Below are 54,359 nucleotides of genomic sequence, written 5' to 3'. Positions count from 1 at the left end.
CGCGGCAGGCCGTTCGGGCGGCGTGTGCGTCGGGATCAACCGCATGATGGCGCGACGCCGGGCTCTGCTGATCGCGAGGTTCACGATGATCCGCCGGATGTAGGGCTCGGGATCGTCACCCCGCCCCAGCCTGTCCCAGTGACGGTACGCGCGCTCCAGCGCGCTCTGCAGGACGTCTTCCGCTTCGCCCGGCGAGCCGCACGTCAGGTGCGCGGTCCGTAACAGGCTCGTCCCCCGGGCGGCCACGAACTCCGCGAACTCGTCTACGCCCGACGTCATGGCATGCCCTCGGAAGTCATGACCTCACACACGCTCGGCGCGCCGCAAAGGTTGCCTCCGCCCGGCACCGAGAATGCTTGACAAAATTTTTTGTCGGTGAGAGGGTCATTCTCACAACGCCCGATGGAGGAAGAGATGACCACCTTGAACGTTCCCGGCGCCACCCTCTACTACGAGGTCCAGGGCAGCGGCCCCGTGCTGTTGATGATCCCCGGCGGCCCCACCGACGCCGGTATCTTCGCCGGCCTGGCCGCGACCCTGGCCGACCGGTACACGGTCGTCGCGTACGACCCGCGCGGCAACTCGCGCAGCGTCCCCGAGGACCCGTCCAAGGACCAGGACATCGACGTGCACGGCAACGACGCCGCGGCCCTCATCGCCGCCCTCACCAGCGAGCCCGCGTACGTCCTCGGCAGCAGCGGCGGCGCCCAGATCGGGCTCAACCTGGCCGCCAGGCACCCGGAGCGCGTCCGCACCCTGGTCGCCCACGAGCCGCCCTGCACCCAGCTGCTCCCTGACGCCGCCGAGAGGCTCGCCGCCTCGGAGGAGGTCTACCATACCTACCGCAGCCAGGGCGTCGAGGCCGGGATGAAGGCGTTCGAGAAGTCCATCGGCATGGACTCCACCGACCTGGAGCAGCCGCAGTTCGAGCCGACCCCCGAGATGCTGGAGGGCTGGGCCCGCATCGGCGGCAACCTCGAGTTCTTCCTGGCCCACGGCCTCCGCCCGATCAGCGCCTACACCCCGGACGTCAAGACGCTGCAGGAGGGCGCGCCCAGCATCGTCGTGGGCATCGGCCAGACCTCGTCCGGCAGCCAGATCGCCTACCGCTCGGCCGTCGCACTGGCGGAGCGGCTCGGCACCGAGCCGGTGACCTTTCCTGGCGACCACGGCGGCTACGGCGCCCACCCCGGCGAGTTCGCCGACGTCCTGCACCAGACCTTCACGTCCTGAGCAGGCTGGTCGACGCCGCCCCAGGTCGAGGCGCGGACGGGCCTGAGCGACGAGGCCTGGGACGCGTCCCGCAACCCCTACCTGGACAAGCTCATCACCCCCGACCGCTTCCCGATCACGACCCGCATGCACGCCGCCGGAGTCTTCGACAGCCCACTGGACGTCTTCGACTTCGGCCTCCAGCGCCTCCTCGACGGAGTGGAGGCCACCCTGGCGTCCCGCCGCGCACAGTGATCTTTCCTCCCGAACCCCCAAGAGGGACGGCCTCCCGCCGCTGGGGAGAGCACGGTGTACCCGCGCCGGGAGGCTGGGACGCTGCGGGTGATGGCGCCAGCTGAAGCCGGCCCATCAGCGGTTCTCCGGACGGCTCTGGCTTTCCAGCAGTTCGAGGCCGAACCAGGGGCGGTCCAGCAGGCCCTCACCGCCGTCGCCGTCGATCAGCGCGTACAGGGCACGCAGGTCGTCAGGGAGCATTCGCGATCATGCAGGGGCGCTACCGGGCGACGTACTCGGCCAGGATCTTGGCGGCGCCCCGCGGATCGTCCACGGAGTGCCGTTTGTTCGCGTGCTGCCAGGAGTAGAAGGCTCCGCCGTACCCGACGAAGACCCACACCGGCAGGCCGGGTTCAGGGCGGCGCACCATGAGGGCGCTGTTGTTGTCGCGCAGCTCGGCGTGGACGCCGAGCTCCGCGAGGTGGTCGCGGAGCCGTACCAGGTTGCGCTCCTCGTCGAACTGCGCCATGGCCGCCGCGGTGGCAGCCGTCATCCGGTTCACCCTTCACTCCTTCGGCCTGGCCGCCTGCGCCGGCGTCCATCTCGTCCTGGCCCTGTCGTCCTGGCCTTGTCGTCCTGGCACTGCGCGTGGACGTAGAGGTCAGGAGCGCAGGAACACATGCAGGATCTCGTTGAAGCGGTCCGGTTCCTCGCTGAACGGGGCGTGGCCGCTGTTGTCGAAGCGGGCCACCTGCGCCTGCGGCAACTGCTCGGCCAGCCAGTCGTCGAGCTTGCCTGGGAAGATCTTGCTGCGCGCGCCGTACATCAGCAGCGTCGGCACCGACACCGAGGGCAGCACCGGGCGGAGGTCGGCGTAGGCCATGTCGTACCAGATCGACAGGGCCGCCGAGGTGCTCATCTTGGTGGTCTCCGCGTAGACCGCGTCGATGACCTCGTCCGGCGGCGTCTCGGCGAAGCACGCGGCGATGAACGGCTTGACCACGCTCGGCCGCGCGTAACGCACGCCCTGGGTGAAGACGGCGAGGTCGGTCGTGGAGTAGCCGCCGAGCAGCGGGAACTCCCAGTCGTCCGCGTCGAGGAACCGCGGCGACTGGTCGACGAACACCGCCGAGCGCACCAGGTCGCAGCCGAACTGCTGCACGTAGGACAGGATGACGGCGGTGCCCATCGACCACCCCACCAGGCACACGTCTGTCACCTGCAGGTGTGTCAGCAGGGTGCGCACGTCGCGGGCGTACTGGGCGAGCGTGTGGCCGTCGTCGGTCTTCCCGGACAGCCCGTGTCCGCGCAGGTCCACCGTGATGACCCGGTTGGCCTCGGCGAGCGTGCCCACGTTCTGCTGCCAGAAGGTGCTGTTCATCGTCCATCCGTGGATGAGCAGCACAGCGGGCCCCGAACCGTGGTCCTCGTAGTACATCGGCACACCGTCCGGCAGTTCCAGGTACGGCATCTCGTCCTCCCCGCGCAGTCGACAACGTCCAGCCGTAACGACTATCGGCGGTGCGGTACCGGCCGTCCAAGAGCTACGAATGCGTTGCAAAGGGGTTGCAGTCGGTATCAACTTCTTCAGTTTCGCGCAGGGCCAGGCGGGCGATGGCCAGCGCGTCGATCGGGTCGGACTTCGCCGTCACGCCGGTTTCATCGGCCGGGACCCTCGAGCTCGCCAGTCGAGGCCTTGCGTCAAGATTTTAGAAAATATAGATTCGAATCATGATGCGTGGAAGTGCCCCTGTGGTCAGCGTCCAGCACGGCCTGCTCCGTGGCGTCGCCGACCGTGGCACGTTCTTCTTCGGCGGTGTGCCGTATGCGACCGCCCCCGTCGGGCCTCATCGGTTCCGGCCGCCCGCCCCGCCGGCGCGCTGGGACGGCGAGCGTCCTGCCCTGACTCCTGGACCCGCGGCTCCGCAGGTCAGGTGCTACGGCGTGATCGGCCAGGTCTTCGGCACCGTGCTCCCCCAAGGCGAGGACTGCCTGTCCCTGACCGTGCGCACTCCTGAGCTGGGCCGGGCCGGGCTGCCCGTCCTGGTGTGGTTGCACGGCGGCGGGTTCGCCCTGGGCTCGGGAGGCGAACCCCTCTATCAGGGGGGCGCCTTCGCCCGTGACGGCGTGGTGGAGGTGTCGGTCACCCATCGGCTCGGGGTGGACGGCTACGCCGTACTCGATGACCCGGCGGGCCGGGTCGTCAACCTGGGGCTGCAGGACCAGTTGGCCGCCCTCACCTGGGTCGTCGACAACATCGAACGCTTCGGCGGAGACCCGGCACGGATCACGCTGGCGGGGCAGTCGGCAGGTGGTATGGCCGTGGCCTGCCTGCTGTCGTCTCCGCGCGCCGCGGGCCTGATCCACCGCGCGATCATCCAGTCACCGACGGCACCGCTGGCCGTACCACATGGCACCGCGTCGCGGATCACTGATCAGCTCGCTGAACTGCTGGGCATTCCGGGGCACGACGTGGCGGCCCTGGACGGTGTGCCGCGCGAGAAGCTGCTCGACGCGCAGGGCATGCTCTGCGACGAGGCGTTCGTGAGCCGCGACGCCGGGCGTTTCGGTGAGGCAGCGGCGGCGGGGATGGCCTTCATGCCGGTGATCGACGGCGATCTGCTCCCCGAGGACCCGCTCACCGCCCTGGCCGCGGGCGCCGCGCGGGGGGTGTCCTTGCTGGTGGGCAGCAACCGCGAGGAGACGCTGCTCATGTTGTCGGACGGCCAGGCGCTGAACGAGCTCGGCCTGCCCGAAGCGGTCCTCGCGGCCTATCGGGGGCGCCGTCCTGGCGCGTCTGACTTGGAGCTGGCCATCGAGATCACGACCGACGCCGGCTTCCGGCTCCCCGCGCAGGCCGTGGCGGACGCGCAGACTCCGCACGCGGAGGTGTTCACGTACCTGTTCGACAAGCCGGGGGCGAGGCACGGCGACGAGCTTCCGTACACCTTCGGCGCCGCGGAATCCGACCTGGCCGCCGCCGTTCACGGCGCCTGGGTCTCCTTCATCACGCACGGCCGACCCGAACATCCGGCTCTCCCGACCGATCTACTCTTTCCCGGAGGTACGACATGACGACCCAGGACATCATCGAGCGACTCCAGATCCTCGAGGACCGCGAAGCGATCCGCGACGTGCTCTACAAGTACGCCAGAGGAGCCGACCGGTGCGATCTGGAACTGTTCAAGTCCTGTTACTGGCCGGACGCCACCGACTATCACTGGTTCTTCAACGGCAACGCCCACGCTTTCGCCGACTACGTGATCCCGCTGCTGGCGCAGATCGACAACTCCCAGCACTCGATCACCAACCCCATCATCGAGCTGGACGGCGATCGGGCCTTCGTGGAATGCCAGTGGTACGTCCTGCACCACATGGAGCTGGCGGACGGCTCGGGCCGCTACGTCGACCAGCAGCTCGAGGGCCGCTACGTCGACGTGTTCGAACGGCGCGACGGCGTGTGGAAGATCCTGCACCGCCACACGGTCACCGAGGCAGGCCGCGAGTTCGTGGTCCCCGGCCTGTACCAGGGGGTTCCCGACGAGCTGCCCATGCTGGGGAAGCGGGCGCCGCACGACGTCGTCTACGCGAACATGGCCATCCTCGACATCGACCTCATCAAGATCGACGGCATGGACCTCTGGGAGCAGGCGCGGGCCCGCCACCGCCGCGAGGATGTAAGTTCAGGTGCCTGACATCGCGATCGGCCGGCCACCGCTGACCCGTTCGGAGTGGGTCGACCGTCAGCTGCGCGAGGCGATCCTCTCCGGCGAGCTCAAGCCGGGCGAACGGCTGCTGACGGCGGCGCTGACGGAGCGGTTCTCGGTCAGCCCGAGCCCGCTGCGCGAGGCGCTGGCCAGGCTGTCAGGTGAGGGGCTGGTCAGCGTCTCCCCTCAGCGTGGGGCGAGGGTGACGCCGCTCTCCCTGCGCGCGTGCCGGGAGCTGCACGAGCTGCTCTCCGTCAATGCGCCGTACGCGCTCGAGCTCGCGATCGCCGCCCGTGGCACCGAGTGGGAGACGGCGGTGGGCGAGGCGGCCACCGCCTTCGAGGAGGTCTGGTCCTCCCCCGCCGCGCCACCGGACGCGGAGCGCGCGTTCGTGCGCCTGCACCTGACATTGGTGTCCGCCTGCGGATCGTCCTGGATGTTGCGGATCATGCGGACCCTGATCGAGAACTCCGGACGGTACCGCGTCGCCTGCCTCGAACACACCACCAAGGAGCCGTTCGCCGCCGACCAGCGCGAGCTGGTCCGAGCGTGCCTGTCCGGCGACGCCGCGGGCGCCCGTGCGGCCCAGCTCGCCACTTACGCGCGTACGGTCACCGTGACCGAGCAGCTGGTCGAGCGCGGCCTGCTCGAGGTGGAGGAGGCGAGCGATGGCTGACATCCAGGTACCGCCGATGACGGGCATGACCGTGCCCGGTTGCCTGCGCCACTTCGCGGCGGCCACCCCGGACGCCCTGTTCGTCGGCGAGCCCGGCGGCGTGGCGCTGAGCTACGCGGACGCGCTCGAAGAGGTGCTCGCCGTGGCCTCGGGCCTGCGTGCGTCGGGCGTCGGCGCGGGCGACCGGGTGCACCTGCACCTGCCCAACAGCGCCGCGTTCATGGTGCACCTGCTCGCGATCGGCGAGGTCGGGGCGGTAGCCGTACCGACCAACCCCGAATCGAGCAGTGACGAGCTGGCCTACATCCTGTCGCACAGCGGCTGTGTCCTGTCGGTCAGCGGGCCGCTCGGTAAGCAGGCCGTCGCGGACGCTCGCGATCTCTGCCCCGACCTGCGGGACATCTGCGGCCCTCAGGACCTGGCGGCGCTCGGCCGCGACCGCCGAACGGCGGGGCCGGCTCCGCACGGGCTCGACCCGATCGCCGTCCTCTACACCTCAGGCACGACAGGCTGGCCGAAAGGCGTCGTCGTCACGCACGCGAACCTGCTCGTCGCCGGCGAGGTCGTCGCCGGGCACCTGCGCCTGCGACCACGGGATCGATGGCTCGTCACACTGCCGCTCTCCCACGGCAACGCCCTGTTCTATTCGGCGATGTCCGCGCTGGTGACCGGCGCGTCCCTGGTCGTGTCGGACGGGCTCGACCCGGCGGGCTGGGTGGATCTGGCGCGAGCCCACGAGATCACCGTGACCAGCTTCTTCGCGGCCGGCCTCCGTAGCGTGCTCGCCACGTCCGAGCGCGTGGCCGACCGCGACCATCAGATCAGGGCCGCCATCTTCGCCCAGCCGCTGACGGACGCGCAGCTGACCCGCTTCGAGGAGCGGTTCGGCCTTCCCCTGCTGCAGATCTACGGCATGACGGAGACCGTCGCCCCGCCGCTGATGAATCCTCTGTACGGTGTGCGGCGAAACAGCACCGTGGGGCTGCCCGTGCTCGGCTACCCGGTCAGGGTCGTCGCGCAGGACGGCGGGGACTCGCTCTCCGGCGAGCTTCTCGTGCGCGGCACTCCCGGAGTGACGCTCATGGCCGGCTACTACAACGCGCCGAACCTCACCGAGCAGACCGTCGTCGACGGCTGGCTGCACACCGGCGACGTGGTGCGCGTGGAGCCCGACGGCTACGTGAGCTTCCTCGACAGGGCGGGCGACATCCTCAAACCCGACATCGAGAACGTCTCCACCGGGGAGATCGAGCGGGTGCTGTGCGAGCACCCATCGGTGCTCGAAGCCGCCGTTACCGGGGCCGCCGACGAGGACGGCGAGCAGCGGGTGGTGGCCTTCGTGGTGATCCGGCCCGGCCAGGACGTCACGACCGACGAACTGCTCGACCTGTGCATCACGCAGCTCTCCCCCTTCAAGGTACCGCGGGAGTTGCACCTGGTCGACGACCTGCCGCGCTCGGCCACGGGCAGGGTGCGCAGGTCCGCCCTGGGCGGCGGCCGATGAGCGCCCTGCTCCCCTTCGGCCGCCAGACCGTAGGGTCGCTGCTGGTCGAACGGGCGGCAGCGACGCCGCACGCGCCGTTCCTCACCTTCGACGACGGCGACGCGACCTTCGACTATGCCGACACCGTGAGGCTCGCGGAGCGGGGAGCCGCCGTACTCGCCGGTGCGGGCGTCGGCAGGGGCGACCGGGTCGCCCTCGTGCTGGACAACCGGCCGGAGTTCCTTGCCTGCTGGTTCGGCGCCGCCATGATCGGCGCGGTCATCGTGCCGACCGGCCCGCAAACGAGTGCGGAGGAACTGCGGCACATCGTCGGGCACGCGCGCTGCCGCGTCGTGGTGTGCACGCCAGACCTCGGCGGCCTCGTCACGACTGATGACGTGGTGCTGGTCACGACCGGAAGCGACTTCGACACCCGCGCAGCCGCTCCCGCGCCACCGGCCGACCCGGCGGTCTCCCCGCTCGATCCGCTCGCGATCCTGTATACCTCGGGGACCACCAGCCGGCCCAAAGGCGTGGTCGTCACCCATGCCAACTATCTGGTCGCCGGGGAGGTCGTCGCGGGCCGGCTCCGGATGCGGCCCGATGACCGCTGGCTGGTGGTGCTGCCGCTGTTCCACGCGAACGCGCAGTACTACTGCGTCATGTCGGCGATGGTCACCGGTGCCTCGGTGGCGGTGGCCCACCGCTTCTCCGCATCGGGGTGGCCGCTGCAGGCGCGCCGGCACCGGGCGAGTTTGGCCAGCCTGTTCGCCGCGCCCATTCGGATGATCCTCGCGCAGCCTCCGCGCCCCGACGACGCCGGCAACCGGCTGCGCGCCACCCTGTTCGCGCAGAACCTCACCGCGGACCAGCTGGCAGCGTTCGAGGAGCGCTTCGGCTGCCCGCTGGTGCAGATCTACGGCATGACGGAGACCGTCGCGCCACCACTGATGAACGCGCTGTACGGCAGGCGCGACAACATGACGATCGGCCGCCCCTCCCTGCCGACGGGAGTCCGAATCGTGTCCGATGAGCTGTGGGTCCCGGGCCGCCCGGGGGTCACGCTGATGTCCGGCTACCTCGACGACCAGGCGGCGACCGACGCCGCGCTGCGCGATGGCTGGCTGCGCACCGGCGACGTGATCGGCCTCCAACCGGACGGGCTGATCGCCTTCCGCGACCGAGCCAAGGACATGATCAAAAGGTCCGGGGAGAACGTCGCGGCGGCGGAGGTGGAGCGGGTGGTCAACGAGCATCCCCTGGTCTTCGAGTCCGCCGCCGTCGGCGTGCCCGACCCGATCCGTGATGAAGCGATCAAGGTCTACGTCGTACTCGAGCCCGGAGCCGAGCTCGGCGAAGGAGAGCTCATCGCCTTCTGCGCCGCACGTCTGACCTCCTTCAAAGTCCCCGGCCAGATCCGATTCATCGACGCGCTGCCTCGCACCTCCGTCGGCAAGGTACGCAAACACCTGCTGAAAACCATCGACGACACGTGACTCTCGCTGAGAGCACACGACCACGCGAGTACCCGCCACCAGGTCGTGCAGTTCTACGCCCAGGTGGACGACACGCCCACCAACCGGGCGCCGCACGACCAGGTGGCGGCGCCGCGCCGGGTGCGGGAGAGTGTCGCGGCGATCGGCTGACGAGCTGACCAGCCGCGCGTCGTGTCCTTCCGGAGATGACACGCGGATCCGGTCTGACGGGATCAGCCGATCGTGTCGGTGACGACGTCGTCGGTGTTCACGCCCCACACCTCGTCGTCCTCATGCAGCCAGGTGTCCGCTTGGGGGCCCTCCTTCTCCTGGCCGCCCGTTCCGCCCGTGGGCATGAACGGCATGCCTGCGCCGGTCGAGGCGGTGGCCGGAGCGCCGTTCATCGTCGCCGGGACTACCGCGGTCGTGCTTCCCGATCCGATGCCCGTACCACTACCAGGGGAGGTGCTCGGGCTGACGGACTGGTTCGGGCTGGTGGGCAGGTAGGCGGCTGTTGTGTCCGCGGTGGCGGGGCTGTGGAAGCCTTCCAGCTCGGTGCGTGAGCCGGGGCCTGAGTCGATGGGCTGGTTCAGGCCGGGATCGTGCAGGCCGGGTGTCTGGTCGTCCGAACCGCGGGCAGAGGAGTTCAGACTTGGGGTGGGATCGACGCGAGCCGAATCCTTGGCATTCGAGTTATCGGTGCTCGGGTCGGCGCCGGACGATGGGATGCCCGGCTTCTGGCCGTCTCCGGGGCCGGGACCGGGTATGTCCTGATCCTTGGGCGTTTCGGGCGTGTTGGGGCGGTCGTGGTCCCAGGAGCTAAGGTCCGTGCCACCTGAATCGCCGCCCGGTGCGACCGAGTAGGGGCTCGTGGCGCCGCCGAACGGGGTCTCGCCGACGGGGTACCTGACGGTCTTGGGCTGCTCTTGCGGTTTCACCGGGTAGGCGATGGCGGGCAGTTCCTTCTCCACCGTGTCGGGGAAGCCGTCGTAGATCGCCTTGAGGTCGTTGCTGAACGCCTCCAGGTGCTGTCCTGCCAGCTCATCGCGGGAACGAAACAACCCCGCCCATTCCACGCTGTGTTCGCCTGGATGCAGGACTCCGTTGAAGGTGTAGCCCCCAAGCTTGGAGTCTTTTGTCCAGAGGGGATTGCCCTTCTGCTCCGGGAGTTCGCCCTCGAGGAACTCCTGGTGAATGCGCACCACTCGCGCGAGGGTCTGGAGCGGGCGCCCCATCGCGTTCAGCTTGGCAGAGAGTTCGTGAAGTGCCAGATATAGGGTTCGCAAGGCCTTCTGCGCCTCCACGGAGGCCTTACCCTCCCACACCTTGGCGAGCGCCTCGGCCTGCTGCCCCAGCGCCGACTGGGCATCGGCGACCACCGAACAGGCATCCATATATGCGGCACCGGCATTCTCGATGTTCTTGACGCTGATGCCCTTGATGAAGTCCTTTACTTCCTCCGCCTTACGATCCTCGGCATCGACCGTCCAATCGCCTTCGCGGAATGGCTTGATCCAGTAGATCTTTCTGTTCTTCTCGGCCATGCGGATCACGCTTCGATCGTGTTGGCGTCGCCGGCATCCCGGTAATTGCCCGCACCGGCGTCGACCAACGCAATGGCCTTGTCGAAGGCCTTCTGGACCTCCTCATAGACTGCGATGAGTTCCTGGTGGCCGGTCTCCACCGCCTTGGCGAAGATGCGGCCACCCTCCCACCGGGCGACACTCTGCAGCTGCGACCTCAACTCATCCAGCGATGTGTACGAACGAAGATCCTCGATGGAGCCCCGGCCTGCGGTCACGCCACTGTCCTTGACATCGCCGCCCGTGCCATCGAAGCGCCCTATGACTCCTCTCAGGGCACGGGCACATCCCGCGATCGCCTTTTCGTTGTAGGTGACGCCGTCTCGCTCCGCGTCCAGGCCCGGCCAGTCGTCTTCGAGACTCCTGAGCATCGATGGCACTATCCTCGCCCTCCTCTACGCGCCCCGTGACACAGCCGAATTCATCGGTGCCGAATCAGCCTGAGGCTACTCGGCGCACTTCCACCCGGCTTGCTCGGCATCCTTGTTCTCCTTGCCGAGCCCCTTGATGTCGTCCATTGATTTGAGAGACCCGTCCACGTAATCTTGCAGGCTCTTCTTGTCTGCATACTTCAACGCCACATCCGCCATGCACGAAATCGCCGCGTCGGGCACGCCCTTGACGTCCGGCTCGGTCTTCATCTTTTCGACAAGGCTCGCCTTGTCCACGCCACTGGCGGCGCTATCACCCTTCTCGCTGCCGCCGCAGGCGGCGAGACCGAGGGCCATGACCATTACCACGAACCCGGCCGCGGAGGTACGAATAACGCTGGAGAAGCGCATGACAAAGCCTTTCATGACTATTTACTGGAATCGCCGTCTCAGATTTCCACGCCGGACCTGACACTGCGTATGAGCATGCCGCAACTCGCCTTTGATCGACGCGGAATGACCGCGAGAATATCACTCTGAATAAAGGCTCTGGTGACAAGGCATAATTTGCAATGATGGTGTCCTTCTTCGGCTCAGGGGGTTGTGGCGTGGCCTGCGGCACCACCGCCCGCACCCGTGACGACCGCACGGGCGCGTACACCGGTGCCCGCCGTGGCGAACTCCTCCACCTCTGGTGGGTCGTGGCAGGCGGCGCGATCAGGCTTCTACCTCAGCCGGCGACGGCCTCGGCTCACGGCGGTCATCCCGGGGCCGAGGCCCCACCGGAGGCATCAAAGACAGCAGGGCGAATTGATCCACAGGCCATGGCGGGAGTGGATAGAGTGATCTTTCCTGACCGAACCGGACTTTCTGCTCACCACGCAAGCGTCTTACGACGCCATGGCCTCGGAGTACGAGGAATGGAACGCAGACGATCATGGACGACTCGACGCGACGACTGGCCCGCGCCCGCGAGGACGCGCTGAGTGGCCGCCGAACAGCGCAGGTACGCCCTGAGGTACGGGCGTCCTGGAACCGTGCCCGACTCCAGGGGGTGCACCCCGACCGGTCCCTGCCGCCCGTCGAACTGGCGGACGACAGGGTGCGCGGGCTGCGGCACGCCCACCCGCTGGCCGCGGTCTGGCCCACGCTGCTCGGCACGCTGAGCGCCGCGGCGTCCGAGCCCGGCCACCTGGTCTTCGTCAGCGACGCGGCCGGACACCTCCTCTGGGTCGTCGGCGACCGTCCGACGCGGAAGCTCGCCGAGCGGGCGAACCTGGTGCCGGGCGCGCTGTGGAGCGAGAGCCAGGCCGGCACCAGCGGGGTCGGGACGGCGCTCGCGCTGCGCCGGCCGTTCCAGGTGCGCGGCCGGGAGCACTTCCTGTCCGTCGCGGTGGAGTTCACCTGCTCCGCCGCACCCATCCGCAACCCGGTCACCGGCGAGACGGTCGGCGCCGTCGACGTGACGTGCCCCGCCCCCGTCGCGAACTCGCTGTCGCTCTCCCTGGTCGCCGCGGCCGCTCAGCTGGCCGAAGCGCAGCTCGGCGAGCAGACCCGGCGGCACGACGAGCAGATGCGCATGCGCTACGTAGACCGCGTCATGCGCCGCAGGGGAATCCAGAGCGCGCTGGTGAGCCCCGACGGCCGCGTGCTGCACGCCTCGCCGCACGGCTGGCTGCCGCAGCGCTGGCCGTCGCCGCCCCGGGAGGGGCCCGCGACGCTGCCCGACGGGCGCCAGGTGCTGTTCGAGCGCCTGTCCTCGGCCGGCCCCTTCGCGGTGCACTACGTCGACGGCGGGGACGGCACCGGCGAGACCCTGCACCTACGCGCCCTGGGCCGTGATCGCGCACTGGTCGAGCTCAACGGCGCGACCCACGAGCTCAGTTCCCGGCACAGCGAGCTCGTCGTGCTGCTCGCGGCCCATCCGGCCGGGCTGCCGGCCGACACGCTCGCCCGCGAGGCGTACGGGCCGGGCGGCAAGACGGTCACCGTCCGCGCCGAGATGACCCGGCTGCGCCGCGTCCTCGGGCACCGCCTGGGCTCCGACCCGTACCGGCTGCTCGGGCCGACGTCCGCGGACTTCCTCGCCCTGGACGAGGACCTGCCCGCCACGGGAGTCGGCGAACTGCTCGACCGCTACCCGGGCCCCCTGCTGCCGTCGTCACGTTCGGAGGGGGTCGCGGCGCTGCGCGAGCGGCTGCATCACAGGCTGCGCGGGAAGCTGCTCTCCGACGGCGACGCCGACGCCCTCACACGCTGGGTCACCTCCCCGCACGGGCGCGACGACACGCTCGCCCTCCAGGCCCTGCGATCCCGCCCCCCGGGTGGCGCGCCCCGCACATGACGGTTCAGCCAAGCGACAAAGGCGATTTTCCGCCATTATTGACCAGCGGTACGTGCCCATGAATCGAGGGAGACACATGAAAGCGCTGGCCGCCGTCATGGCCTTCATCGTCCAGTACGTCATCGCCGCCGCCGTGCTGGCCATCGTAGGAATCGGGGCAATCGCCCTTTATCTTGTCAACAGTCCTGACTTCTAGGGGCGGCCCCATGCCCGGTGCTCACGGTCCCTGGAACCAGCCCTTGATGGTGTCGAAGACCTGGCCGGAGACCGGGTCGTCCGGGAGGTAGACGCGTAACTGGCCGCGGCCGCCCAGATGGCCGCGTTCGCTGGAGACCGCGCGCATGTGACCTTCCTTCATCACCTCGATCGCGGAGTCGGCGGCGATGACGACGTGCCCGGTGAGCCTGGCGACGGCCGACGGGTACTCGCCGGCTCCGATGCGGCAGTTGGCCAACAGGATGACGTGGTGTCGTGACAGTCCCGGGCTGTGCAGGAGCAGGGCCGCCGTCATCTTGGCGTCCAGGGTCTGGCCGCCGATCGCGATGCCGTGTTCCGAGCCGTGCCCGTCCACGTAGAAGGCGCCGTCGATGCGCCGCGCGTTCTCGGCGGAGGTGACCAGGCTGCGGTCGTGCGCGTCGGTGAGGTCGCGCAGCCACACACCGGCGGACGTCTCCTTGACGTGTTCCTTGAGGTGGTGGCGCAGTTCGGGGGTGAGCGGGGGCTTCATCCGCGGCACCGCGAGCGCGACCGAGTCGGCCTTGCGCCCGTCAGGCACCTGGACGGCCAGCAGGTGGCGCTCGCCGAGGGACTCCTGGACGGCCAGCACCTTCAGCCTGACCCCGGCTCGGAACAGCGCGTGGGCGGGCTTGCCCGACAGGTCCGCGACGTCGGCGTACTGGCTCGCCCTGATGGTCAGCCGCACGCTGTCCGGCAGGTCGCCCAGGTGGGCGACGTTGTCGACGCCTTCGAGCATCCCGTGGAAGACGACCTCGCCGCCGGGCCGGACATCGGCCGGCAGCCAGTCAGCGGGCACGCGCGCGGAGACGTGACCCGCCTGGGTGGCCCGGCCGGCGAGCTCGAGGTCCGCCAGGACGAGCTGCGTCTCCGCCGCAGGACCGAGCGCGCGGTCGGATGCGCGCCCGGCGACCAGCTCGTTGACCTGGCGCAGGTTGGTTCCTTCGAGGAGGTGGGGCAGCGCGGGCACCCGGTTGCCCGGCGGCTGCCACGGCGTCTCGCGGAAGTCGGGGACCAGCGGGGAGTGGTCGTGCAGCGGGCCCAGGTCGAGTGTGGCGCGCGGGTCGACACGGCTGATCAGTTCCAGGTGCTCCTGGTAGCGGGCGGCCAGGCCGTGCCGTTCGAACTCCGGCCGCAGCGCCTCGTACCTGGCGCGCAGCGCGTCGCTGTCGGCCTGGGTGAGCAGCCCCTTGCCCGGCACGAGGTGCTCCAGGCGCGGGTTCTCCCGTGCCAGCGTCGTGGACAGGTCTGCGCCCGTGAGCCAGGCGTGCAGCGCGCGTCTGTCGAGCTCGGGCCGGCGCCCGGCGGGCACGACGCGCTCTTCGTCGCTCCAGTGCCACGGGCTGATGCGGTGCTCGTAGACGACGGTGGGCGCGGCCCGGAAGGTCCCCTGGACGCCGTCCCTGACGCCGTGCGCCGCGTGGGCCTGGGCCTCGAACTCGTCGGCCCTGCCGACGCTGTCGAACTCGTGGCGGATGGCCCTGGTGCCGTCGTTGAACGTCACCACCTCGGCGCTGTCCCCGGTCAGCGGCGTCAGGTCGCTGCCGCGGACTCCGGTGGCCAGGGCGGCGCGCAGCTGGTCGCTGCCGTGTGCCTGGTAGACGGTGCCGTCGGGCGCCTGGTGGACCGCGGGGCCGTCCAGGCCGAGGACGCGCCGGGTCAGCGCGGCCTCCAGTGCGTCGGCGGCGGCCCTGCCGGTCAGCGCCAGCGCCTGCGACCCGTCGCCGAAGGTGACGACGCGGCCGAGGTCGGACTCGCGCGAGGCCACGATGTCGCCGAGGTTGTCCGCCAGCCGCTGGGCGGGGTCCACGAGGGGACGGCCGGCGCCGGGCCGCGTGGTGTCCATGAGGTCGGCGGCCGCGTCGGCGATCAGCTCGCCGCGGGCGTTGAGCCGCTGAGTGGTGATCTCGGGCAGGGTCGTGGCGGGGTCGGCCTTCAGGATGGGCTCGGTGCTGACCGCGTTCTCCGCGAGCTTCTGCAGGGTGGCGGTCATCCGCTGGTGCGCGTCCGCCAGGCCGGCGTCGGCGAACTTGAGCCGCATGGACCTCACGAAGCGCTGGACCCTGGCGACGTCCGTCGGCGACAGCGGGTTGGGCGCCCACACCTCCTGGCCGGCGCCCAGATCCCGGACGAACAACCTGCTCATCAGCTTCGCCCGGGCGGGATCGGGCATCAGGGCCGCCTCGCCGGACAGGGCGTCCAGCAGCACGGGGTCGTCCCTGAACAGGGCGCCGAGCAGGCCGGCAAGGACACCGTCTCGGGTGGCCACAGTGCCGGGAAGGTTCCAGGCCGCGCCGCTCCAGCTCATCTGCCCCGGATCGCCGTACACACAGTCGACCAGCAGTTGGGCGGTGCCGACCGGGTGGACAGAGGGCATCTTCAGGCCGAGCTCGTGTCCGAGCTGGGTGACCAGCATCTTGGCGTCCCTGGCCTGAGGGGTGGGCAGGTCGGCGAGCATGGCGTGCGAGCCGTCGGTGAGCTTGACCCGGGCGCTCTCGAGGCCGGCGGGCTCCCAGGTGCCGACCGTGCCTCCGGCGGCCACCTGGGTGAAGGCGTGCTGCGAGCGCGGCGGGGCCCCGGCGGTCCGCTCCTGGCCCCAGTTGAGCAGACTCTCGATCATGCTGGGGTCGGGCCCGCGCACGGGGGCCCGCCGCGCGTCCGGTCGGTCTGGGGAGGGGCGCCTGGGGCCGCCGGACGGGTCGGGCGGCCGCGAATCGCCGCCTCCGCGCGTCCGGGGAGGAGGAGGTCCGTCAGTCACCGCCTCCGCGCGTCCGAGGAGGAGGCGGTCCGTCACCGCCCGACCTGCCGAGGTGCGGGTTCCAGCTGGCCCAGTGTGCGTCCGCGGCGCCGACGGCTCCCGAGGAGAAGCCCTTCAGCAGCCGCTCCAGGTCGAACGGCTGGTCGTCGAAGGCCTGCAGGGTCGCGTCGGTCAGGCCGCTCGCCACGCTGGAGGTGAGCATGAACTGCAGCAGCGTCCGCGGCGGCATCATCCAGGTCGCGCCCGTCAGGTACACGCCGTTGAGCGCGCCGGTGCCCATCGAGGTCAGCACCTGTTTCCAGTCGATCTGGTCGCGCCGGGTCTGGGTGGTCTGCACGTACAAGTCCATCGAGCCCATCAGGCCGCCGAACAGGGCGATGTTGATCATCAGCCGCTTGACCAGCTTTAGCACGACCGCCCTGGTGAAGCGGGCCCGCCACGTCGCCGCCTTCAGGCCCGGGCCGGTCGTGGCCGGGTTCGAGATGACCGGCAGCAGCGTGGTCAGCTGGATGATCAGTAACGCGACCGACAGTTTGACCATCCGCTTGGTGAACTGGACCTGCACGCCGAGGTCGTTCAGCGCCGTGGCCATCGTCACCAGACGGGTCAGCAGCTCCGCCTGACGGCTGCCGACCTTGTGCGAGGTGTTCCTGACCATGGCCCTGAGCGCCTCGCCGTCCCACGTGTGCCTGTCGGGACGGGAGACGCCCGCTCTCTCCGCGACCCGGTAGGCCGCGGCCGCCAGCGCGTCGGCCAGCGTGAACAGCTTGGACTCGTCGGCCTGGGGCCAGTCCGTACCGAGCACCCAGCCGACCCACGGTCGTGTCCAGCCGGGTATGCCCCCGTCGAGCCACACCTCCCGTCACGCCTCCGGGCGCTCTACGGCCTCGTAGGTCGCGGCGGTGACGTGCAGCCCCGCTCCGGCGCGGTCGAGCTCGGCGATGTAGTCCTCGAAGGCGTTGATGACGCCGTCGCGCATGGCCGGGTACTTCTTCTCCATCTCGGCGCCGTACTGGTCGTCGCCCATCGGCCGCCCGGCCACCGCGAACGCCTCGCGCACGTCCTTCAGTACATCGCGGATGCGCTCGGCCTCCTCGGCCGCGGTACGTCCGTACCGCCGGATCCGCTGAGGGTGCGCGCTGTAGCCCGAGCCCGTCATGCGCCTTCGCCCGTACGCATCACGGCAGCACCGCGGAGCTCGCCCTTGACATCAGCCCCGGCCCTTCGCCGCCCCGCGCCTGAGCTCGTCGACGATCTCGAACTCGTCGGCGGTCAGATCGGCCGCCACGCTCAGGGTGCCCTCGGAGGTGTGCACGATGATCGGCTCAGGCCGCTCGTCCTGCTCCGGGAGGGCCTCGAAGAGCGGAGGCCGCTGGTCATCAGCGCTCATAACCCCGAACCTACAAGGTGCGCGCACGGGGCAGCGTGGGCGGCCTCGCCTGACGTCAGGCGAGGTGCTTGACGAAGACGACCCCGTCGCTCTCCTGGAGATGGTCGGGATCCAGGGCGAAGTAGCCGTAGTTGGTGGAATCGTCGGTGCGCAGCGTCAGTTCGGCTCCTATCTCGGCGAGGGCCGTGACCAGGCGTCGCGAGTCGAGGAGGTAGCGGTTGTCCGGAAGGGCGGACAGGACTCCCTCCAGCGTGCCCGCCGGCGGAGCGTCGAGCCCCTGCTGGGGCGCGGCCCCCAGGGCCGAGGCCACGAAGGCGTACTGGTCGCCCAGTTGCGAGGCGACGATCGCTCCGGCGCTCCACCACTCCAGCGCCTGGCCTCCCAACTGCCAGCGGCTCACGTCTCTCTGCAGGTGGCGGTTGTGCGCGAACACCAGTGTCGGGCCGCGCCGCGCCTCGCTCTCCACGATGGCCTTGAGGTTGTCGGCCATCATTGCGTCCCGCAGGCCCATGAGCCGCGGCACGCGCGCCGCAGACGTGTCCGCCATGCCGGCGTGATAGCGGAGCAGCCCTGCGGCGGTACGCCCGTACATGCGGGCCCGCCACCAGTCGTCACGCGACGTCGCGGCCACCAGGCGCGGCGCCTCCGCCACGAGCAGGGCCTGAAGGTCGTCCGCGATCAGGCGCAGCTTCGTGACCTCAGCGGACGAGCCCACCGACCGGGAAGGGTCCATGGCCGCCTCGGGGTTGGTCCACCGCTCGTCGTCGCCGGTCAGCCGGTCGATGACGTCGGCGGCGCAGGGGATCAGGCCGCCGTCGACGTGGGCCGCGAGGTAGCCGTGGAGCGCGGTGAGCGCGTCCCTTGGGCTGGCGGCGCCCATCATCTCCAGCGGTGCGTCGAACCCGAAGAACCGGAGCCTGTCAGCGACGGGACGGCCCGTGTTGTACTCCCTCATCCAGCTGACGAGCTCGCGGTTCGCCGCCGACTCCCCGAATCCGTGGCTGAAGCCGCGCCGCATGACGTCGTCGAGCGACCCCGCACCGTCCGCGACGAACTCGTCGACCGTCAGGCCGGCCACGCAGTCGCTCTCGATCGCGATCGACCGGTACCCCTCGTGCTCGACGAGCTGCTGGAACACCTGGTTCCGAAGCCGCGGAAGCGCTTCCTCACCGTGCATGGCCTCCCCGAGACCGAGCAGGCGAGGTCTCGTCGTGAGCGACTGGAGGAACCCCTTGAGCGCGGCTCCGAGGCCACCGTCGTCGGCGAAGGCCCAACCGGCGTCGTGGACTGAACTGGGCATGGCGACTCCATCCTCTTCGGGATCGGCTGCTATGCCTTCAACCGTATCGTTGAACTTTCTGTGTAAACTTTGACGTCTGATGAGGATGTTCTCCGTGACCAGCCTTCAAACGTCGGAGACCGCGTGAGCCGCGCCAGGCTGCGGCCGGTCGACCTGGCGCGTCCCCACGGCCTGTCCACGCAGGCGATCCGGAACTACGAGGAGGCGGGCATCCTCCCGCCGGCGGACCGGACACCCCACGGGTACCGGGTCTACGCCCCTGTCCATGCCCAGGCTCTCCGCGTCTTCGTCGCCCTGGCGCCGGCGCACGGCCACCAGACGGCGACGGCGATCATGCAGGCCGTGAACCGGGACGCGGTCGAGAACGCCCTCACGCTCATCGACGAGAGCCATGCGCAGCTCCTCCAGGACCGGCGGACTCTCTCCAGCGTCGAGAAGGCACTGCGCGACCTGACGTCCGCAGAGCCCGCCCCTCCCCCATCCGGCGTGACATTCGTCGGGCCGCTCGCCCGGCAGTTGGGGATCCGGCCCGCGACCCTGCGCAAATGGGAGCAGGCCGGTCTGATCCATCCGCAGCGCGACCCCAAGACCGGGTACCGCGTCTACGGGTCCGCCGACGTCCGGGACGTCCAGCTCGCCCACCAGCTCAGGCGCGGCGGATACCTGCTGAATCAGATCGCCCCGCTCCTCGCGCAGGTGCGGGCGGCCGGAGGCGTGGAGCCGCTGGCGGCCACCCTGAGCGATTGGCGCCGCCGGCTGACCATGCGAGGCCGCTCCATGCTGGCGGCCGCGGCCGAACTCGACGCCTACCTGCGGGAGCGCGACGCCAGGTAACACGCTGGTCCGTCAGGAAGACTCCGCGGCCCGGCCGGCGGTTCGCTGAGCGTGTGGCCGCTGCGTGGCGGCCCCTAGCTCGCCTGAGGCTTCTCGGCTCGTACCGCCAGGGCCCGGGGCACCGGCCCGTCCAGGTCAGCAGGTCCAGCAGGGGACCTCGGTTGCCGGTCCTGACCTGCGAATACCAGGGCGGGTTGGGACGGTGTCCCGCAGTCAGCCGTCCTCCAGGGTGAGCAGGCCGCGTCGGAAGGCGGCGGCGACAGCGGCCGCGCGGTCGTTGACACCGAGTTTCGTGTAGATGTGCAGCACGTGGCTCTTCACCGTGGCCTCGCTGATGAACAGGCGGGCGGCGGCTTCGCGGTTGGTGGCGCCCTCGGCGATGAGGTGGAGGATCTCCAGTTCCCGGGCGCTCAGCGGGTCGGCGGGCGCGCGGACCTGGCCCATGAGCCGGGTGGCGACCGACGGGGAGAGCACGGCTTCGCCCCGCGCCGCCGTACGAACTGCACGGACGAGCTCGTCACGGCCGGTGTCCTTGAGCAGGTAGCCGGTGGCCCCGGCCTCGATGGCGGGCAGGACGTCCCGGTCGGTGTCGTAGGTGGTGAGGACGAGGACGCGGGCCGCGACGCCCACCCTGGCGAGTTCCTTGATGGCCGCGACGCCGTCCATCCTGGGCATGCGGAGGTCCATGAGGATCACGTCGGGGTTCAGCGCCCGCGCGAGTTCGACGGCCTGGGCGCCGTCTCCGGCCTCGGCGAGCACGTCGAAGTCCGGGTCGCCGGCGAACATGCCGCGGATGCCGTCGCGGACGATCGGATGGTCGTCGACGATCAGCAGCCGGATCGGGGTCTCAGCCACGTGCCACCGCCGGAACGCTCGCGGAGATCGCGGTGCCGACGCCGGGCTCCGACTCGATCTCCAGCGTGCCTGCCAGGCGGCTCACCCGTTTGCGCATCGAGGTCAGGCCGAAGCCGCCGCCGTCGCGGACGCGCTCGGGGTCGAATCCGGCGCCGTCGTCGCGCACGTCCAGGGTGACCACGTCCTCCATGTACGACAGTGTCAGCCCGACCCGGGACGCGCCTGCGTGCTTGGCCGCATTGGCCAGGGCCTCCTGGGCGGTGCGGAGCAGCGTCTCCTCGACCTCCGGATGCATGGGACGGACCGTACCAGTGGTGGCGAAGTCCGCACGTACCCCGTTGAGCTCACCCCACTGGATGACGACGTCCCTCAGTGCCTCGGGCAGTGGCGCCGCCTCCAACTGGCCAGGGCCGACCGCGTGCACGGAGCGCCGGGCCTCGGCCAGGCTTTCCCGCGCCAGCCGTACCGCGTTGTCCACACGACGCCGCCAGTCCTCGGTCCGCTGCGCCGCCTGGAGCTGGGTGATGATGCCGGTCAGCCCCTGGGCGAGGGTGTCGTGGATCTCCGCCGCCATACGCTGCCGTTCGTCGAGAACGCCCGCCTCGCGGGCCTGGACCAGCAGTTGGGCGTGCAGTCCCGCGTTCTCCTTCATGGTCGCCTCGAGCTGCGTCACCATCCGCTTGCGCTCGGCGCTCCGCTCGGCCGTGATCTCGCCGACGAAGCTGAACAGGCCGACCAGAGCCACGATGGCGCCGGTGAAGAACAGGTAGGCGAGGATTCCGGACGGCGTGGGATCAGGCAGACCGCCGTTGTAGGTCACGACGCTGATCGCCGCTGTGGCGGTTACCCCGGCGAACCGCCACTTTCCCTTCAGGTAGTACCAGGAGTGGATGTATCCGATGAAAGCGAAGAAGCTCGCGAACCACATCCCCTGCGTGCAGAGGGCTCCGATCAGCACCACCAGCCCGGCCGTGTAGACCGCGCCTCGCGGCACCAGCCAGATCCAGGCGGCGGCGGACGCGGCCAGGCCGAGCATGATCCACGACCTGCCGTCGGTGAGCAGGGAGAGCACCGCGGAGGTCGCCAGCAAGACGTACGGCGCAGCCGCCATCTGGCGCTCCAGGAGCTGCTCCCATCGGTCGAGCCGCCCCGTCATACCTCACTCCCAGCGGAAGAACCTGGCCGCGGCGATGCTGACGATCACGGCGTATGCGGCCATCACACCGAGCAGCAGAGGACTGGGAGCCCCGCCCGCCCAGACGTCCCGCAGACTCTGCCGGAAAGCGCCCAGAGGGGTGTACTCCCCAATACGGGCCACGATATCGGGCATCTGGTCCGTAGGCTGGATGAGTCCGGCGAGGTACGACATCGGGAAGAACAGCAGGACACCGAACCCGTTGGCGGCACGGCCGTTCGGAGCGAGGGCCGCGATGAGCAGGCCGACAGCGAACATCGCCGCCGTGCCGAGCAGGAAGGTCAGCACACCGGGCAGCACCCGGGTGGGCAGGTGAGCGCCGAGAACGGCGCCCCCGACGGCCAGCAGCAGGCCGCATGCGACCAGCGCGAGGACGAGCTGCAGGAGCAGCTGCACCACCAGCAGGTTCGCCGGGCGTACCGGCGTGGTCGAGAGCCTGCGCAGGATGCCCCGCTCGCGATAGGTGGCCATGGTGGTAGGCAGCATGTACAGCCCCACGAGCCCCACGGCGATCGCCAGCGCCATCGGCAGGAGCACGGTGTCTCCCGGCTCGATCGAGCTGCCGAAGACCACCAGGATGAACAGCGGGATGAGCAGCGAGAAAATCGCCCCAGGTTCCCGGGTCAGCAGCTTCAGTTCGACGATGGTGAGCTTGGTCATGGTTCTTCTCCGTCAGTGGGTCGAGTCGAACGAACGGCCGGTCAGAGCGACGAACGCGTCGTCGAGGGTGCGCTTGTCGATGCGCAGGTCGCTGACCAGGACGTGGTGGCGGGCGAGCTCGGCGGTGACCACCGTGGCGAAATCACCCCTGCCTGTGACGACCACCCGGTTCCCCGTCCTGGTCACGCCGGTCACCCCGGGCAGCCCACCCAGCTCGACCATGTCCCCTGCCATCAGCGTGAACCGCATCTGGTGTTCGGCGTCGATCCCGTCGACCAGCCCGGCCGGAGTGTCGAGCGCGACGACCCTGCCGTGGTCGAAGACGGCGACACGGTCGCAGAGCTCCTCCACCTCGTCCATGAAGTGGCTGACCAGCACCACCGTCACGCCGCTCGCCCGGACCCGCTTGATCAGCTCCCAGGTGGTACGGCGAGCCTGCGGGTCGAGCCCCGTGGTCAGCTCGTCGAGAAACGCCACCCGCGGATTGCCCACCAGCGCCAACGCGATGAACAGCCGCTGCTTCTGGCCACCGGACAGCTTCCCGAAACGGGCGTTGCGCTTGTCCGCCAGCCCCCACTCCTCCAGCAGCTCACGCCAGGCGCGCGGGTTGGCATAGAAGGAGGCGTACAGGTCGAGCGCCTCCCACACCTTGATGTTCTCCGGCAGCTGCGTGTGCTGGAGCTGCACACCGATCTGCTCGCGCAGCCTGCGCCCGTCCTTGACCGGGTCGAGGCCGAGCACCTTGATCGACCCACCGTCGGGCCGCCTCAGCCCCTCCACGCACTCCACGGTGGTGGTCTTGCCGGTGCCGTTCGGCCCGAGGATGCCGAAGATCTCGCCCTCCTCCACGGAGAGCGACACCCCGTCCAGAACGGTCAGGTCGGCGTACCTCTTGCGGAGGTCTGTGACTTCGATGACTGCCATGACTCAAGCATCTTTCACCAGCTCCCGGGGCGAATCGATCTGCCGGCCATACTCGTCCGCACATGCTGCTGACCCGAAAATCCACCGATCGGTTGATGCCGCCGAGGGGCTGCGCCGTGCTTGCCCGGCTTCGAATCGGCCGCGCCGTTACACCGTTACCCGCCGCCTTCGGTGGTGCTGTGGAACGACCGTGGGCATGATCCTTCAAGGCCGATGTGGATGTGGACCCTGGCGACGTCAGTCGTGTACTCCTCAACGGGGATCAACGCGAGGACCTCATCCACGAAGGCCTGCCGATCGGGCTGTCGGGCCGCATCGGCCGTCTCCACGCCGACGAGCAGCTCAGCCACGGTGATCGCCGCGACCACCTGCATAGAATCAGATCATCTGATCCGTCCCTACAGCACCGGCGCGGCGGTTACGGGGTGCCAGAGCGGCGCCGGACCGCTCGCCGAGCAGAGTGATCACGGCAGGCAACAACACGCCCCGGACGAGGGTCGCGTCGATCAGGATGGCGACCGACAGCCCGACACCCATCATCTTGTACTCGATCGCCGACAGCACGACGAAGACGCTGAACGCGGCGGTCATGATGACGGCGGCGCTGGAGACGACGCCGGAGCTGGCACCGATCCCGGTGACGACGGCCTGGCGCACCGAGGCGCCGGCAGCTTGGCGCTCCCGGATCCTGCTGAGGATGAAGATGTGGTAATCCATGCTCAGCCCGAACAGGATCACGAACATGAACAGCGGCAACCAGCCGATCACTCCGCCGTAGGGGGTGAAGCCGAGCACTCCGCTCAGGTGACCGTCCTGGAACACCCAGGTCAGCACGCCGTACGCGGCGCCGAGCGACAGCAGGTTGAGCAGAATCGACACCAGAGCCACCGCCGGGGACCGGAACGAGACAGTCAGCAGGACGAGCGCGAGCACGAGCACGAATCCGATCACCAGCGGCGTTCGTTCGGTGATCTGCTCGGTGAAGTCGTAGGCGAACGCGGTCTTGCCCGCCACCGCGTAGTCCAGGCCCTCCACTGTGCCGAGCGCGGCCGGGGCCTTGACGGCGCGCAGTTCCTCCAGGGATCGGTTGGCCGCCTCGCCCGTGCCGAAGTCGGCCAGCGGGACGCGAGCGACCATGATCCCGTCGACCCGCACGGTGGAGATCGGGTCCAGCTTCTGCACCGCCTGCCGCACGCCGGGCGCGTCCAGTGCACCGGGCCGCGTCTCCCACATGACCACCCACGCGGGCAGCGGACTGCCGGGGAACGCCTCCTGCATGCGGATCGCGGCGTCCACGACCGGCACCTCTCGGGGCAGGCTGTCTGTGACCGCCGCGTCCTGGAGCCGCATCGCGAACGCCGGCAGAGTCAGGACGATCAGGACCAGCGCGGCCAGTCCGCCCCACAGCCGCGGACGCCGTACGACTGCGCGCGCCACGGCTGTCCAGAAACGGGACTCACTGACCGCGGTACGGCGGCGGCCGAGCCACGGAAGGCGAGCCTTGTCGACGCGATCGCCGAGCAGGGCCAGAAGAGCGGGCAGCACCGTCACCGAGCCGATCATGGCGAGACCGACGACCAGGATCGTTCCCGCCGTCAGCCCCCGGAAGTTGTCCAGCCCGGTGAACAGAAGACCGGTCAGGCACAGCATCACCGTGAGGCCGGAGATGACCACCACGTGCCCGGAGGTCCGTGCGGTGATCTTGAGTGCTTCTGTCACGCTACGTCCGGCGGCCCGTTCCTCCCGTTCTCGGCGCAGGTAGAACAGCGAGTAGTCGATGCCGACGGCGATGCCGATCAGTAGCACGACGGAGGAGGTGGCGCTGTTGACAGGGACCCAGTGCGCGACCACCTGGAGCAGGCCGAACGCGGAAAGCACAGTCGTGATCGCCAGCAGCAGCGGAATCCCGACCGCGATCAGCGAGCCGAACACCACCAGCAGAATCACCGCCGTGAGCGGCAAGGAGATGAACTCGGCCCGTTTCATGTCGTCCTTGATGCCGTCGTTCACCGCAGCCGACAGGCTCGCGTCTCCGGCCTGAGCCAGCCGTACACCAGGATGCTCAGCCGCCACCTCCTTGACCGCCTGCTCAATGGCGGAGTAGTGATCGCGGAACTGCTCGTCGGGCCCGGCGATCTGCACATTGACCAGGCCGGAGCGTCCGTCCTCGGAGACCAGGTCGGCCCCGTCTGGCTCCAGAGGCGAACGCAGCTTGGCGACCGCGCCCGGCACCTGCCGCAACCTGCCGGTCAGATCCTTGACGGCAGCCCTGACCTGTGAGTTCACGGCGAGGGGCGAGCCGCCCTCGAGCGGCTGGACCAGGACGTTCTCCTGCAGCGGGACATAGCCGGTCTGAGCATCGAGGACCCGGTCGGCGCGGCCGGACTCCCCCGGATCGGTACTATGCACCGAATCCAAGCCCAGGACGGCGCTGGCGAACACCGAAACGATCACCAGGGCGAACCACCCGATGATCGCGGCCACCCGATGGCGGACCGACCAACCAGCGATCCGTTCCACCGACGGGCCGCGCGATTTGCTTTCAGGCAGCATGAACTGCTGTCCTTTCCCTGAAGGAGCGTTCCTGTGAGTGGGTGCGTACTTCTTCGTTCACCTGGGTCGTCGAGTTGCAGCTCGGCGGCCCAGGGCATGCTCTCGGAGCTATTCGACCGTCTTGAGAACCTTCTCGATCGCGGCAAGCCGTTCGTTGATCTCACCGAGGTGCCGCTCGATCCCCTGGCCGCTCGAAGCGATCTTGCGGTATTCGTCCTCGCGGGCGAGCGCCGCGCGGGCCCGGACCGTCGCGCCGATCTGCACGATGATCACTGTGATCACCGTGGTGACGAAGGCGAAGATGCCGACAGCGCCGAACACCTCCGCCAAGCTGTGCCCGTTCATCATTCCGTTCCCTCCGTACCGACCTCGGGCACGGACAGCGTGCCCACAGCGTCCTGGATTGTCTGCGGACTGAGTTCGATGACGAACGGATTCACCTCGTAGAACTTCATCGCCTTGCCGTCCTCCGAAAGCTCCAACCGGCCCGTCACCAGCCCTGCCGCCTCCAACTTGCGCAGGTGTACCTGCAGGAGAGGCCGGCTGATGCCCAGCTTGCGGGCGAGTCGACTCACGTAGTCGCGCTCTCCCGCCAGCGCCGCGAGGACGCGCAGCCGGTGCGGGTTGGCCAGCGTGGCCATCACCGTCAACAGCTCGTCCCCCGTCGGCGCCGGGGTGCTCATGACGCGTCCCGATACATGCAAGCAGAACTTAGCAGGTGCCCAATAGAGTTTGCCAAGCTACCCAGTCGGCCGGGGCGTCCTTGCTGGTGACGTGTGGTGATCGATCAGCGATCGCACCTGGGGGATCGTCCGGGAGGAGCGGGACGGAAACAAGGCCGTGTCCCGTGGGACGCAGCCCAGGGCCTCCGTCCCGACTGCGAAGAAGCCCCCCGCACGGTGTCTCGCGGCGGACGCCCGGTCAGCCATGATCCCGATCTCTACAAGCAGCGGAACGGTGCATCAATCGAATCAAGGAGTGGCGTGGGCTGGCCTTCCGGCTCGACAAGACGCCCGACAGCTATCTGGCAGGCCTGCACCTACGCGGAGCCGTCTTGTGGATCCGAGGCCTCTGACCGGCCTGAAGATCCGAACCTCGTACAGGCTCTAGCGGGGAGTGCCCTCAGTGTCAAGCTCAAGTTGGCCTTGACCTCCCCTCCGGGTGGACGGGTGCTTCCTTCATTCGTATGAGTGCCAAAATCATCTCCGGTGGGGAGTTTCTGGACAGCGAGCCTTCCTAGCGTGGCCGTTATGAATTGCGCATTGCTCAGACGGGGCGTGGCCTCTGCCGTGGCGGTCGGCCTTCTGCTCACCGGGCCCGCCGTACAGGCCATGTCAAAGCCCGTCACTGTGGCCCTGCCCCAGCCGACAGGTCCACGCGAGATCGGCACTGTCGCGCTGCACCTGCGTGACGGCTCCAGGGCCGACCCGTGGATCAAGGCACATGCCCGGCGTGAGCTGATGATCAGCCTGTGGTACCCCACGCGTCGTCCGGACGGCCACCCCGCTGCGCCTTGGCTGTCGCCTCGCGCCGCCGAGGCCTTCTATCGCAACAGCAGCCTCTCGCCTGCGGCTGTCAGCCTGCCTTTGACCCATGGCCGCGAAGGGGCCCGTGTGGCGGGCCGAGGGCTGCCCGTCGTACTGTTCTCGCCCGGCAACGGCGCCGACCGTTCCATGAACACCGCCACCGTCGAAGAACTGGCCAGCTGGGGCTACATGGTGGTCACGATCGATCATCCGGGCGATGCCGGCGAGGTGGAGTTCCCCAACGGCACGGTCACCGGCCGCGTCCTGAAGCCAGTCCCGGTGAGCCGGCTGGACGAGAAGGCCGAAGAGATCAAGGTGCGGGTGGCTGACACGCGCTTCGTGCTGGACCGGCTCAAGGAGTTGAACAAGGGGCAGAACCCCGATGCTGAAGGCCGGAAGCTGCCGGAGGGGCTGCGTGGCGCGTTCGACCTGAGCAGGGTCGGCATGTTCGGCCATTCCGCGGGAGGAGCGACGGCCGCCGCGACGATGCTGGAGGATCGGCGGGTCAAGGCGGTTCTGAACCTGGACGGACCCGCCCTCGGCAAGGTGGCCGCCAAAGGATTGGCCAAGCCGTACATGCTCATGGAGGCCGAGATCTTCGACAAGCCCATCCGCGGGCAGAAGGCCTTCTGGTCCCGGCTGAAGGGCTGGCGGCTGCACGTGAAGACCAAAGGTGTCAAGCACAATTCCTATACCGACCTGCCGTTGGTGTACGAGCAGGCAGCCCCGGTGATCGGCCTGTCAAAGGAGCAGTTGCGAGCGGTAAACGGGACACTGTCGGCGGCGCGTTCCGTGGCCGTCACCCGCGCCTACACCATGGCCTTCTTCGATCTGCATCTACGGCGCAAAGGCGACCTGCTCGACAGGCGTTCCTCGCGGTTTCCCGAGGTGCAGGTGATCGCCCGTTAGAGCCTGTACGAGGTTCGGATCTTCAGGCCGGTCAGAGGCCTCGGATCCACAAGACGGCTCCGCGTAGGTGCAGGCCTGCCAGATAGCTGTCGGGCGTCTTGTCGAGCCGGAACGCCAGCCCACGCCACTCCTTGATTCGATTGATGCACCGTTCCGCTGTGTTGCGCTGCTTGTAGAGATCGGGATCATGGCTGACCGGGCGTCCGCCGCGAGAGCCGCGCTTCTTGCGGTGGGCCGCCTGATCGGCCTTCTCCGGAATGACCGCCTTGATTTGGCGTCGGCGCAGGTAGACGCGGTTGCCGCGGGAGGAGTACGCCTTGTCAGCGGCAACCGCGCCCGGCCTGGTACGCGGACGGCCGATCGGCAGGCGGATCTTGATGTGCTCCAGCACGGCGCGAAACTGCGGGCTGTCTCCGGCCTGGCCGGGAGTCAGGACGAAGGACAGCGGACGGCATCGACGGTCAGCCGACAGGTGCACCTTGCTGGTCAGCCCGCCCCGCGAGCGGCCCAGCCCGGCCGCCTTCAGCCGGAACCGGTGCCGGCGGCGTATTCGCCGTCGGCCGTCACCATCTCCGCCGGGGTCGCCGTCGCGGGCGCTTTGCCCCTTTCGCATAGCCCCTTTTCTCGCTCGGCGGCCTCTTGCAGCGCCGCGGCCAACTCGCCCCTCAAGACCATCCCGGCGGCGTGGTGGTGCGCGCGGGCGGTGGTGGAGTCCACGCTCACCAGGTCGAGGTCAGCCTGCCCACGAGCCGCGGCCTCGGCGATCATCGCCTGCATCAGCTGCTCGAAGACGCCGTTCAGCGCCCAGGAACGGAAGCGGTCGTAGGCGGTGGACCATGGCCCGTACTCGACCGGCAGGACCTGCCATGGGCTGCCAGTACGAAACCGCCACATCACCGCGTTGAACTGCTGCCGAAGGTTCGGGATCGGGCCTCGCTCACCCAACGGCAAGTGAGGCTCGATCAAGGACCATTCCTCGTCGGTGAGGTCTCCACGCGCCATGCCCGGTGGCCTATCAGGATCGCCGACCGCACCGCAGGCGATCCTTCTGATCTCAACTTCGTACAGGCTCTAGATCAGCCCGCGCTCACAACACCGCACGGCACGCGGGTCTGGCCAGGAAGACATCGCACGGCAACCGGTCCGGTCGTCGAGCGGGGCTCATGGGTGGGCGTCGCGCGTTGAACCCCCATCGGCTTGAGTGCGATCTGTTTCGGCACCGACGGCGGTCCCGGCCGGAACGGCGGGCGGCTGCGCCGATGCGGCGGGACGGTCGCGCCGCGGCCTGGCGAACCGCCGCATGATCGGGCGCTCGACCAGGGTGAACAGCATCCAGGAGAGCAGGAGCGTGACGGCGAGCAGCAGGACGACCACGCCCAGCGCGGCCGGGGTCGACAAGCCTCGGCCCGCGCCCAGCCACTGTTGGCCGTACGTCAGCACCAACTGGTGCCAGAGGTAGAAGGCGAAGGAGATCTCGCCGAGCCAGACCGCGGCGCGTGCGGGCAGGCTGGTCGGCGGGCGAGGCGGGGCGGCGGCCCCGGCCGCGATGACGAGGCCCATCGGCACCACCATGATGGCCGTCAGGGTGTAGGCCGCCGGGAACAGCGGCGCGAGCGCGTACGCTGCGATGGCCAGCGCGACAGAGCCGCCGAGGTCCAGCGGCAGCCGGCGCCCGGTCATGACGATCCGCGCCAGAATCATCCCGAGGACGAAGTCCAGCATCCGCACGGGCGGGAACTGGTAGATGATCCAGAAGTCGTAGGCCGCGAGGTTCGCGCCCGGAAGCGGTTCCCGCGGCAGCATGCTCGATGCCACCGGGACGAGGAAGATCACAACGGCCACGCCGGCCGCCCATGCCCACAGCCGCTCGGGCCGGATCGCCCGAATCAGCCGGATCAGCAGGGGGAACGCGAGGTAGAACAGCATCTCGCAGGAGAGCGACCACGCGACGCCGTTGAGGCTGGCCCGGATCTCGAACTGGGGGAACCACGCCTGCACCAGGAGCAGGTTGAGCAGTGCCTGCCCGGCGTCGACTTGGACTCCCGCCACCCAGGTCAGCAGCGCGAAGGCGACGACCAGTGTGACGACGTGACTGGGATAGATCTTGAAGAAGCGCCGCCGCCAGAACCCGCGGGCCGAGTGCCCTGGGCGATGCGACCAGGTGAGGACGAAGCCGCTGAGCACGAAGAAGAAGCCGACACCCGCCCAGCCGGCCTGGGTGAAGATGGACAGGAGGGTCTGCTCAGCGCCTCGCTCCGCGAAGAACTGCGCCAGGGTGACGTGGAAGATGAAGACCATTGCCGCGGCGATGAAGCGCATCGCGGTCAGCGTCGGCAGCCGTTGCGGCAAGGAAGGCGGCGCTCCGGGAGGCTCATTGAACGTTTTGGCCCTTACGATCATCGGAAGACTCCTTACCTTCGTTCTGATCGTTATCGGAATCGTTCAGCCGACGGTCTCGCGTTCTTCGGCCCTTCCGGAAATCACGTCCGCCGGTTCGACGCCCTTACCGTGACGCCCTCCGGCTCGGGCGGCATCTTTCCCCGTGCTGAATTTCACCGTCCGCCGAGGATCGCGGCAATGCGGGAGATGCGCCGAGGACGGGCCGGAGGCGACCATACGGCGCGCGCGAACGACGACGCCATGGACGACGACGTCATGGGCACGGCGCGATTCTGCGGCGGGCGGCGCGCCGCACTTCCACATACGACAGGGCGAGCGGGCCCCTGGCCTGCTCGCCCCGGGTGGTGGTGATGCGGTTCAGGAACGGCTTGCGGCGGCCCAGTGTTCGTCGACGAAGCGGCGGATCTCTCGGGCGTGTTCGCCGTCTTCGGGAGCTTGCCCGAGGAACATGCCGTGGCCGGCGGCTTCGAAGACGTGTAGTTCGGCGGGTACGCCCGCGGTGCGCAGGGCTCGGTGCATGCGGACGGTGTCCGACAGCAGCAGGTCGCGGGTGCCGGACAGGAGGATGGTGGGCGGGAAGCCCTTGGCCAGGTCGCCGAACAACGGCGACAGATACGCATCACGCAGGTCGTGACCACCGGCGTAGAGCAGGACAGCAGGCATCAAGCTCGCGGTGAGCACGATGTCGAGCCCGAGGTTGGTCTGGTGGGTGTCGCCTGCCATGGTCAGGTCGGTGGCCGGGGTGTGCAGCACCACCGCGGACGGAAGTGGTAGGCCCTCGTCACGAGCCCGCAGGATCAGCGCGGCAGCCAGGTTTCCGCCGGACGACACGCCGCCGATGATGATCTCCTCGGGGCGGTGCTCTTGCAGCAGGGCCCGGTAGGCGGCCAGACAGTCGTCGAGCGCCACGGGGAAGCGATGATCGGGCGGCATCCGGTAGTCGACCGACCACACTCGGGCCCCGACCATAATGGCGGTGACGGCGGCGATGGCCCGGCACATCTGCCCGCCGTTCAGCATCCAGGAACCGCCGTGAATGTCGAGATACACGCGCCGGTCGTCGGGTGAGACGTCCTCCGGGGTGACCACGTAGACCGGGAAACCGCCGAGGTCGATCTCCTCGACGTTGTCCCCGCCGGGCAACGCGTCGCCGAACAACTCCAGCAGTGCCTTCTCCTGCGCGGCGATCATCTCCCGCCAGCCGTCCAGGTCGTCGATCGCGGGCAGCGATGCGGACGGCCACTGATAGGGCGGCCCCGCCATCCCTCGAGCGAGTACGGCCTGGGCTTCCGGGCTCACCGACGCGGGCACCGCGATGTCGCGAGCCGGAAGACGGACTGTCGGGCGCGAATCATCAGCCATGGTCGTTGGTCTCCTTGCCGTGATCATTGCTCGGGGAATCACCCCGGAATGTGGACACCGACTGTCATGCAGCGATTAGCACATTAATCTGTCCGCCGTTCGTATTGGAGTGGCCGAGCCGGTTCAGGCGGGAATGCTTCCTGCGCGTGTTGCGGACGATCCACTCGAAGACCGCCAGACGGGCCTCGCAGACCGCGGCCCGGCGTTTGACACCTGGCAAGACAGCGTGTTTCAGGGACGCGTCCAGCGTGGTCACGGGCCATTTCCACGATGGCCGGGCGGGCGGACTCGAACCCCTGACCTTCTGATCCGTGGACCCCAAAGGATTTCCAGGTTTGTTTAGGTCCGTTCGTCATACTGGTTTCCGGAAGTCCAGATCCATCCCGTCGGATTCGAAACTCTCCGTCCTGGCGGTTCCCAGGAGATCTCAGGTCGGCTTGACGCGCGGCGGCTCGCTCACCTCACACGGCGTGCCGCCCGTTTCCAGGCTTCCCCAGCCCTGGTCGGCCCGCCCTGCCGAGTACGGCCACGGAAAGGACCGCGAGCACGAGGCGGATCACACCACCAGTTCCGTATTTTCGAAGAAGCGGCTGCGGGCCGAGGGCTTACTGTTGATAGTGTGGATCATCTGTGACAATTCATCGACGTGCCGGAGGGCGGCCATTTGGCCAGGCCACGTGCTCATGCTCGCCTTTCGCCGTCGGATCTGCTCGTGAGTGCCGTATCCAATGGATAAGGAAAAGCCTCGTGACAACTGCTTCCTCCGATCAGACTCTCGTTCCGGTCGCCCAACTGATTTCTGAGTTCGGCGAGCAGGTCATCACCCCCGATGATCCGCGTTACGATCCGGCACGCACCGTCTACCAGGGCGGAATCGACCGCCGTCCGGCGGCGATCGTCCGGCCCCGGGATGCGGCGCAGGTCTCCCGGGTCGTGTCGATCGCCCGGGAGCACGACCTCGAACTGGCCGTTCGCGGCGGCGGCCACAGCAACGCCGGATACGGCGTGTGCGACGGCGGGCTGGTGCTCGATCTCAACGACATGTGTGAGATCGACATCGATGTCGAGGGACGCACCGCGTGGGTGCAGGCCGGGATGAGCGCCGGAGTGTACACCGAGGCGGTCGGCGCCCATGGTTTCGTCACCGGGTTCGGCGACACCGGCACCGTCGGGGTCGGCGGCATCACCCTCGGCGGCGGCATCGGGTTCCTCGTCCGCAAGTACGGGTTGACGATCGACGCCCTGCTGGCCGCCGAGATCGTGACGGCAGACGGCCAGATCCTGCACACCGACGCCGACACCCACCCGGACCTGTTCTGGGCGATCCGCGGCGGCGGAGGCAATTTCGGGGTCGCCACCCGGTTCAAGTTCCGTCTGCACGAACTCGAGTCGATCGTCGGCGGCATGCTCATCTTGCCCGCGACGGTCGACACCATCGAGGCGTTCGCTGCGGCGTCCGAGGCGGCGCCGCTGGAGTTGACGACCATCGGCAACATCATGCCCGCGCCGCCGATGCCGTTCCTGCCCCCTGAGCAGCACGGGCAACTCATCATCATGGCGATGATGTGCTACGCGGGCGGGGCGGAGGACGGCGAGCGGGCCCTAGCGCCCTTCCGCGCCATCGCCACGCCGCTCGCGGACATGGTCCAGCCGATGCCGTACTCCGGCATGTTCCCTCCGGACGAGGACGACTTCCGTCCCATCGCCTCCTCACGCACGATGTTCATCGACAGGATCGACCGGGCGACGGCGGAGACGATCGTCGAGCGTATCCAGGCGTCGACCGCGTCGATGGCCGCCACGCAGGTGCGCGTGCTCGGCGGTGCCATGGCGGATGTGCCCGCCGACGCCACCGCCTTCGCCCTCCGTCAGAGCAGGATCATGCTCAACCTGGCCGCCATCTACGAGGACCTGGGCGAAGCACCGGTGCACGACGCCTGGGTCGACGACTACGTCGCGGCCCTCCGTCAGAGCGACCACGGTGCGTACGTCAACTTCCTGGGCGACGAGGGCGAGGCACGTGTCCGTGCGGCCTACCCCGGAGCCACCTGGGAGCGGCTCATGAAGATCAAGGCGGTCTACGACCCCACGAACCTCTTCCGGTTGAACCAGAACATCCCGCCCGCCTCATGACGTACTGCCCGCCCTAGGCTGCCCCTCTCCGCTGCGACTCCCCTGGCCCATTCAGGGGAGTCGTCCTGCTTCAGGGACGAACTACGGACCACAGACCGCTTCCTGGCGAACGGCATGCCGAACTGATCAGTCGGGTGGCCGCGCGGGCCGGCCGCCCGCAGGGCCGAGGTCACGTCCATCGAGGACTCCCGGCCATGGTGGCATGGCCGGGCCCACCGCCGGGACGCCTACGTCGAGGGCCTCGGTCAGGCGCCGACGTAGGCCGCGAGGTGCTCGCCGGTGAGGGTGGAGCGGGCGGCGACGAGGTCGGCGGGTGTGCCCTCGAAGACGATCCGGCCGCCGTCGTGGCCGGCACCGGGGCCGAGGTCGATGATCCAGTCGGCGTGCGCCATGACCGCCTGGTGGTGCTCGATGACGATGACCGACTTGCCGGCGTCGACGAGCCGGTCGAGCAGGCCGAGCAGCTGCTCGACGTCGGCGAGGTGGAGGCCGGTGGTCGGCTCGTCCAGGACGAACACGCCGCCCTTGTCGGCCATGTGAGTGGCAAGCTTGAGCCGCTGCCGCTCGCCGCCGGACAGCGTGGTGAGCGGCTGGCCGAGGCTGAGGTAGCCGAGCCCGACGTCGGCGAGCCGGCCGAGGATGGCGTGCGCGGCCGGCGTGCGGGCCTCGCCGACGCCGAAGAACTCCTCAGCCTCGGTCACCGACATCGCCAGCACCTCGCTGATGTCGCGGCCGCCGAGGTGGTAGTCCAGCACCGAGGCCTGGAACCGCCTGCCCTCGCACTCCTCGCAGAGGGTGGCGACGCCGGCCATCATCGCCAGATCGGTGTAGATGACGCCGGCGCCGTTGCAGTTGGGGCAGGCGCCCTCGGAGTTGGCGCTGAACAGCGCCGGCTTCACACCGTTGGCCTTCGCGAACGCCTTGCGGATCGGGTCGAGCAGCCCGGTGTAGGTCGCCGGGTTGCTCCGCCGCGAGCCGCGGATGGCGGTCTGGTCGATCGACACCACGCCCGCACGGGCGGGGATCGACCCGTGCACCAGCGAGCTCTTGCCGGAGCCGGCGACGCCGGTGATGACGGTGAGCACCCCGAGCGGGATGTCGACGTCGACGTCGCGCAGGTTGTTCGCCGTCGCGCCGCGGATCTCCAGCACGCCGGTGGGCTTGCGCACCTTCTCCTTGAGGGTGGCCCGGTCGTCGAGGTGGCGGCCGGTGACGGTGCCGCTGGCCCGCAGCCCCTCGACGGTGCCCTCGAAGCAGACGGCGCCGCCCCCCGTACCGGCGCCGGGGCCGAGGTCGACGACGTGGTCGGCGATCGCGATCGCCTCCGGCTTGTGCTCCACGACGAGCACCGTGTTTCCCTTGTCGCGCAGCTGCAGCAGCAGGCCGTTCATCCGCTGGATGTCGTGGGGGTGCAGGCCGATGGTGGGCTCGTCGAAGACGTAGGTGACGTCGGTGAGAGAGGAGCCGAGGTGGCGGATCATCTTGACGCGCTGCGCCTCGCCGCCCGACAGCGTGCCCGACGGCCGCTCCAGCGAGAGGTAACCCAGCCCGATCTCCACGAACGAGTCGAGGGTCCGCCGCAGCGTCGCCAGCAGCGGCGCCACCGACGGCTCATCGAGGTCGCGGACCCATCCGGCCAGGTCGCTGATCTGCATCGCGCAGGCGTCGGCGATGCTGATCCCCTTGATCTTCGACGACCGGGCCGCCTCGCTGAGTCGGGTGCCGTCGCACTCGGGGCAGACGGCGAAGGTGACCGTCCGCTCCACGAAGGCGCGGATGTGCGGCTGCAGCGCGTCGACGTCCTTGGACAGCATCGACTTCCGGATCCTCGGGATCAGGCCCTCGTAGGTCAGGTTGACGCCGTCGACCTTGATTTTGGTCGGCTCCTTGTAGAGCAGGTCGTTGAGCTCTCTCTTGGTGAACTTCTTGATCGGCTTGTCCGGGTCGAAGAAGCCGCAGCCAGTGAAGATCCGGCCGTACCAGCCGTCCATGCTGTAGCCGGGGATGGTGAGCGCACCCTCGTTGAGCGACTTGGTGTCGTCGTACAGCTGGGTCAGGTCGATGTCGTTGATCGAGCCCCTGCCCTCGCAGCGCGGGCACATGCCGCCGGTGACGCTGAAGCTGCGCCGCTCCTTCACGGTCTTCCCTGCGCGGTCCAGCGTGACCGCACCCGCTCCGCTTATCGAGGCGACGTTGAAGGAGAACGCCTGAGGAGAGCCGATATGCGGCTGCCCGAGCCGGCTGAAGAGGATGCGCAGCATCGCGTTGGCGTCGGTGGCGGTGCCGACGGTGGAGCGGGGGTCGGCGCCCATCCGCTGCTGGTCGACGATGATCGCGGTCGTCAGCCCCTCGAGCACGTCGACCTCGGGCCGCGCCAGCGTCGGCATGAAACCCTGCACGAAGGTGCTGTAGGTCTCGTTGATCATCCGCTGCGACTCGGCGGCGATCGTGTTGAAAACCAGCGAGCTCTTGCCTGAGCCGGAGACACCGGTGAACACCGTGAGCCGGCGCTTGGGGAGCTCGACGCTGACGTCCTTGAGGTTGTTCTCGCGCGCGCCGTGCACGCGGATCAGATCGTGGCTGTCGGCAGCGTGCAGCGCAGGCGACTGCGTGTCCTTGCTCATCGTGTCTCCATCTGTATAGCGGGGCCGCCTTCGCGGTCTCCATCGGCGTCGCCCGGCTCGATCTGACCAGATTCGAGCATTATGTCTGGTTTTCTCCTCGTCGGGCGCACCTTCCACCGAGGCACTGGCCACCCAGACATTCCGATACTCGGAGTCGCGACGACGCTGAGTGCGGGAGCGGGGGGCGGCTCAGCGCAGCTCCTGGATGCGGATCATGTTGCCGGCGGGATCGCGGAAGGCGCAGTCGCGAATGCCGTACGGCTGCTCGGTCGGCTCCTGGACGACCTCGGTGTCGCCGGCCTGCACCCGCTCGAAGGTGCTGTCGAGGTCGGTGGTGGCCAGGAGGATGCCGGCATAGGTGCCCTTGGCCATCATCTCGGCGATGGTGCGGCGCTCGTCCTCCGTGATGCCGGGGTCGGCGGCCGGCGGGTGCAGGACGATGGACGTGTCAGGCTGGCCGGCGGGGCCGACCGTGAGCCAGCGCATCCCGCCGTATCCGACGTCCTTGCGGACCTCGAAGCCGAGGGTGTCGCGGTAGAAGGCCAGGGAGGCGTCCGGGTCGTTGTGCGGGAGAAAGCTCGCGTGAATGGTGATATCCATGCAGGTCAGGCTAGCTGCGGCCCCGCAACCCGCGCTTCTCGATTCCTGATCGGTCTGGTCACCTGTTTCGCCACGCAGGACGGCATCCCCGCCGTCGCGCTCGCCGCCTCGCGCCGATAGACGCTGGGCGGCACACCGACCAACTCGGTGAAGCGAGTGCTGAAGGTGCCCAGCGACGAGCAGCCGACCGTGAAACAGACCTCGGTGACACTGAGGTCGCCACGACGCAGCAGCGCCATCGCGCGCTCGATGCGCCGCGTCATCAGATAGGCGTACGGCGACTCGCCGTAGGCGAGCCGGAACTGGCGGCTGAGGTGCCCGGCCGACATGTTCACGCCGCGGGCGAGCGCCTCGACGTTCAGCGGCTGCGCGTACTCCCGGTCGATCTGGTCGCGGACGCGGCGCAGCCGCGCGAGGTCGCGCAGATGCTGCTCCGCGGCAGGTCTGCTGGTCACCTGCGCATCGTACGTCGCGTCGAAGCTGCCCAGCGCCGACGGCGTCCCACCCCACTGCTCTGCGCCCAGGACGTGCCGATCGAGCAGATCTCGCGCCCGGTCGGACACACCACCACGGTCGTCACGGAGTCACGCCCTGGCCTTGCCTTCGTCCGGTTGGCCTAGTTCGGCGACGAGGAGCTGCAGCAGGCCGGGACAGTGCTGCTCGATGTCCTTCCTGAGCAGCCGCAGCGCGCTCCCGTTGCCGTGATCGCGCTGCGCGACCAGGCCCGCCTCACGCAGGACCCGGAAGTGATGGGTACGTGTGGCCTTCTTCACCGGCAGGTCGAACGACCCACAGGCGCGCTCCCGGTCCTCGGAGTCGGCCGCGAGTTCGGCCACCATCCGCCGCCGGGAGTCGTCGGCGAGCGCGGCGAACACCTTGCCGAGATCCATGTCCCTCTCCTTCAGGTACGACTTGCATCGTACCTGGGCTACAGCTAACCTCCGCAGGTATGAACATGGTCATACCTGAGGGAATCGGCCCCATCGGCATCTACGGATTCGCGCGCCCCCGCCCAGAGCGCGCCGAGGAACTGGAACGTCTGCTGCTGTCGTTCGTCGAGCCGACCCGCGCCGAGCCGGGCGCCTGGCAGTACCAGGTTCACCGCGACGCGTCCGACCCCACCACGCTGGTCTTCTACGAGCTGTGGCGTTCGGCGGACGACCTGCGCAGACACCTCGCCCAGCCCGACCTCGCGCAGTTCCAGAAGACTCGCATGGAGTACCTACGCGAGGACCTGGAGATCCACTGGCTGACGCCTCTCACCGCGAACGCTCCGGCCGAGCTCCCACTGCAGAACGCGTAGCACGATCTTCCCTGGGGCGCAGCCCGCAAGGACTTGTGAGTGCCGTAGTTGTCACAGGCAATGTGCACGTCCAGGTTGGACGGCACCTCGCGATCGATCTTCTTGAGGATTCAGCCGTACCACCGACCGGTGCCGCCGGTGCATCGAGGCGATCACCTTCCCGTCGGCGATGTCGAACGTGCGCCTGTTCGGCCTGCCCGCTCCGGACGAGCCGTTCGCTGTACAGGTCCACCGTCTGGAGGAACTGAACCGTCGAGTCGGCCTGACGCCACCAAGCCGCCATGACCTCGGCACTCACCTCGGCGGCTTCGGCGACGCGGCCGACCTTGTCCAGGCGATCCGCATAGGCCGTCAACGCGTGGATGAGCTCGAAGCTCGCCGATGTGGCCCCAGCGTGCTGTAGCCGACCACGGATCTCGGTCACCGCCTCGGCCGCGGACTCCACCGCCTCCTGGTCGCGGCCGAGCCGGGCGAGAAGCAGCGTCCGCCAGTAGCGCGCATCTGGGGCCTCTGCCTGCGCAGATCGGTTGGTTTCCGACAGCCGCAGGAGCTCCTCGACAACCCCGAGTGCTTCCTCATGCCGCTTGCACTCCATGAGGCAGCGGCGCAACGCGACCAAGGTATGGACGATCCGGTCAGCGAACAAGCCTGGTTGGACGGCGGACAACGCCCGATAGACCGCCAGTTCTTCCCGGCGGGCCAGGCAGGTGAGATCGTCCCATCCCAGCTCGGTCAGCCACTTGGCGAGTTGGTCCAGCGACTCGGGTAAGGCGGTCGGCGTGGGCCACGTATCAGGGGATCGCCCACGCATCTGCATGACCTGCTCGAGCTCGTCCGTCGCCCACCGGACGGTCTTGTCCGGCCGGACGACACCCCCGAAACGGGCTGGATCCACTGGACGTTCGAGCATCACAGGCTGAACCAGTTCAGCGTCCAGCTCGTTCATCACCCGTATATACCACCTGCGTGTGGTCGGCGGGGTGGCAGGAACGGCCGGCTCCCGACCGTCATGGTGGATGTGGCGGCCGCGAGCCGGCCGAGCCCGTGGTCGGCGGGCTCTGGTTCTGCGCACGACATCGGTGTCGTGTCCAGCCCGTTCTGATGCCGCTGGCAGATCAACGAGAGACATGATCGCGAGCGCCTTCTGCTACCACAAGGCTGGTTCAGCCTTTCATCCGCCGGGGACGTTCGCCTGCTCTGGAGCGTTGTACGGGAAAGGCCATTGAGATGGAGCACTCGTGTCCCTCTACGGAAGCCGTCACGTCACCGTGGTCAGCTTGACCGCTCTCTGTCTAGGGCTGCCAGCCGGTGCGGCGATCCAGATCGCCGAGGGGGAAGTCGCACTCCCGGTGGTCATCGGTGCCGTCCTTGTCTGGTGCTTGTCGGCTTGGATGGGACGGTGGATTCTCAACCGCAAGGCCGCCTCGGCCGAGCCAACCGAGTGGCTGGTGCGTGCGCATGTCGCGACCCGTATGGGGCTGGTCAGGTGTGCCATGCTCAGGTTAACTCCGCTGGACGGCGGCAGAGGCTATTGGCAGCGGGTGATGTGGCATCCGTGGCTGGACGACATGGCTGAAGAGGAGATTCTTTCGGCACGGATCGGCGAGGGTCTCGCGCGGCGCGCGATCGTGGAATTTCCTGAAGGCACGCGCATCATCCCTGCGGGACGCCTGCGTCGGTGGCCCTATCTCGGCTGGCGCATCGGGAACCACGCACCGGACCGGGTCGGGGGGTTCCCGTTCCCTCCATGGTTCTGCATCGGCCTTCCGGTTTACGGCGGGCTGCTCAGTGGATTCCAGATGTCACCGGGGGAATGGAGCGGGGCCGCGACGATGGTGCCGGTCATGGTGGGGATCATTCTGCACTTCTGGGGATGGATTGGAGGGCTGCCCCAGTCGCCGGGCAATCGCCTATGACGCGGTACCTACACTGAACCCATTTCATCCTCACGCGGCCTGCGCGGCGCGGTGGTTATGAAGGACGGCGATGGCCTTGCACAGGTGACCGGCCTTGGAAGGGCTGCAGCGTAGCTTGCGGAGGATCTTCCAGCTCTTCAGCTGGGCGTTCGCACGTTCGCCGGGCCCGCGAAGGCGGGCATGGGCGCGATTGTAGGGCCAGGTCGTTCTCATCCACGCGAACGCACCGAAAGGGACCATCCATTTCTTTGATGATTTCTCGGCGGCGTTGCCGGTATTGGGCGCTTCGGCAGTGGCTGAGCACCAGAGGTGGGCCGTTCGCTCGCGGCTGGCGGGTCCCGGCGGGCTGAACCCCGTACCACGCGACAAAGAAATTTCGGCTGCACTGTCGAGAGCGCCCACACGTCTCCGACAGAGAGGGTGAAGCACGGCACACACCAGGGAGACCACCGTGACCACCACGACTACGCGCTGATGATCGGCGCCACCGTCGCGGCGCTTGGCACCAGCGCGGCGCTGCCGGTGGTGTTCTTTCTGCTCGCGGCCGCCGTTGCGGTACTGCGGCGCAGCCATCGCTGACCCTTCACCCCTACATCAGAGGAGAACATCGTGACCGCGACAACGAACACCCTGCGCAGCCTGGCACCGCTCGTCGGCACCTGGGCCATCGATGGACCCGGCCTGTCGGGTACGGTCCGCTACGAGTGGATGGACGGCGGCGGCTTTCTCGTGCAGCACGTCGAGCTCGTCCAAGATGGTGAGGTCAACCGCGGCGTCGAGTACATCGGCTTCCACGCCGAAAGCGGCCAGCTGCGCTCGCACTTCTTCAGCCAGAACGGCGAGATCCTCGAGTACGTCTACGAACTGGCCGACGATACCCTCACAATCTGGTATGGCGGCGTCGACTCCCCGGCCAAGTTCGTCGGCACCTTCGACGCCGATGGCGTGCGCAACACCGGCGCCTGGCAGTGGCCGGGCGGCGGCTACGAGTCGAACATGACACGGGTGGAGGAGCTGGCCCGATGAAGTACATGATCATGACCTTTGGTGACGCGTCGGCGTGGGACACCCTGGGCCTCGGTGCAACGGAGGCGACCTGGTCTCCAGAGGAGGTCGCCGAGCACTTCCGCTCCATGTCGGCGTTCTACGCCGACCTCGCGGCCTCCGGCGAGATGGTCACCGGCTTCGGGCTGGCCGACCCCTCGCACACGACGACCGTGGAGATCCGTGACGGGCGGCCCGTCGCCTCCGATGGACCGTACGCCGAGGCCAAGGAGGTGCTCGCCGGGTTCGGGGTGATCGACGTCGCCTCGCACGACCGAGCGGTCGAGCTGGCCGCGCGCTTTGCCGCGATCGTGCACACCCGGGTGGAGCTGCGGCCGATCATGGACGACGCCGGCCGGGAGATGTGACCGTACCCCCACGGATGGAGGACCTGCTGCGCGAGCTCGCGCCGCAGGTCCTCGCCGCACTCACGCGCCGCTACGGCCACTTCGACCTCGCCGAGGAGGCCGTTCAGGAGGCGCTGCTCGCGGCCGCGACCCAGTGGCCAGAGCAGGGCATGCCGGACAATCCGCCGGGCTGGATGACCACAGTCGCCACCCGCCGTATGACCGACCTGCTGCGCAGCGAGCAGGCCCGCCGCCGACGAGAGCAGCAAGAAGCATTACGCGTGTTGCCCGCCGACCTGCTGTCACCGGCGGCCGACGTCTCGCCTGCCGGGGACGCGGACGACACCCTGCTGCTGTTGTTCCTGTGCTGCCATCCCGCGCTGAATCCGCCCGCGCAGGTCGCGCTCACCCTGCGGGCGGTCGGCGGCCTGACCACCGCTGAGATCGCCCGCGCGCTCCTGCTACCCGAGGCGACGCTCGCGCAGCGGATCAGCCGCGCGAAGAAGCGCATCCTGGAGGTGGGCGGCCGGTTCCGGATGCCCGATGACCGGGATCGCGCACGTCGCCTCGACGTCGTCCTGCACGTGCTGTACCTCATCTTCAACGAGGGCTACACCGCCACGGCAGGGGAGTCGCTACATCGCGGCGAGTTGTGCGCGGAGGCGATCCGCCTGGCCCGGATGGTGCACCGGCTGCTGCCGGATGTCCCTGAGGTGAGCGGGTTGCTCGCCGAGATGCTGCTCACCGATGCCCGCCGTCCGGCCCGCATCGGCCCGGACGGCGAACTGGTCCCGCTCGCGGAGCAGGACCGCGGCCGGTGGAACCGGGTGATGATCGATGAAGGCATCGCGTTGCTTACCGACGCATTGCCGCGCAAGCGGCCAGGTCCCTACCAGTTGCAGGCCGCGATCGCCGCCGTGCACGCCGAGGCGAGACGCTTCGAAGACACCGACTGGGCGCAGATTGCCGCCCTCTACCAGGTGCTCGACCAGCTCGCTGACAACCCGGTGGTCACGTTGAACCGCGCTGTGGCGGTGGCCATGTTGAGCGGCCCCGCAGCTGGGCTGGCCGTCCTCGAGACAGTAGCCGGGGACCAGCGGATGGCCGGCCATCACCGGCTGCACGCGGTGCGCGGGCACCTGCTTGAGGAAGCCGGCGAGAGGGCGGCTGCGGCCGCGGAGTACCGTGCCGCGGCCCGGCTCACGACCAGCCTTCCCGAGCGCCGCTACCTGCTGACCCGCGCCGCCCGGCTGGATGTGCGCTGACCCCTCGAATCGTCGGCTCTCCAGGCCGCAGCGCGGCGTTGCACGTGGATATCGAGACGAGGACGGCGGGTCAGGACCACGCCACGCGTCCAGTTCGGCGGAGACGTAGCCATTGTCGGCGATGATGAGCGAGCCGGACCGTTCGTCGAGCAGGGCGGGGTCATGGTCGCAGATGGCCATGAGGACCTGGCGTTCGTCGATGTTCGGGGTGGCCAGGGCCCGGTACTGGAGCGCCAGACGGCTCCTGGGCTGCTCCGTAAGCAGGTCGTCATGTGCAACACGCGACCCGCTGGGCTGAAGACCGCGGCCGGTTGGCCCGCTCCTGAGGCGACAGAACGAGGCCGGCGCATCGGTGGCAAGTTCAGCGGAGTCCGACCCGCCGAACTCGCCACGCGTACGCGCCTATGCGTTGACGGTCAAACGAGTGTCGACGCCGGCGAAGTCTTCTTCATCAGCGTTGCGACGCCGACGGCCGCCAGCCAGATGGCGGCGGTGCCATTGAACATCGCGACCGCACCCCAGCCGTTGGAGGCGTAGAACTCCGACGAATTGAAGCCGAAGAACATCGACGGCACTCCGGCCAGGTGCAGTGCGGCGATGCCGAATGACGACCAGCCGACCCACCGAGGAAGAGCGCGGGAGCGCAGCACCGCGTACCCGAAGGCGACACCGAAGACAACCAGCATCAGGTGGGTGATGGAACCGTAGAGCAGGTAGGTGGGTACGGTGCGGGTCGGGTCGATCCACTCGGTGGCCTTGATGGCGCTGCTGCCTTCGAGCCCCTTGGCGACCATGTCGGTGATCGTCCATGCCACGCCAGCGGTACCGGCGACTGCGCCGAACCATTCGGACCGGGCGTCGGCCCGCGCGATCAGAAACCGGACGCCAGTCATGAATACCAGGAACAGCGTGAGCGCGAAGAAGTTGAAGAGCGTACGGGTGAGGATCAGCCAGTCCGGCATGAGACTGCCGGTCTCGACACCGCAGATCGCGGGGTCACATGCAGGTACCACGAAGTAGAGAGGAAGTTCGGCCAGCGCGAAAACGGCGCCGAGGATCGCGGCCAGACCGATCCAGCGGCGGGCCACGACCGGGAGCTGAATCTGTGTAAGTAATGAAGTGTTCATGCCATGCACAGTAGCAACAACTGTGCAAGCCGTCTACTATTTCACTCAGATCTTCGAGAGGATGCCGGCTATGACCCCACGCAAGAGCTCCGGACGCGACCCCGCGCGAGATCGCGAGATCGCACCGGATCGCGCGCACACCAATGACGCCGACCTCGAGGCGCTGCCGCCAGGTCTGGCTGCGGCCTGGGGCGTTGTCGACACCGGGGGGCGGCGCGGTCCTAAGCCGGCGCACAGCGTCGAGAAGATCATCGCGGTCGCGACGGAGTTGGCCGACGAGGAAGGCATCGCTGCCGTCTCGCTGCCGAAGGTGGCCGGCCGGATCGGCGTGACCACCAACGCGCTGTATCGCTACGTCAGCTCCAAGGATGAGCTCATCGTGCTCCTGGCCGATCGCGCCTGGGGCGACCCGCCCGCGCTGCCAGACGGCGATTGGCGAGAGGCGGCTGCGCTGTGGTCACGCCAGCTGTTCGAACACTTCCTCTCCCGTCCATGGCTGCTGGACGTGCCGACAACTGTCTCCCTGACTCCGCACAACGCGGCCTGGTTGGATGCTCTGATCACCGTGCTCGGGTCGACCGGCATGGAGGCGCAGCAGATGCTGAACTGTGCATACCTCCTCGACAGCCACGCCCGGTACGGCGCCAACCTGCGGCGCAACACTCCAACACCGGCCGCGTTGCGCCGTGCGAATCCTGATCAGCAACGGGCGGTGCGTGCGGTCCGCGTGTTCCTGGACAGCCAACTCCGCTCCCGCAACCTGAATGCCGTCGCGGACGCGATGGAGGATCCGATGTTTCTCGCCGACGAACCCCCGCTCGATGGCTTCGAATTCGGCCTTGCGAGGATTCTCGACGGCATCGAGGCACATGTGCAGCGGTGAGAATGTCACAGCAGTTGGCCTGTCAGACGGGAAGTCGCCGATGCGGGAGGCTGCCGTCGGAGTAAGCGGAGGATGACCTGTACGCGCAGACGCCGCCGGCTTCGGCCCTCAGGCTTGGGCGGCCATCCGCCCGCGTCGACGTGGCGGCGAGATCTGGGTCGCCCGATCAATGGGCGTGATCTGACGACTGCTCGTGCGGTGCAGGCTCGGCCGCCGGGATCGTGAGGGTGACACACAGGCCACCGGCTGGGCGGGCAGCGGCGGTGATGGCGCCGTCGTGTACGGCGGCGATGGACGACACTATGGCCAACCCCAGTCCGAAGCCGTCGGACGTGGTGCGATCGTGCAGGCGCTGGAAGGGTTCGAAGAGGGCGTCGACGCGATCCGACGGGACGACCGGGCCGGTGTTCGTCACCGAAAGCGTGACCCGGCCGTTCGACGCGGAGGTGGCGAGCCAGACATCGCCGCCGGGAACGTTGTAGCGGATGGCGTTGTCGACGAGGTTGGCGATGAGCCGTTCCAGGAGCACCGGATCACCCGACGTCGCCACCGGCCGCAGCGAGACGTGTAGCCGCAGGTCACCCACGTGGACGTCGTCGAGGACGTCCTCGGCGACCGTGGCCAAGTCGACGTCTTCGCGAACGGTCAGCCCGCGCTCGTTGCGGGCCAGGGTGAGCAGGGCCTCGACGACCGCCTCGGCCTGGTCGACCGCGACCCGGACGTCCCGGCCCATGCCCAGCAGCTCCGCCTCCGTGGGCGCCCGTTTGCCGAGGACGACGTCGACGGTGGCGCGCATGACCGTCAGTGGCGTGCGCAGCTCATGGCTGGCGTTGGCGATGAACCGCCGCTGGCTCTCGAACGCGGTCTGCAGGCGGCCGAGCATGTCGTCGAAGGTGTCAGCCAGCTCGTGCAGCTCGTCGCGCGGCCCGGTCAGCGACACCCGCGCCGACAGGTTGTGCTCGGACGCGGCGCGCGCCGCCACGGTGATGCGGTGGACCGGGCGCAGCACCCGCCCGGCGACGATCCACCCGGCGAGGGCGGCGAGGAGGGTGACCACCACGAGGGTGATCAGCGAGTACCGCAGCAGGTATGACAGGGTCGCCTCGCGCTGGCCCGCCGCACCGGCCACGACGCCTTCCAGGTAGGCCAGGTCGCACTTGGCCTGAAGCCCTGGGTCGGCGCCCACGCGGAGGGCCTGCCTGCAGTACGTGAGGAACTCCTCGGCATTGTCCGCCGGGCGTGTCCCCGTGCCTTTGATCTCGGGAAGCCCGGCCACGAGGAAGTAGGTGATGGCGACAACGATCGCCCCGCACGCCGCGAACAGGCCGGTGTAGAGCAGCGTGAGGCGGACCCGGATGGTGAGTCGCGGCCGGGTCACAGCCGGTAACCCCGTCCGACGACGGTCTCGATCACCGGCGGCGGGCCGAGTTTGCGGCGTAACCGGGTCATCGTGACCGAGACGATGTTGCTGAACGGGTCGGCGTTGGCGTCCCAGACGTGCTCCAGCAGCTCCTCGGTGCTGACCACGCCACCGTCGGCGGCCATGAGCATCTCCAGGATCCCGAACTCCTTACGGGTGAGCGACAACGCGCGGGTGCCACGGCTGGCCCGGTGGCGGGCCCGGTCCACGACCAGGTCGCCGCGACGGACGATCGGCGGTGCGGACGGTGCGCGGCGGCCGAGCGCGCGCACCCGGGCGACCAGCTCGTGAAACGCGAACGGCTTGCCCAGGTAGTCGTCGGCGCCCAGCTCCAGCCCGTCGACCCGATCGTCGACCCCGGCCGCCGCGGTGAGCATCAGGATGCGGGCCCTGCCACCGGCCAGCGACCGGCACACCTGGTCGCCGTGCACCCCGGGCAGGTCCCGGTCGAGCACGATCACGTCGTACGCCGTGGCGGCCGCCTCGACCATGGCGGACGCTCCGTCCGTGACCACATCGACCGCCATCCCGGCGTCGCGGAGCCCTTCGGCGACCCGATGGGCCAGAGTGACGTGATCCTCGACCACCAGGACTCGCATGAGGTCATTGTGCGTCGCCGGGCATGACATCGGTCCGACATCGGACGTAGCGGTGCTGTCACCGGCCGCGGCGTAGACCTCGACGCATGAGACCACTTCTCGTGATCCCCTTCCTGCTGTGCGGGCTGGCGGTCGCCGCCTGCACCAACGCCCCCGAGAGCACCGGTATCGCCTCGGCGAACCGCAGCGCCGCAAGCGCGCGCCCGTCCGCATCCTCGACCGGCGATCCGGCCGCCTTCGTGAGGTGCATGCGGGAGCACGGCCAGAGCATGCCGGATCTCGGCCCGAACGAACCTCTCCGGCTCATCCCGCCGAGCGGCGAGCAGGAACGCGCGTGGCGAACCGCCCTGCAGGCGTGTCAGCGCTTCCTCCCGGAGGAGCAACGGCCGGCCGGCCCCCCGCCGGAGCAACTGGAGCAGCTCCGGGCCTTCGCCGTGTGCATGCGCGCCCACGACGTCGAGATGACCGATCCCGCCCCAGCCGACGGAAACATGGTGATCAAGGGTCGGCTCGCGAACGTCACCCGGGCGCAGCTCGACAGCGACCCGGTCTACAAGGCGGCCATCGAGGCCTGCAAGGACAAGCTGCCCCAGGAACAGAAGGAGGGAAAGTGAACCGGCCGACCCGGACGGCGCTGGTGGGCGGGTCGGCTCTGCTGGCGGTCGCGGTGGTGACGGCCACCGCGATCGGCTTCGGCGGGAAGAACCCGTCCGCCTCGTCGAGCACCACCCGGGCACTACCCGCCACCGCTCCGGTCACCCGGGCCACCTTGACCCGGAGCCAGCAGGTGAACGGGGTGCTGGGCTACGGGGCGTCGGTGACCGTCGCCGGACGCGGCTCCGGCACCCTCACCTGGCTACCGCGCCTCGGCGCCACGATCAAACGCGGCCGGTCGGTCTACCGGGCGGACGACGACCCGGTGCCGCTGTTCTACGGCAGGCTTCCGCTCTACCGGCAGCTGCGCATCGGGGACGCGGGCAGGGACGTCGAGGAGATGGAGCGTAACCTGGCCGCCCTCGGCTACCGGGGTCTGACCGTGGACCGGCGGTACACCTGGGCCACGGCAGTCGCCGTACGCCGGTGGCAGAAGGATCTCGGGCTTACCCAGACAGGTGTCTTCGACCCGGCGTCCGTGGTGATCGCGCCCGGCGCGATACGGGTGGCGTCACTCACCGCGCGACTCGGCACCCCCGGGAGCGGGCCGATCCTCGCCTACACCCGCACCACGAAGGTGGTCAGCGTCGCCCTGGACGTGGCGCTGCAAACCCTGGTCAGGCGGGGGCTGCCCGCGACGGTCGAACTCCCGGACGGCAAAACCGTCAAGGGCGGGATCGCCAAGGTGGGCACCGTGGCCACCCCCGGGCCGGACGAGCAGCGCCCCGCGACGATCGACGTGACCGTGACCCTCCGGGACCAGTCGAAGATCGGCCGGCTGGACCGGGCCCCGGTCGTCGTCAGCCTGGTGTCGGACAGCGTGCGCGACGTGCTCACGGTCCCCGTCGCGGCGCTGGCCGTGCTCGCCGAGGGCGGGTACGGCCTGCAGGTGGTGACCGGCTCCACCAGCCGGTACATGCCCGTGCGTCTGGGCATGTTCGGCGACGGCCGGGTGGAGGTCAGCGGTGACGGCATCACCGAGGGCACCCGCGTGGGGGTGCCAGAATGATCGTCCTCAACGGAGTGGGAAAGACCTACCCGGGCGGCTTCCAGGCGCTGCGCGACGTCTCGCTGACGATCGACGCCGGCGAGCTGGTCGGCGTCGTCGGCCCGTCCGGCTCGGGCAAGTCGACGATGCTCCATCTCATCGGGGCGCTGGACCTGCCAACCAAGGGGACGGTGACGATCGCCGGAACCGACGTGTCCCGACTGCCGGACCGGAGGCTCTCGGCGCTGCGGGGGCGCACCGTCGGCTTCGTGTTCCAGCAGTTCCACCTCGCGGCGGGTGTACCGGCGGTGGACAACGTGGCCGACGGCCTGCTCTACGCCGGCGTACGGCTGCGCGAGCGACGCCGCAGGGCGACCTCCACCCTGGAGCGGCTGGGACTGGGCGACCGGCTGGACCACCGCCCGCACGAGCTCTCCGGCGGGGAGAAACAACGGGTGGCCATCGCCCGCGCAGTGGTGGGCGACCCGCCCGTGCTGCTCGCCGACGAGCCGACCGGCAACCTCGACTCCACCTCGGGCGCGGAGGTGATGCGGCTGCTGCGGGACCTGCACTCCACCGGCACCACCGTCGTGGTGATCACCCACGACCGGGACCTCGCCGCAGGACTGCACCGCCTGGTGCACGTACACGACGGGCAGGTGGTCGCATGACCGCCCCGTCGCGTCTTTCACCCGCGGACGCCTTCCGGGTCGGCGCCGCCGGTCTGCGCGCCCGGCCACTGCGGGTGTTCCTGTCCGCGCTCGGCATCGCGATCGGCATCGCCGCGATGGTGTGCGTGGTCGGCATCGCGAGCTCCAGCCGGGAGAGCCTCAACCGGCAGCTCGCCGCACTCGGCACGAACCTGCTGCGGGTGTCCCCCGGGCACACCCTCCACGGCGACCAGTCGCACCTGCCGGAGGAGTCGGTGGCGATGATCGGCCGGATCGGCCCGGTGCTCTCGGTGACGGCCACGGGAACGCTGACCACCGCCAACGTGTACCGGAGTGACCGTGTCCCGCCGGGCGAGACGGGCAACCTGACGGTGATGGCCGCGCGGACCGACCTGCTCGGCACGGTGGGCGCGAGCGTGGCCAACGGAACGTGGCTCAACGCGGCCACCGCGCGGTACCCGGCCGTGGTGCTCGGGGCGTCGGCGGCCAAGCGGCTCGGCGTCGTCAGGGCCACCCCGGACGTGAAGGTGTGGCTGGGCGGCCAGTGGTTCACCGTCGTCGGCGTCCTGCGCCCGGTCGTCCTCGCGCCGGAACTGGACTTCGCCGCCCTGGTCGGCTGGCACGCGGCGACGTCCACCCTGCGCTTCGACGGGTATCCGACCACCGTCTACACCCGTACACGGGACGACGCCGTACTGGCGGTGAAGGCGGTCCTGGGCGCCACCGCCAACCCGGAGAACCCGAACGAGGTGGACGTGTCGCGGCCGTCTGACGCGCTCGCCGCCAAACAGGCCACGGACATGGCCTTGACCGGGCTGCTGCTCGGCCTTGGCGCGGTGGCCCTGCTGGTAGGCGGCGTGGGTGTGGCGAACACGATGGTCATCTCGGTGCTCGAACGGCGCGCGGAGATCGGCCTGCGCCGGTCACTCGGCGCCACCCGCGGGCACGTCGGCATCCAGTTCCTCACCGAGTCGCTGCTGCTGTCGGCGTTCGGCGGCGCTGGCGGCGCACTGCTCGGGATCGCGGTGACGGGGGCGTACTCGTCGTACCAGGGCTGGCCGACGGTGGTACCCGCGTGGGCGGGCGCTGGCGGCGTGGCCGCCACGATGGTGATCGGCTGCTGCGCGGGCATCTACCCAGCCTGGCGGGCCGCCCACCTCTCCCCCACCGAGGCCCTCGCCACACCGTGACCCTCTACCCTCTTGATCAATGGAGTTCAAGCGGGGTGGCAGCCGCCGATCACGAGGCTGATCTTGCTGTCAAGGCCAAACACAAAGCAGCCCTGGAGCGATCACGCTTCGGGGCGTTTGGGCTGTTCAAAGCTGGTGGTCAGGGGCAGGGTCGAAGTGCCGACCTTCCGCTTTCAGGCGTGGCGATCAGGCTGCCGGGCCGCCTCGACCAGGTGCCGACGGGTGGCCAAGAGTGCCCTGGGTGCGGCCTTGGTGGCCGACGTTCGCCGTCGGGGTTGTCGTCGTCAATCAGCGAGGAACCACCTGAGCGCGGACGCCTGGAAGATCATCAAATGCGGCCGAGGCGTCCAGCGTGATCACTGTTCTCGCAGTGGCCGCGGCCGTCGCTGCGATCAGCAGATCGTACGCTCCCCGAGACTTACCTTCTCGTCGAACATGCGCCATGAGACGAGCATGGACTCTGGCGACGTCTGTTGTGTACTCCTCGACGGGAATCAACGCCAGGACTTCATCCACGAAGGCCTGCCGATTGGGTCGTCGGGCCGCATCGGCCATCTCCACACCGACGAGCAGTTCGGCCACAGTGATCGCCGCAATCGCCACATCATCGGCGTCTTGGATCACGGCGTCCACGGGTGCCTTGCCCCGCACGGCGGCGATGAGCACCCCCGTGTCCAGGATCAGGCGTCGGGCCACGTGCCCCTCATCTCGTCGTCAATCGCCTCACGGGCCGCCGCGACATCAGCCTCGAAGTCCGCGTCGAGTGTCCCCGCGCTTCTGGCCAGAAACGCCTTGACCATACGCCCCGGTGCGGTGGGCGCAGGGCCGATCACGGCGATTTGCTTCCCGCCACGAGTAACCACAATCGTCTCCCCGCGCTCGGCCTCGTCGAGGACGGTCGCGAAGCTGCGAGACGCTTCGGTGGCAGTCATCACCTTCATAAAATCAGATTATCTGATCCAGTCCGCTCGTCGCCGTTGATGGCGGGAAACCGGCCCTCGGCAAGTTCAGCGATACCCTGCTTCGAGCGGGCCTTCACATGCGTGCGGTGAGCAGGGCATCGGTGAGGCCGGTGCGGGCGTAGAGTACCGGGCGGCCCGCTCGGTGGGTGCTGGTCAGACCGGCGGCCCGCAGGCGTTGGGGCATGCCCGCCGCGGAAAGGCCCGACCGTTGGGCGAGTTCGGTGGTCGAGGCACGTAAGTCCAGTTCGGCCAGGATCAGCGCGCCCGACACGACGGACCGGTCAGTACTCGCGGCCAGGCGAAGACCGACGGCACCACAAGCAGCCCGGCCCCGGCCTCGATCCTGGTGATGGCACAGTGCCGCTGTACCAGGTGGAGGCCGCCGCCGGCCCGATGCACCGTGCGGTGCAACTCGTCGAACGCCTAGGCCGTACCCTGCTCGCCCACCTGGCGGCCTCGCTGGACGACGTCCGCCTCCAGCACCGAGCGGGTCCTCGCCCAGTACGGGGGTATCGGGAGCCGCCAGTAGGCCTCAATCCCGCGACGATCTGAGGCAGATAGGCCCAAGGGGTCCGGTGAAAGCCCGCAGCCGGGAGGACAACGTCCCATCTAGATGACCGTCCGCCGCGCCTATTGCCGTCACCGGACACGAAAACACCCCGGAGCGATCTTCGCTTCGGGGCATCTTGACTGTTCAGAACTGGTGGTCAGGGGCAGGGTCGAACTGCCGACCTTCCGCTTTTCAGGCGGACCAATCGCCCTGATCGTCTTGTTCAACACAAGGTCAGAAGGTGGTGGACGGCCGCCGCCGTGCGCTGACGGAAGCCGACGTTGTCGTCAGCGATGTCGTCAACAGCACCACCCTGCTCGGTGGCAAGACCCGACGAAGGAGGGTCGCGGCAGCGATCGCCCCAGCCCCGTACGGCGTGAGCCACAATCAGCGATCGTCACGGCCGCAACTCAAACACTTGATTATGAGGGACTCGACAACATGCCTGGAAACCATCCAGAACACGTACATGTCATGATCTTATGGGTCGATGTCGAACGTGCGAGTGATCGTCTTGGCGGCGGTTGTGGCGTTGGTCCTCGCGCCAAGCCTGTCCGCGCTCCTGGCAGTGACAGGTCATCTCGAACCCGCTGGCGTGCTGACCGGCCTGGCGGCGGGGTTCCTTCTGCGAAGGCAACCCTCGACGGCGGCGCTGGCGACCCTATACGGCAGCGCGTCAGCAGTCCTGATCGGCGAACTCTTCGCGGAGGGCCTCCTCGACGAGACGGACTTCGCCGACGCGATGGCGGGCTGGCCGGGCTGGGTGTTGGGAGCTGTCCTCGCCTACCTGATCGCGGCCCAGGGGCTGCCCCGAGGGCAGGCCGGCGCAGTGAAGCCTGCCGTACTCCCGATGGGTGCCGCCGCGTTGATCGCCGCTGTGCTCTCCTGCGCGCAGATCGTCGCGGGCAAGGCGTTCGGGATGACGGAGTGGGTCGACTATCACCCCTACGACGGCCCGGGCTGGTATCGCGATCTCACCAGCGCCACCTGGTATCCCGCGGCTTCGGTCGTGCTCGCTTCGATGATCGCGAGCAGGATGCCCGGTGGGCGTGGACGGTTCGTCGTACTGCCGCTCGCCGCATGGTTCGGCTGTGCGATGACGGCCGGGCCGGTGCAGTACGCTCAGGCGCTCGGCCTGGACGGCAAGCCCGCGGTCGTAGCCCTCCTGGCTTCGCTCGCCGGCAGCGGTATCGGTGCTGCAGCGGCGGCCGCCGCGCTCCGCCACGGCGGGACAGGGCTCGGACTGGTCTCCTTCGTCCTGGTGTTCACGGCTGGCGAGGTGACGGGGGTTTGGATGAAGGACCTCCCTCTGCTATGGAGCTTGGTCGGTCCCTTGGCCCTGATCGCCGTGGTAGCCGCCTGGACGGCGTGGCGGGACGCGAGCCTGAGGTCAGGAGTCGTCGCGGGCGTAGCGGGGCCACTGCTGGTCTGGTCCGTCTATCTGACGATCGGTTCCAGGAACTACGATCACTCCTCGCAGAGCTGGCCGTACTGGTTGGCCCTGCTGACTGCGCTCATGGCGCTGCTTATCGCGCTGACGGCCGCCGGCCTGGCCCGACTGGGTCGTGCAACGCGTACGCCCGTCTGAACCCGGGGCTCGCCACTGCTTCTGCGTATCTCCTTACGGCCTCTTCTACGGCTCCGCACACATTTCCCCTGCTCTGATCTCCCCGTGCGCCGTCGACCCACCGCAGAGCGGCAGCGGGCTGGAGACGGAGTGTCAAGCCCGGCTTCGCCTGTGCGTTCACCGGTCGCCGTTCCTCGATACCGATTGCCCTACGGCTATAGCCGGGCTTGAGACGGAGGAGCTGGCCTGCTGGGCTTGCCTGGTCGATGGTGTGCGAGGTGATCAGGTTCCACCCCAGCCACTACATAGTCTCGGCGCTCGAGTGATGATCACCTCGGGGCCGGAGATCCCCGACGTCACCGGATGCGGCCGGCACGACTACCGGCCCTGGCTCCATGATGAGCTTTGATCGGCTGGTTGTTCGTCGTGGTGGCTCAGCGCGTGGGCGGTCGGGTAGCCCCGGTGCATTGCTGCACCAGGGCCCCCTCAGAACCGTGCGTGCGGGTCGTCCCCGCACACGGCTCAAGCAAG

General features: G+C 68.9%; 57 protein-coding genes, 1 tRNA gene and 4 pseudogenes (1 of these 62 running past the window's edge). 25 read left to right on the top strand and 37 right to left on the bottom strand.

The genetic code is table 11. The features are described from left to right. Positions 1 to 279, bottom strand: partial view of a SigE family RNA polymerase sigma factor gene (locus ABZ297_RS07655; RefSeq protein WP_355340997.1) — the 5' portion only. The gene continues 225 nt to the left of window position 1, outside the view; the window shows 279 of its 504 coding nt (coding positions 1-279); its start codon is at positions 277 to 279; the stop codon falls past the left edge of the window. 135 nt (positions 280 to 414) lie between these two features. On the opposite strand from ABZ297_RS07655, the gene ABZ297_RS07650 reads away from it, so the two are divergent. After that, on the top strand, positions 415 to 1,233 hold the full coding sequence (locus ABZ297_RS07650; protein WP_355340994.1) for an alpha/beta hydrolase: 819 nt from the start codon (positions 415 to 417) through the stop codon (positions 1,231 to 1,233). Between the two features lie 36 nt (positions 1,234 to 1,269). After that, a pseudogene (locus ABZ297_RS07645) lies at positions 1,270 to 1,467 on the top strand (TetR/AcrR family transcriptional regulator C-terminal domain-containing protein); the annotation flags it as partial. A 114-nt stretch (positions 1,468 to 1,581) separates the two neighbouring features. Here ABZ297_RS07645 and ABZ297_RS07640 read toward each other — a convergent pair. The 3 genes from ABZ297_RS07640 to ABZ297_RS07630 all read right to left on the bottom strand — a co-directional run bounded on the left by ABZ297_RS07640 (position 1,582) and on the right by ABZ297_RS07630 (position 2,917). Next, entirely contained in the window at positions 1,582 to 1,707 is a 126-nt protein-coding gene (locus tag ABZ297_RS07640) for a hypothetical protein (protein ID WP_355340991.1), read from the bottom strand. A 19-nt stretch (positions 1,708 to 1,726) separates the two neighbouring features. After that, the gene (locus ABZ297_RS07635) at positions 1,727 to 1,999 is read right to left on the bottom strand and encodes a hypothetical protein (RefSeq protein ID WP_355340989.1); all 273 of its coding nucleotides are present in this window, start codon (positions 1,997 to 1,999) and stop codon (positions 1,727 to 1,729) included. A 108-nt stretch (positions 2,000 to 2,107) separates the two neighbouring features. After that, the gene (locus ABZ297_RS07630) at positions 2,108 to 2,917 is read right to left on the bottom strand and encodes an alpha/beta hydrolase (RefSeq protein WP_355340986.1); all 810 of its coding nucleotides are present in this window, start codon (positions 2,915 to 2,917) and stop codon (positions 2,108 to 2,110) included. A 260-nt stretch (positions 2,918 to 3,177) separates the two neighbouring features. Here ABZ297_RS07630 and ABZ297_RS07625 point away from each other — a divergent pair, with 260 nt between their 5' ends. The 5 genes from ABZ297_RS07625 to ABZ297_RS07605 are packed head-to-tail and all read left to right on the top strand — an operon-like array spanning position 3,178 to position 8,808. After that, positions 3,178 to 4,521: a carboxylesterase family protein gene (locus ABZ297_RS07625; RefSeq protein ID WP_355340983.1), complete on the top strand. Its 1,344-nt coding sequence runs from the start codon at positions 3,178 to 3,180 to the stop codon at positions 4,519 to 4,521. Continuing rightward, on the top strand, positions 4,518 to 5,141 hold the full coding sequence (locus tag ABZ297_RS07620) for a nuclear transport factor 2 family protein (RefSeq protein WP_355340980.1): 624 nt from the start codon (positions 4,518 to 4,520) through the stop codon (positions 5,139 to 5,141). Before ABZ297_RS07625 ends, ABZ297_RS07620 begins: the two co-directional genes overlap by 4 nt. Next, positions 5,134 to 5,829: a GntR family transcriptional regulator gene (locus ABZ297_RS07615; protein ID WP_355340977.1), complete on the top strand. Its 696-nt coding sequence runs from the start codon at positions 5,134 to 5,136 to the stop codon at positions 5,827 to 5,829. Before ABZ297_RS07620 ends, ABZ297_RS07615 begins: the two co-directional genes overlap by 8 nt. Next, on the top strand, positions 5,822 to 7,333 hold the full coding sequence (locus ABZ297_RS07610; RefSeq protein WP_355340974.1) for an AMP-binding protein: 1,512 nt from the start codon (positions 5,822 to 5,824) through the stop codon (positions 7,331 to 7,333). Before ABZ297_RS07615 ends, ABZ297_RS07610 begins: the two co-directional genes overlap by 8 nt. Further along, a complete protein-coding gene (locus tag ABZ297_RS07605; protein WP_355340971.1) occupies positions 7,330 to 8,808 on the top strand; it encodes an AMP-binding protein in 1,479 nt (492 codons plus the stop codon). The genes ABZ297_RS07610 and ABZ297_RS07605 overlap by 4 nt, the downstream gene beginning before the upstream one ends. A 212-nt stretch (positions 8,809 to 9,020) precedes the next feature. Here ABZ297_RS07605 and ABZ297_RS07600 read toward each other — a convergent pair whose 3' ends face one another. The 3 genes from ABZ297_RS07600 to ABZ297_RS07590 all read right to left on the bottom strand — a co-directional run bounded on the left by ABZ297_RS07600 (position 9,021) and on the right by ABZ297_RS07590 (position 11,167). Beyond that, a complete protein-coding gene (locus ABZ297_RS07600) occupies positions 9,021 to 10,340 on the bottom strand; it encodes a hypothetical protein (RefSeq protein WP_355340968.1) in 1,320 nt (439 codons plus the stop codon). Continuing rightward, positions 10,337 to 10,741, bottom strand: coding sequence for a hypothetical protein (locus tag ABZ297_RS07595; protein WP_355340965.1), 405 nt, complete (start codon positions 10,739 to 10,741; stop codon positions 10,337 to 10,339). Before ABZ297_RS07595 ends, ABZ297_RS07600 begins: the two co-directional genes overlap by 4 nt. 75 nt (positions 10,742 to 10,816) lie before the next feature. Beyond that, positions 10,817 to 11,167 carry a hypothetical protein gene (locus tag ABZ297_RS07590; protein WP_355340962.1) on the bottom strand — a complete coding sequence of 117 codons (351 nt, stop codon included), beginning with the start codon at positions 11,165 to 11,167 and terminating at the stop codon, positions 10,817 to 10,819. Positions 11,168 to 11,678: 511 nt separating this feature from the next. Between ABZ297_RS07590 and ABZ297_RS07585 the strand changes: the two genes are divergently transcribed. Further along, positions 11,679 to 13,085, top strand: coding sequence for a GAF domain-containing protein (locus ABZ297_RS07585; RefSeq protein WP_355340959.1), 1,407 nt, complete (start codon positions 11,679 to 11,681; stop codon positions 13,083 to 13,085). Between the two features lie 217 nt (positions 13,086 to 13,302). Here the strand turns inward: ABZ297_RS07585 and ABZ297_RS07580 are convergent, their stop codons facing one another. The 5 genes from ABZ297_RS07580 to ABZ297_RS07560 all read right to left on the bottom strand — a co-directional run bounded on the left by ABZ297_RS07580 (position 13,303) and on the right by ABZ297_RS07560 (position 18,767). Beyond that, a complete protein-coding gene (locus ABZ297_RS07580; RefSeq protein WP_355340956.1) occupies positions 13,303 to 15,939 on the bottom strand; it encodes a hypothetical protein in 2,637 nt (878 codons plus the stop codon). A 130-nt stretch (positions 15,940 to 16,069) separates the two neighbouring features. Continuing rightward, entirely contained in the window at positions 16,070 to 16,933 is an 864-nt protein-coding gene (locus ABZ297_RS07575; protein ID WP_355340953.1) for a hypothetical protein, read from the bottom strand. A 6-nt stretch (positions 16,934 to 16,939) separates the two neighbouring features. Further along, positions 16,940 to 17,236: a hypothetical protein gene (locus tag ABZ297_RS07570; RefSeq protein ID WP_355340951.1), complete on the bottom strand. Its 297-nt coding sequence runs from the start codon at positions 17,234 to 17,236 to the stop codon at positions 16,940 to 16,942. A 51-nt stretch (positions 17,237 to 17,287) separates the two neighbouring features. Next, positions 17,288 to 17,467 (bottom strand): hypothetical protein, encoded by a 180-nt coding sequence (locus ABZ297_RS07565; protein WP_355340948.1) that lies wholly within the window; start codon positions 17,465 to 17,467, stop codon positions 17,288 to 17,290. Between the two features lie 55 nt (positions 17,468 to 17,522). Continuing rightward, positions 17,523 to 18,767 carry an erythromycin esterase family protein gene (locus ABZ297_RS07560; RefSeq protein WP_355340945.1) on the bottom strand — a complete coding sequence of 415 codons (1,245 nt, stop codon included), beginning with the start codon at positions 18,765 to 18,767 and terminating at the stop codon, positions 17,523 to 17,525. A gap of 123 nt (positions 18,768 to 18,890) precedes the next feature. Between ABZ297_RS07560 and ABZ297_RS07555 the strand changes: the two genes are divergently transcribed. Then, entirely contained in the window at positions 18,891 to 19,601 is a 711-nt protein-coding gene (locus ABZ297_RS07555; RefSeq protein ID WP_355340943.1) for a TioE family transcriptional regulator, read from the top strand. A 213-nt stretch (positions 19,602 to 19,814) separates the two neighbouring features. Here ABZ297_RS07555 and ABZ297_RS07550 read toward each other — a convergent pair whose 3' ends face one another. The 8 genes from ABZ297_RS07550 to ABZ297_RS07515 all read right to left on the bottom strand — a co-directional run bounded on the left by ABZ297_RS07550 (position 19,815) and on the right by ABZ297_RS07515 (position 26,471). After that, positions 19,815 to 20,456 (bottom strand): response regulator transcription factor, encoded by a 642-nt coding sequence (locus ABZ297_RS07550; RefSeq protein ID WP_355340941.1) that lies wholly within the window; start codon positions 20,454 to 20,456, stop codon positions 19,815 to 19,817. Continuing rightward, positions 20,449 to 21,612, bottom strand: coding sequence for a sensor histidine kinase (locus ABZ297_RS07545; RefSeq protein ID WP_355340938.1), 1,164 nt, complete (start codon positions 21,610 to 21,612; stop codon positions 20,449 to 20,451). Before ABZ297_RS07545 ends, ABZ297_RS07550 begins: the two co-directional genes overlap by 8 nt. A gap of 3 nt (positions 21,613 to 21,615) precedes the next feature. Continuing rightward, positions 21,616 to 22,311 carry an ABC transporter permease gene (locus ABZ297_RS07540; protein WP_355340935.1) on the bottom strand — a complete coding sequence of 232 codons (696 nt, stop codon included), beginning with the start codon at positions 22,309 to 22,311 and terminating at the stop codon, positions 21,616 to 21,618. A gap of 12 nt (positions 22,312 to 22,323) precedes the next feature. After that, entirely contained in the window at positions 22,324 to 23,235 is a 912-nt protein-coding gene (locus ABZ297_RS07535; protein ID WP_355340932.1) for an ABC transporter ATP-binding protein, read from the bottom strand. A gap of 155 nt (positions 23,236 to 23,390) precedes the next feature. Continuing rightward, on the bottom strand, positions 23,391 to 23,609 hold the full coding sequence (locus ABZ297_RS07530; RefSeq protein ID WP_355340929.1) for a hypothetical protein: 219 nt from the start codon (positions 23,607 to 23,609) through the stop codon (positions 23,391 to 23,393). A gap of 4 nt (positions 23,610 to 23,613) precedes the next feature. Further along, the gene (locus ABZ297_RS07525) at positions 23,614 to 25,788 is read right to left on the bottom strand and encodes an MMPL family transporter (RefSeq protein ID WP_355340926.1); all 2,175 of its coding nucleotides are present in this window, start codon (positions 25,786 to 25,788) and stop codon (positions 23,614 to 23,616) included. A 108-nt stretch (positions 25,789 to 25,896) separates the two neighbouring features. Continuing rightward, positions 25,897 to 26,118 (bottom strand): hypothetical protein, encoded by a 222-nt coding sequence (locus tag ABZ297_RS07520; protein WP_355340923.1) that lies wholly within the window; start codon positions 26,116 to 26,118, stop codon positions 25,897 to 25,899. Between the two features lie 14 nt (positions 26,119 to 26,132). After that, positions 26,133 to 26,471: a helix-turn-helix domain-containing protein gene (locus ABZ297_RS07515; protein ID WP_350812127.1), complete on the bottom strand. Its 339-nt coding sequence runs from the start codon at positions 26,469 to 26,471 to the stop codon at positions 26,133 to 26,135. Between the two features lie 219 nt (positions 26,472 to 26,690). Between ABZ297_RS07515 and ABZ297_RS07510 the strand changes: the two are divergent. Continuing rightward, a pseudogene (locus tag ABZ297_RS07510) lies at positions 26,691 to 26,863 on the top strand (IS5/IS1182 family transposase); the annotation flags it as partial. A 256-nt stretch (positions 26,864 to 27,119) separates the two neighbouring features. Next, on the top strand, positions 27,120 to 28,223 hold the full coding sequence (locus tag ABZ297_RS07505) for a lipase (RefSeq protein ID WP_355340920.1): 1,104 nt from the start codon (positions 27,120 to 27,122) through the stop codon (positions 28,221 to 28,223). Positions 28,224 to 28,254: 31 nt separating this feature from the next. Here ABZ297_RS07505 and ABZ297_RS07500 read toward each other — a convergent pair. Both ABZ297_RS07500 and ABZ297_RS07495 read right to left on the bottom strand, forming a co-directional pair. Then, a pseudogene (locus ABZ297_RS07500) lies at positions 28,255 to 29,225 on the bottom strand (IS5 family transposase). A gap of 159 nt (positions 29,226 to 29,384) precedes the next feature. Continuing rightward, on the bottom strand, positions 29,385 to 30,521 hold the full coding sequence (locus tag ABZ297_RS07495; RefSeq protein ID WP_355340917.1) for an acyltransferase: 1,137 nt from the start codon (positions 30,519 to 30,521) through the stop codon (positions 29,385 to 29,387). On the opposite strand from ABZ297_RS07495, the gene ABZ297_RS07490 reads away from it, so the two are divergent. After that, positions 30,511 to 30,735, top strand: a complete 225-nt coding sequence (locus ABZ297_RS07490) for a hypothetical protein (protein ID WP_355340914.1) — start codon at positions 30,511 to 30,513, stop codon at positions 30,733 to 30,735. The two genes, ABZ297_RS07495 and ABZ297_RS07490, sit on opposite strands and share 11 nt — an antisense overlap. 245 nt (positions 30,736 to 30,980) lie before the next feature. Here ABZ297_RS07490 and ABZ297_RS07485 read toward each other — a convergent pair whose 3' ends face one another. Together ABZ297_RS07485 and ABZ297_RS07480 are read right to left on the bottom strand one after the other, a co-directional pair. Then, positions 30,981 to 31,985, bottom strand: coding sequence for an alpha/beta hydrolase (locus ABZ297_RS07485; protein ID WP_355340911.1), 1,005 nt, complete (start codon positions 31,983 to 31,985; stop codon positions 30,981 to 30,983). A gap of 64 nt (positions 31,986 to 32,049) precedes the next feature. Further along, positions 32,050 to 32,241 (bottom strand): hypothetical protein, encoded by a 192-nt coding sequence (locus ABZ297_RS07480; RefSeq protein WP_355340908.1) that lies wholly within the window; start codon positions 32,239 to 32,241, stop codon positions 32,050 to 32,052. Between the two features lie 491 nt (positions 32,242 to 32,732). On the opposite strand from ABZ297_RS07480, the gene ABZ297_RS07475 reads away from it, so the two are divergent. Continuing rightward, the gene (locus ABZ297_RS07475; protein WP_355340905.1) at positions 32,733 to 34,118 is read left to right on the top strand and encodes an FAD-binding oxidoreductase; all 1,386 of its coding nucleotides are present in this window, start codon (positions 32,733 to 32,735) and stop codon (positions 34,116 to 34,118) included. Positions 34,119 to 34,363: 245 nt separating this feature from the next. Here the strand turns inward: ABZ297_RS07475 and ABZ297_RS07470 are convergent, their stop codons facing one another. The 4 genes from ABZ297_RS07470 to ABZ297_RS07455 form a co-directional block, all read right to left on the bottom strand. Next, a complete protein-coding gene (locus tag ABZ297_RS07470; protein ID WP_355340902.1) occupies positions 34,364 to 36,742 on the bottom strand; it encodes an excinuclease ABC subunit UvrA in 2,379 nt (792 codons plus the stop codon). Between the two features lie 189 nt (positions 36,743 to 36,931). Beyond that, positions 36,932 to 37,342 carry a VOC family protein gene (locus ABZ297_RS07465; protein ID WP_355340899.1) on the bottom strand — a complete coding sequence of 137 codons (411 nt, stop codon included), beginning with the start codon at positions 37,340 to 37,342 and terminating at the stop codon, positions 36,932 to 36,934. A 5-nt stretch (positions 37,343 to 37,347) separates the two neighbouring features. Then, entirely contained in the window at positions 37,348 to 37,797 is a 450-nt protein-coding gene (locus ABZ297_RS07460; protein WP_355341132.1) for a helix-turn-helix transcriptional regulator, read from the bottom strand. A gap of 129 nt (positions 37,798 to 37,926) precedes the next feature. Continuing rightward, positions 37,927 to 38,232 carry a helix-turn-helix domain-containing protein gene (locus ABZ297_RS07455; protein WP_355340896.1) on the bottom strand — a complete coding sequence of 102 codons (306 nt, stop codon included), beginning with the start codon at positions 38,230 to 38,232 and terminating at the stop codon, positions 37,927 to 37,929. A 59-nt stretch (positions 38,233 to 38,291) separates the two neighbouring features. Between ABZ297_RS07455 and ABZ297_RS07450 the strand changes: the two genes are divergently transcribed. Beyond that, on the top strand, positions 38,292 to 38,645 hold the full coding sequence (locus tag ABZ297_RS07450; RefSeq protein WP_355340893.1) for a putative quinol monooxygenase: 354 nt from the start codon (positions 38,292 to 38,294) through the stop codon (positions 38,643 to 38,645). Here the strand turns inward: ABZ297_RS07450 and ABZ297_RS07445 are convergent. Further along, positions 38,602 to 39,591, bottom strand: a complete 990-nt coding sequence (locus ABZ297_RS07445) for a hypothetical protein (protein ID WP_355340890.1) — start codon at positions 39,589 to 39,591, stop codon at positions 38,602 to 38,604. The genes ABZ297_RS07450 and ABZ297_RS07445 overlap by 44 nt on opposite strands. 292 nt (positions 39,592 to 39,883) lie before the next feature. On the opposite strand from ABZ297_RS07445, the gene ABZ297_RS07440 reads away from it, so the two are divergent. Continuing rightward, the gene (locus tag ABZ297_RS07440) at positions 39,884 to 40,561 is read left to right on the top strand and encodes a hypothetical protein (RefSeq protein ID WP_355340887.1); all 678 of its coding nucleotides are present in this window, start codon (positions 39,884 to 39,886) and stop codon (positions 40,559 to 40,561) included. A 30-nt stretch (positions 40,562 to 40,591) separates the two neighbouring features. Here ABZ297_RS07440 and ABZ297_RS07435 read toward each other — a convergent pair. Beyond that, positions 40,592 to 40,753, bottom strand: a pseudogene (locus ABZ297_RS07435) (transposase family protein); the annotation flags it as partial. A 228-nt stretch (positions 40,754 to 40,981) separates the two neighbouring features. Here ABZ297_RS07435 and ABZ297_RS07430 point away from each other — a divergent pair. Genes ABZ297_RS07430 through ABZ297_RS07415 form a run of 4 tightly spaced genes read left to right on the top strand, consistent with a single transcriptional unit; the run spans position 40,982 to position 43,217 of the window. Continuing rightward, positions 40,982 to 41,140, top strand: coding sequence for a hypothetical protein (locus ABZ297_RS07430; RefSeq protein WP_355341147.1), 159 nt, complete (start codon positions 40,982 to 40,984; stop codon positions 41,138 to 41,140). Between the two features lie 30 nt (positions 41,141 to 41,170). After that, positions 41,171 to 41,587 carry a hypothetical protein gene (locus ABZ297_RS07425; RefSeq protein ID WP_355340884.1) on the top strand — a complete coding sequence of 139 codons (417 nt, stop codon included), beginning with the start codon at positions 41,171 to 41,173 and terminating at the stop codon, positions 41,585 to 41,587. Continuing rightward, the gene (locus ABZ297_RS07420) at positions 41,584 to 41,973 is read left to right on the top strand and encodes a YciI family protein (RefSeq protein ID WP_355340881.1); all 390 of its coding nucleotides are present in this window, start codon (positions 41,584 to 41,586) and stop codon (positions 41,971 to 41,973) included. The genes ABZ297_RS07425 and ABZ297_RS07420 overlap by 4 nt, the downstream gene beginning before the upstream one ends. Positions 41,974 to 41,987: 14 nt before the next feature. Beyond that, complete coding sequence (locus tag ABZ297_RS07415; RefSeq protein ID WP_355340878.1) at positions 41,988 to 43,217, top strand: sigma-70 family RNA polymerase sigma factor; 1,230 nt, start codon at positions 41,988 to 41,990, stop codon at positions 43,215 to 43,217. A 416-nt stretch (positions 43,218 to 43,633) separates the two neighbouring features. Here the strand turns inward: ABZ297_RS07415 and ABZ297_RS07410 are convergent, their stop codons facing one another. Further along, on the bottom strand, positions 43,634 to 44,344 hold the full coding sequence (locus ABZ297_RS07410; protein WP_355340875.1) for a hypothetical protein: 711 nt from the start codon (positions 44,342 to 44,344) through the stop codon (positions 43,634 to 43,636). A 70-nt stretch (positions 44,345 to 44,414) separates the two neighbouring features. Here ABZ297_RS07410 and ABZ297_RS07405 point away from each other — a divergent pair, with 70 nt between their 5' ends. Continuing rightward, positions 44,415 to 45,227: a TetR/AcrR family transcriptional regulator gene (locus ABZ297_RS07405; RefSeq protein WP_355340872.1), complete on the top strand. Its 813-nt coding sequence runs from the start codon at positions 44,415 to 44,417 to the stop codon at positions 45,225 to 45,227. A gap of 166 nt (positions 45,228 to 45,393) precedes the next feature. Here the strand turns inward: ABZ297_RS07405 and ABZ297_RS07400 are convergent, their stop codons facing one another. Together ABZ297_RS07400 and ABZ297_RS07395 are read right to left on the bottom strand one after the other, a co-directional pair. Continuing rightward, complete coding sequence (locus tag ABZ297_RS07400) at positions 45,394 to 46,605, bottom strand: HAMP domain-containing sensor histidine kinase (RefSeq protein ID WP_355340869.1); 1,212 nt, start codon at positions 46,603 to 46,605, stop codon at positions 45,394 to 45,396. Continuing rightward, positions 46,602 to 47,246 (bottom strand): response regulator transcription factor, encoded by a 645-nt coding sequence (locus ABZ297_RS07395; protein WP_355340866.1) that lies wholly within the window; start codon positions 47,244 to 47,246, stop codon positions 46,602 to 46,604. The genes ABZ297_RS07400 and ABZ297_RS07395 overlap by 4 nt, the downstream gene beginning before the upstream one ends. Positions 47,247 to 47,347: 101 nt before the next feature. On the opposite strand from ABZ297_RS07395, the gene ABZ297_RS07390 reads away from it, so the two are divergent. Genes ABZ297_RS07390 through ABZ297_RS07375 form a run of 4 tightly spaced genes read left to right on the top strand, consistent with a single transcriptional unit; the run spans position 47,348 to position 50,749 of the window. After that, a complete protein-coding gene (locus tag ABZ297_RS07390) occupies positions 47,348 to 47,860 on the top strand; it encodes a hypothetical protein (protein ID WP_355340863.1) in 513 nt (170 codons plus the stop codon). Then, a complete protein-coding gene (locus tag ABZ297_RS07385; RefSeq protein WP_355340861.1) occupies positions 47,857 to 48,909 on the top strand; it encodes a peptidoglycan-binding domain-containing protein in 1,053 nt (350 codons plus the stop codon). The genes ABZ297_RS07390 and ABZ297_RS07385 overlap by 4 nt, the downstream gene beginning before the upstream one ends. Continuing rightward, positions 48,906 to 49,559, top strand: coding sequence for an ABC transporter ATP-binding protein (locus tag ABZ297_RS07380; protein WP_355340858.1), 654 nt, complete (start codon positions 48,906 to 48,908; stop codon positions 49,557 to 49,559). The genes ABZ297_RS07385 and ABZ297_RS07380 overlap by 4 nt, the downstream gene beginning before the upstream one ends. Next, entirely contained in the window at positions 49,556 to 50,749 is a 1,194-nt protein-coding gene (locus tag ABZ297_RS07375) for an ABC transporter permease (protein ID WP_355340855.1), read from the top strand. The genes ABZ297_RS07380 and ABZ297_RS07375 overlap by 4 nt, the downstream gene beginning before the upstream one ends. Positions 50,750 to 51,037: 288 nt before the next feature. Here ABZ297_RS07375 and ABZ297_RS07370 read toward each other — a convergent pair whose 3' ends face one another. From ABZ297_RS07370 to ABZ297_RS07355, 4 genes are all read right to left on the bottom strand, one after another. Beyond that, the gene (locus ABZ297_RS07370; RefSeq protein WP_355340852.1) at positions 51,038 to 51,445 is read right to left on the bottom strand and encodes a PIN domain-containing protein; all 408 of its coding nucleotides are present in this window, start codon (positions 51,443 to 51,445) and stop codon (positions 51,038 to 51,040) included. After that, a complete protein-coding gene (locus ABZ297_RS07365) occupies positions 51,430 to 51,690 on the bottom strand; it encodes a type II toxin-antitoxin system prevent-host-death family antitoxin (RefSeq protein ID WP_355340849.1) in 261 nt (86 codons plus the stop codon). Before ABZ297_RS07365 ends, ABZ297_RS07370 begins: the two co-directional genes overlap by 16 nt. A gap of 94 nt (positions 51,691 to 51,784) precedes the next feature. Further along, positions 51,785 to 51,982 carry a hypothetical protein gene (locus tag ABZ297_RS07360; protein WP_355340846.1) on the bottom strand — a complete coding sequence of 66 codons (198 nt, stop codon included), beginning with the start codon at positions 51,980 to 51,982 and terminating at the stop codon, positions 51,785 to 51,787. A 430-nt stretch (positions 51,983 to 52,412) separates the two neighbouring features. Next, positions 52,413 to 52,484, bottom strand: a tRNA-Phe gene (locus ABZ297_RS07355). Positions 52,485 to 52,751: 267 nt separating this feature from the next. Here ABZ297_RS07355 and ABZ297_RS07350 point away from each other — a divergent pair. Beyond that, the gene (locus tag ABZ297_RS07350; protein WP_355340843.1) at positions 52,752 to 53,849 is read left to right on the top strand and encodes a hypothetical protein; all 1,098 of its coding nucleotides are present in this window, start codon (positions 52,752 to 52,754) and stop codon (positions 53,847 to 53,849) included. Positions 53,850 to 54,359: the final 510 nt, after the last annotated feature.

Source organism: Nonomuraea sp. NPDC005983, from assembly GCF_040614375.1.
In the GTDB taxonomy this organism is placed as follows: Bacteria; Actinomycetota; Actinomycetes; order Streptosporangiales; family Streptosporangiaceae; genus Nonomuraea.
This window is presented reverse-complemented; position numbering and strand designations above follow the sequence as displayed.

Coding starts and splice junctions, on each gene's coding strand:
- ABZ297_RS07650 (WP_355340994.1), top strand. CDS start 415: ATGACCACCTTGAACGTTCCCGGCGCCACCCTCTACTACGAGGTCCAG.
- ABZ297_RS07640 (WP_355340991.1), bottom strand. CDS start 1,707: ATGCTCCCTGACGACCTGCGTGCCCTGTACGCGCTGATCGACGGCGAC.
- ABZ297_RS07635 (WP_355340989.1), bottom strand. CDS start 1,999: ATGACGGCTGCCACCGCGGCGGCCATGGCGCAGTTCGACGAGGAGCGC.
- ABZ297_RS07630 (WP_355340986.1), bottom strand. CDS start 2,917: ATGCCGTACCTGGAACTGCCGGACGGTGTGCCGATGTACTACGAGGAC.
- ABZ297_RS07625 (WP_355340983.1), top strand. CDS start 3,178: ATGATGCGTGGAAGTGCCCCTGTGGTCAGCGTCCAGCACGGCCTGCTC.
- ABZ297_RS07620 (WP_355340980.1), top strand. CDS start 4,518: ATGACGACCCAGGACATCATCGAGCGACTCCAGATCCTCGAGGACCGC.
- ABZ297_RS07610 (WP_355340974.1), top strand. CDS start 5,822: ATGGCTGACATCCAGGTACCGCCGATGACGGGCATGACCGTGCCCGGT.
- ABZ297_RS07605 (WP_355340971.1), top strand. CDS start 7,330: ATGAGCGCCCTGCTCCCCTTCGGCCGCCAGACCGTAGGGTCGCTGCTG.
- ABZ297_RS07595 (WP_355340965.1), bottom strand. CDS start 10,741: ATGCTCAGGAGTCTCGAAGACGACTGGCCGGGCCTGGACGCGGAGCGA.
- ABZ297_RS07590 (WP_355340962.1), bottom strand. CDS start 11,167: ATGAAAGGCTTTGTCATGCGCTTCTCCAGCGTTATTCGTACCTCCGCG.
- ABZ297_RS07585 (WP_355340959.1), top strand. CDS start 11,679: ATGGACGACTCGACGCGACGACTGGCCCGCGCCCGCGAGGACGCGCTG.
- ABZ297_RS07580 (WP_355340956.1), bottom strand. CDS start 15,939: ATGATCGAGAGTCTGCTCAACTGGGGCCAGGAGCGGACCGCCGGGGCC.
- ABZ297_RS07570 (WP_355340951.1), bottom strand. CDS start 17,236: ATGACGGGCTCGGGCTACAGCGCGCACCCTCAGCGGATCCGGCGGTAC.
- ABZ297_RS07565 (WP_355340948.1), bottom strand. CDS start 17,467: ATGAGCGCTGATGACCAGCGGCCTCCGCTCTTCGAGGCCCTCCCGGAG.
- ABZ297_RS07560 (WP_355340945.1), bottom strand. CDS start 18,767: ATGCCCAGTTCAGTCCACGACGCCGGTTGGGCCTTCGCCGACGACGGT.
- ABZ297_RS07545 (WP_355340938.1), bottom strand. CDS start 21,612: ATGACGGGGCGGCTCGACCGATGGGAGCAGCTCCTGGAGCGCCAGATG.
- ABZ297_RS07540 (WP_355340935.1), bottom strand. CDS start 22,311: ATGACCAAGCTCACCATCGTCGAACTGAAGCTGCTGACCCGGGAACCT.
- ABZ297_RS07535 (WP_355340932.1), bottom strand. CDS start 23,235: ATGGCAGTCATCGAAGTCACAGACCTCCGCAAGAGGTACGCCGACCTG.
- ABZ297_RS07530 (WP_355340929.1), bottom strand. CDS start 23,609: ATGCAGGTGGTCGCGGCGATCACCGTGGCTGAGCTGCTCGTCGGCGTG.
- ABZ297_RS07525 (WP_355340926.1), bottom strand. CDS start 25,788: ATGCTGCCTGAAAGCAAATCGCGCGGCCCGTCGGTGGAACGGATCGCT.
- ABZ297_RS07515 (WP_350812127.1), bottom strand. CDS start 26,471: ATGAGCACCCCGGCGCCGACGGGGGACGAGCTGTTGACGGTGATGGCC.
- ABZ297_RS07505 (WP_355340920.1), top strand. CDS start 27,120: ATGTCAAAGCCCGTCACTGTGGCCCTGCCCCAGCCGACAGGTCCACGC.
- ABZ297_RS07490 (WP_355340914.1), top strand. CDS start 30,511: ATGAAGACCATTGCCGCGGCGATGAAGCGCATCGCGGTCAGCGTCGGC.
- ABZ297_RS07495 (WP_355340917.1), bottom strand. CDS start 30,521: ATGGTCTTCATCTTCCACGTCACCCTGGCGCAGTTCTTCGCGGAGCGA.
- ABZ297_RS07485 (WP_355340911.1), bottom strand. CDS start 31,985: ATGGCTGATGATTCGCGCCCGACAGTCCGTCTTCCGGCTCGCGACATC.
- ABZ297_RS07470 (WP_355340902.1), bottom strand. CDS start 36,742: ATGAGCAAGGACACGCAGTCGCCTGCGCTGCACGCTGCCGACAGCCAC.
- ABZ297_RS07465 (WP_355340899.1), bottom strand. CDS start 37,342: ATGGATATCACCATTCACGCGAGCTTTCTCCCGCACAACGACCCGGAC.
- ABZ297_RS07455 (WP_355340896.1), bottom strand. CDS start 38,232: ATGGATCTCGGCAAGGTGTTCGCCGCGCTCGCCGACGACTCCCGGCGG.
- ABZ297_RS07450 (WP_355340893.1), top strand. CDS start 38,292: ATGAACATGGTCATACCTGAGGGAATCGGCCCCATCGGCATCTACGGA.
- ABZ297_RS07445 (WP_355340890.1), bottom strand. CDS start 39,591: ATGAACGAGCTGGACGCTGAACTGGTTCAGCCTGTGATGCTCGAACGT.
- ABZ297_RS07420 (WP_355340881.1), top strand. CDS start 41,584: ATGAAGTACATGATCATGACCTTTGGTGACGCGTCGGCGTGGGACACC.
- ABZ297_RS07415 (WP_355340878.1), top strand. CDS start 41,988: ATGGAGGACCTGCTGCGCGAGCTCGCGCCGCAGGTCCTCGCCGCACTC.
- ABZ297_RS07410 (WP_355340875.1), bottom strand. CDS start 44,344: ATGAACACTTCATTACTTACACAGATTCAGCTCCCGGTCGTGGCCCGC.
- ABZ297_RS07405 (WP_355340872.1), top strand. CDS start 44,415: ATGACCCCACGCAAGAGCTCCGGACGCGACCCCGCGCGAGATCGCGAG.
- ABZ297_RS07395 (WP_355340866.1), bottom strand. CDS start 47,246: ATGCGAGTCCTGGTGGTCGAGGATCACGTCACTCTGGCCCATCGGGTC.
- ABZ297_RS07380 (WP_355340858.1), top strand. CDS start 48,906: ATGATCGTCCTCAACGGAGTGGGAAAGACCTACCCGGGCGGCTTCCAG.
- ABZ297_RS07375 (WP_355340855.1), top strand. CDS start 49,556: ATGACCGCCCCGTCGCGTCTTTCACCCGCGGACGCCTTCCGGGTCGGC.
- ABZ297_RS07365 (WP_355340849.1), bottom strand. CDS start 51,690: ATGAAGGTGATGACTGCCACCGAAGCGTCTCGCAGCTTCGCGACCGTC.
- ABZ297_RS07350 (WP_355340843.1), top strand. CDS start 52,752: ATGTCGAACGTGCGAGTGATCGTCTTGGCGGCGGTTGTGGCGTTGGTC.